The following is a 47264-nucleotide window of genomic DNA, read 5'->3' as shown; positions in this document are numbered from 1 at the left end:
ATCAAATCAATGTGGTTGGGATTTCAAGCTCTAGGAATTGCTGCAGAAATGTTCAAAAATGTTTTGTCAATAAAAACTTAGGGCCAATTGGAAGGTCAATACCGCGGGATTTCAAAAGAAACGTCCCTTATGAAATGTCATTCAACCAGTGTTGAGGCTTCGCCTGACTGGTTTAAAACGCACGGTCAGTGCCTTGAAATTTCTTCCAAAGTTTCCCCAGGCAGTTCATCCTCCCCACAATGCAATGCTATGTCCCCCAAAGAAACCACACCAGTTAACTTTTTATCTTGATTTAATACAATTAAACGACGGATCTGCTTATCCTTCATACTCTTGGAAGCTTCTTTTATATCATCTGTTTCATAACAATAGCATACACCCTCATGCATGACGCTTTTTACCGGAGTATCCAGGGTTTTGTTTTCAGCAATAGCTGTAATGACGATATCTCTGTCTGTTAACGTGCCAACTATTTTATCGCTTTCCTTATCACCAATTGGTAAAAAACCGGTATCGAGTTCTCGCATTTTTCGAGCCGCGTCTCTAATTGTAGATGTTGAAAGCAAATACTGAGGATTGGTGCTCATCACTTCTTTAACTTGCATGGTACTCTCCTTATCCATTTCCGATCATCCTGATCTTTCTTGCATGTATTTAACGAACTCCGTGTTCATCAAAACCTGCTATCCACTTTAATTATATCAACTACAGCGCGTTTTGGGTATTTTTTGCGCTTTTTGGCAATATAAAATGGAGCCATCTTAAAAGTTGTTTTCGGAAAATTGAGCGAATAGTACCAAGGCTAATCAGACTTATCTTCGTAATCTTCTAATTTTACTTTATCCCGTGATGCATCAACCCGCTCCCTAAGCTCCTTACCTGGCTTGAAGTGAGGGCTATATTTAGCCTTAGTGACCACTTTTTCACCCGTTTTTGGGTTGTGCGCGTTACGAGGCGGGCGATAATGAAGCGAGAAACTGCCAAATCCCCTGATTTCAATGCGCTTTCCATCAATAAGCGCCTGACTCATAAGTTCCAGAATTCGATTGATGCTATCGGTGACTTGCGTTTCAGGCAGCTGTGTCAATTTTGCAGCAAGGCTTGCAATGAGTTGCGATTTAATCATACCCACCTCGGTTAGCCGCGTTGTCGGGCATCATCACCAGGACACAGCAGGTGATGACCATTTATCATCTAATCTTAGTATAGACAGGAAAAGAAATTATTCAATGTTATCAAACAACTGTACCAATATTTTTATATCTAATGCAATACTATTTGTATAAATATATTACTGGTGTTATTCTCGTCGGCGCTGCTGGATAACTACTTTAACAATACCCCAACTCATTCTGGCCTGTGTCACCCTGAGAGTAGTAAATAATTCGGAACACAGTGCCTTGCTGGTACTAATCACTATCGCACCGGGATTGATTTGTTCTACATGCCGACTAATATCAAGCCAGGTTTCACCAAAAAATGCGGTTGCATTAATAAAAATGATCGAAGCATCATATAACGGCACTTCCAGCAAGTGAGCAAGCTTAAAATCAATATGAGCAGCCTTTTCCTGGTACCCTGGTATTTGCCGCAGGCACTTTTGCTGACGCTGGGCATGGTAATGAAGCGAAGGGAAAAGCTCGACACCACAACTTTTTTTAATATCGAACACCATCGCACAGGCGAGCACTGCTTTCCCGACACCACTGCCCAAATCATAAAATACCGTCAATGGATTCGGATTACACAGAGACAATAAGGCAATAAACGATTCAAACTCAATTTCTCCGTAGGTATATTCTATCGCATCCTGATTAATTCTTGCCGCTTGAGATAAGGCAAAGCCATCCACGCTGGCGTAGAGTTGCTGATAGACGTCCTGATGTTTATCCAACAACCAATGCTCCCGCCAACGTTGAACCACTGCCTTTTGTCTCAGGCGTGCCGGAATAAACTGCAATACAACCAGCAAGAGGTAGAAATAAACTGCCATCTTATCCCTTCTGCTGAGACTGAATACTTAATATTTTAGCCTTTTCTTCCTGAGTCAGCGTTGGCCAGGCTTTTATCAACACCTTCCCTGCTTCGCGCTCATTCATGGCATGCTTGTGAGTTTCCCAAGGCAATTCATTACTGACATAAAAGCCAATGGCAAACGCCGTAATGATCGTTGTTATTAAAGCCAGCGCCACTGACCGCCACTGAAAAGCATTGAGAAAACCCTGGCTTTTAACGACAGCATTCTTTGCCACACGCTCTATCTGTTCGCAACTTTGATTGGCAAGCCGATGAAAATGATGAATATCGTATTGAACGAAGTGGGCATCAAGTTGTTCTATTGCCTGGGCAGTATGCTGCTCGATTTGCAGTAAGCTTTTTTCCGTTGTTTTAATCAGTTCCAGATGCCTGCCCCTCAAATCATCCAGTAATTGCTCGCTTGCTTTTTGCAAAATAGTCAGGTGCTCTTCTCCCTGCTTCAATGCCTTTTCAGCTGACAGCCGAAACCGAGCCAGCCCGGCCTGAGTGAGTGTTTCACGCAACTGCTCCAACTCATGATGCAAAGTCTGTAATTGTTGTTGGGTTTTATTTTGTTGACTTTGAGCCTGATATTCAATTTCCTGACGCCACTCTATCATTTTCGCATCAGCCAGCTCAAAATAGGCAATAAATTCTCCAGTATGCCGCAGCAGCTCTTTTATTTTAGCCAAATCCTGATCCTGAATTTGCTCCATGGTGGCCTTACTCCTTGCTATACGATACTTAGCCTGAGTTATTGAGGTGCAATTAACTACCCCCTTTTCTTGGTCAACGTCCCCCGGTTAGCGAAAATAAAACCCTGAATTAATAAACTGCACTTTGGCTTCACCCAGGCAATTACGTCTATTGTTTATACTTACTATAAGCCAATTTACTTTTACCGATATGATTAGACAACTGTTTATTGTCAGTTTTTTTGTTATTACCGCTTCTTTGCTGTTCATTTACTTGCTGCAAAGAAATTTAATCTATTTCCCAGCAAAAGAAATGCCAAGTCGACAAATTTTTGCTGCAGAAGATATGGAGCAAATTATTATCCCCACATTGGATGGGTTAAAACTACACTCCTGGTATAAACCAGCTGCAGCCAATAAACCAACGATACTTTATTTACATGGTAATGCAGGCCATATTGGCTACCGGATGCCCTTGGCACGTGAATTTATTACAGCGGGTTTTGGCGTCCTGCTACTGGAATACAGAGGATATGGCGGTAACCAGGGCCAACCGAGTGAAAAGGGGTTGTACCTTGATGGCCGCGCTGCAATGCAATACTTACAACAACAAGGGATCGTCCCTTCCAGGACAGTACTTTATGGGGAATCCTTAGGCACAGGCGTTGCTATCTATTTAGCCAATCTGACACCTGTCTGCGCTGTAGTGTTGCAATCACCTTATACTTCCATGGCATCTGTCGCCCGTTACCATTATCCTTGGGTCTTTATCGCCCCCTGGGATAAATTCGACTCGCTGTCATTAATTGCCGACATCCACTCCCCACTGCTGCTTTTACATGGTATAAATGATAGAATAATCCCTTATAATCAATCAGTTACATTATTGGCTCGTGCCAATGAGCCTAAAGAGTTAATTGGCTTCCCTCACAGAGGCCACAATGATTTATGGAGTAAGGATTTCGCCGATAAAATTCTAGAATTTCTTAATACACACTGTCATTAAATGGGAATAACTAATTTAAATTTATGCATTATACTGTAAATTCGCAGTTAATATTTTCTTAATTTAATTTGATTAGAATGGAACTATGAATCAAACAGAAGGGGTAACTGCTATGGCAACTACTGCAGGTTTTTTTGGTACCAGGGCAACCTCTGGCCCTCAACTTACCCCCAAAACCAAACAAGATCTGAGGGCTATCTTCGTTGATGTCGGAGGACAGGGCGACTGTGGCTTTAGAGCCCTGGCAGCCGCAATCATCGACAAGGCATTAAGTGATAAATTGCGTAGCAGGGAGTTAACCAAAAGCCTGTTGCAGCAACATTTCAACTATTTTCCCGAGCAGCAGCCGCTGGGACACTTGCTAACCTCCACCGATCAGATTGAATTAATGAGCAAAACACCTTTCTCAATGGCAAAATTAATTCAGACTATGGCCTACACATTACGCCAGATTGCAGTCGATGAAATAGTGGCTCATCCGGAAATTTACCGAGGGGCATTTTTTGATAAAAACGAAACCATGCCTACCACCCCTTCTGCCATGCGCCTTGAAACAACCTGGATTGATGAAACAGCAATCGCGGCCATCGCAAATGCCTTGAACCTGCCTGTTCAAGTGAAAGTTGTTAATAAAGGAAAGGAATTACCGCTGCAGCTCCAATATGGAAAGACTGATACGGCAGGAAGTCTCAGAGGAAAACCGGTGATCATTCAACTGCAGGACAACCATTATATTCCCCAGGTAAGTCAACCGGAGCGCTTTGAAAAAGTAAGAACAATTTCTGTAGACCCGCTTCAGCCGGCAAGTATTGGCAATAATGATCCGGAAATGGAACAAATTCTGGCTACAATCAAAGCCGAAGATCAACGTTTACTGGATGAATTTGAAGATACCAGAACTCGTCTGCTAGCAGCTGTCACGGCAGGAGAAATAACCCAAAACGGCCTTCTGGACATCTATGTTCACGGGATGCAAAAAAGTGACTATTTACAAGGCCGGGTAAAATATGTCGGGATCGAACATGGTAATCAACATTTCTTTGATGCCATTGAAGGTAAGCAGCACGGCAGGACAATAGTAACCATGCCAAATGAGCATCATGAGGAACAAATGACCAGGGAGCTGATTCACGCTATTGCCCGTGCTGTCAGCATAGGCCAACTTCCTTCTGAAAAAGTTTTTGCGCAGCTTGAGACAAAACAGCAAAGAGGGTTCTCTCCAGCAGCCTAACCTTCACTCCGAGAGCACTAGTACCGTTTCGATTTAGTTTTGACAGGTTGTTTGTCATTCCCGCAAAGGCGGGAATCCATTTTTAAGGCGCTCCGTGCTATATCCTTCATGGAGCCCCGCCTTCGCGGGGATGACAAAAAACAGAACAATTTGCACAAGACAACCTGTCAGGGCTAAATGGAAACAGTACTAGCCCTTTGAGGAAGGTCATTTACACTCATCGATTTCCCTATAACTGCTGGTTAACCAGCAAACCAGGCTGGTATTTTATGGTGCTGATACTCAGGGTATAAGTAAAACGATAGTGATAAAAATTAATATGCTTAATCACTGCCTCACCGCGGAAGAATTTTGCAGTAAAAACAACCGGACTATCCTTATCAAGATAATCGGTACTCGTCAACTGCATCTCATTATCTGTCAATTCTACCAACGAACAGGAGGCACAAAGACGGCCGCACTTTAAGTTGACGGCCACAGGTTGTACGGGTTGAATTTGCATGGCACTTCCCTCCCGCTGCTATATATCCATTATATCGTCAAAACTTGCATCAACTTGAGCAATAAAGTCTCAATTTATCCGCTTCCTTGCAATGGACTACCGCTATAAATTTTCAACCCGCTTTTTGCTGGCAAATTTGGAAAGCACAACTAACAGTGACACCAGAGCCATTCCGGTCGCTTACCTGCCTCTGGTCAACTGCTGAATAACGGCTTGTAAACCTTGATCTGTCTCATAGTGGATAACCAATCTCCCCTTCCCCGCTTTTCCTGGTCTGATATTGACTTTAGCATTGAGTTGTTCGGCAAGGGTCTGCAACTGCTGATGAATCCGTGGATTAATCTCAGGCTTATGAGCGATTAATGCTGGCCTGCCTTCTTTCACCCGTGCAACCAGTTTTTCTGTCTCCCGCACCGATAAATTTTTAGCAACAACCAACTGAGCAACTTGATTTTGTTGGGTTTCATTAAGCATCAATAAGGCACGTGCATGCCCCATATCCAGGTCACCATGCTCCAATAAACGCCGGACTTCAGCAGTTAAACTTAACAAACGCAAATAATTACTGACGGCGGCACGTGATTTGGAAAGCAGCTCGGCAACCTGTTGATGGGTCAGGGCAAACTCACTGGTAAGACGATGCATGGCACGAGCCTGATCCATGGCATTTAAATCTTCTCGTTGCAAATTTTCAACCAAAGCCATGGCCATAGCTGTTTCATCATCAACCTGACGCAGAATGACAGGAACCTCCGTCAATCCCGCCAGCTGACAAGCCCGCCATCGGCGCTCGCCAGCGATAATCTCATAACAGCCACCGGAAATTTCACGAACCACCAGAGGCTGCAGTAACCCCTGCTGCTTAATTGATGAAACCAGTTCGGCAAGTGATGCTTCTTCAATTTCGGAACGGGGTTGGTATTTGCCTGGTTGCAAACTATGAATTGACAACCTCAAGCTGTCAGTCACTGGCTTTTCATTAAAAAGGGCGGTGGGTGCATTACCTAATAAAACGGATAAATTACGTCCTAAACCACTGCGTTTACCTGTCATAAAATTACCTCAAATTAAGCCGTCACTGGTTGCTTACTGATGACCTCGGCCGCTAAAACCATATAAGCCGCAGCACCAGGCGACGTTTTATCATAGTAGAGAGCTGGCATGCCATGACTGGGCGCTTCGGCCAAGCGTATATTTCGTGGTATTACCGTACGGTAAACCTTACGGCTAAAATGCTCAAGCAGTTGCTTGGAGACTTCAGAGCATAAACGATTACGTGCATCGTACATGGTTCGCAGAACACCTTCAATATGCAGGCGCGGGTTAACGCTGGCCTTCACCTGCTCAATAGTTGAAATCAGGGCAGCCAAACCTTCAAGGGCATAGTATTCACACTGCATGGGGATCAAAACAGAATCGGCAGCGACCAATCCGTTGATAGTTAAGGTATTTAAGGCAGGAGGACAGTCAATTAAAATGAAATCATAGGTGCTTTGTACAGGCTGTAACGCCTTGAAAAGAAAGGTTTCACGATGATTTCTTTCCATGAGGCTTACTTCGGCAACGGTCAAGTCCCCATTCGCAGGAATCAGATCATAGCCACAGCTTGTGGTTAAAGAGGCCTGTGTAGCCAGGCAATCCCGTAATAAGACATCATTAGCTGTATGGACCAGGTTGCTTTTATCAATACCAGATCCCATGGTTGCATTACCCTGGGGATCCAAATCAATCAGTAATACCTGACGGCGATTAGCAGCAATCGATGCCGCCAGATTGATTGCTGTTGTAGTTTTACCCACGCCTCCTTTTTGGTTGGCAATGGCGATGACTTTTGCCATGGTTATTCCTTGGTTGCATTGTTGATAATCACGCAGCAACGCTCACCATCCAAACCGGGTACGGTATAAGGCTTGACCTGATAAGGTAGGTTGATGCTTGCCAGCTCTGCTTCAGGATGGCGTCCCTTCATAGCAAGCCAGATACCGCTGGTGCCGATAAGGTGAGAAGTCCATTTTAACAGCTGCGCCAAATCACTGAAGGCTCGACTTGTTACTGTATCAAAACCTTGAGGAGGGTGGTAGTTTTCAACACGCGATTGAACAATTTCAATATTATTAATTGCCAAAACACGCTTTACCTCTTGTAAGAAGCGAATCTTCTTGCCATTGCTATCCAACAAAACCACCTGTAAATCAGGCTTATAAAGAGCCAGCGGAATACCCGGCAATCCAGCCCCAGTTCCAACATCAAGCAAGCGCTTACCCTTCACCCAGGGCGCAATAGCCAGGCTGTCCAGTAAATGACGGTACACCATCGCTTCCATCGTCCTGATGGCTGTCAGGTTATAACTGTGGTTCCACTTATTAAGTAAGTTTAAATAGGTCAGCAAGGGCGCTGTATCGATCGCTATTCCAAGCCGCCTCAGCCCCTCTTTGAGGAGTTGCTCGATTACTGACATCGTCATACCGCTTCCCGGTGTTTTTTCAGATGGACCAGCAATAAAGACAAGGCAGCAGGCGTAACACCGGAAATCCGTCCAGCCTGAGCCAATGTGGCCGGTCTGATTCTGGTTAATTTCTGCATCACTTCTGTTGATAACCCTTTAACCTGGGTATAATCCAATGCCGCAGGAAGTCTGGTATTTTCATGTTTTTTTAAACGCTCAATATCCAGCAGCTGACGTTCAATATATCCGGCATACTTGCTTTGAATTTCCACCTGCTCTGCCACTTCTGCAGTCAGTTCAGGAAGGTTTAACCCTTCAACCTCTTGTAAATCCTGATAACTGACTTCCGGTCGCTTGAGTAACTCAGCCGCTTTACAATCCTGTTGCAGGGGAGTTTCAAGCACCTGATTCAAGGTCTCATTATGAACAACACGTACAACAGCTGACTTCAGCGATGACTGGGCTCGCTCGATAGCTTCCCGTTTCTCGCAAAAGGCGCTCCAGCGCCCCTCTCCCACCAGCCCTAATTCACGGCCTTTTTCAGTCAAGCGTAAATCGGCATTATCTTCGCGCAATAGCAAACGGTATTCCGCCCTGGAGGTAAACATCCGGTAAGGTTCCTGCGTACCACAGGTAATCAAATCATCAATCAATACGCCCATGTAAGCCTCATCCCGGCGCGGACTCCACAGCGCTTTGTCCTGTGTCTGCAATGCCGCATTCATCCCGGCAATTAACCCCTGCGCCGCGGCTTCCTCATAACCGGTGGTTCCGTTAATTTGCCCTGCAAAAAAAAGATTAGCCAACGGTTTGGTTTGCAGGAAAGACGTCAGGCCGCGCGGATCAAAATAATCATACTCAATGGCATAGCCTGGGCGAGTGATATGGGCGTTTTCAAAACCCTTAATGGTTCGCACAAATTCAACCTGAACATCAAAAGGCAAACTGGTAGAAATCCCGTTGGGGTATATTTCATCGGTAGTCAGCCCCTCAGGCTCGACGAAAATTTGATGGGATAATTTATCAGCAAAACGAACGACCTTGTCTTCGATTGAAGGACAGTAGCGCGGCCCGACTCCCTCAATCACCCCGGCATACATTGGTGACTGGTGTAAATTAGCCTGAATAATTTCATGAGTGGCACTGGTGGTGTGAGTAATATAGCAGGGCACCTGAACAGGATGTAAAGCGGTGGTTGCCAAATATGAAAAAACAGGCACCGGCTCATCGCCAGGCTGCACCGTCATCTGCTGATAATCAAGGGAGCGGCCATCAATCCGCGGCGGCGTGCCTGTTTTTAAGCGGCCGACAGGCAGTTCAAGCTCTCTTAAGCGATTCGCCAGGGCAATGGCAGGCGGGTCACCTGCCCGCCCACCTGCATATTGGCTCATACCAATATGGATCTTGCCGCCTAAAAAGGTACCGACGGTAAGAACCACTGCCCGCGCACGCAGCCTAAGCCCCATCTGGGTAACAACGCCAGTGACCCGTTCCCCTTCAACCAGCAGGTCATCCACCGCCTGCTGGAATAAAGTCAGGTTAGCCTGTGCCTGCAATTGCTGGCGAATCACCTGGCGATAAAGCACCCGATCCGCCTGAGCCCGTGTTGCTCTGACTGCCGGTCCCTTGGAAGCGTTCAGGATACGGAACTGAATCCCCGCTTTATCAGCAGCGAGTGCCATCGCTCCGTCCAGGGCATCGATTTCTTTCACCAGATGGCCTTTGCCGATGCCGCCAATCGCCGGATTACAAGACATTTGTCCCAACATGTCCATGTTATGGGTCAGCAGCAGGGTTTGCGCCCCTAAACGCGCCGCAGCCAGTGCTGCTTCAGTACCTGCATGGCCGCCACCGACGACAATCACATCATAATGCTTTTCAAGATTCATGAGAGAAAATAAATTGCGCAACAAATCCTGCAATTATACACTTTTTTTGCAATATACCCAAGGTAATCAAAATGCAGTGGCGCATGCTCCCTCCCTTGTCACAGCATGGGGAAGGAGATTTCTTGTGATTTGCAAATATGAACGTAACCACCAACCAAATCAGTTGGGCCTAGTTAGTTTTCTTGGAGTCCCCAGCCAGGCATAGAGTAGACGGTTCAGATCGAGGTTTTTCATTATTGGAAGCAAACAAGCCAAAACAACCGGGCTTGCTTTGCTTTTGCGGTTTTGGCGCTGCAAAAAGTGCCACTAACTCCTTGTCTTTGATTTTCTCAATATTTTTATCACTTTCTGCAGATTTCGATTCCAAATTATTTGCAAAAGTGCTGAATTCGCTGTCAAACTTTTCCTCTTCAAATTTCGCCAAATCGCCCATATCCTCCCGCTGCGGCGCAAATCGGCTTAAGATCAGATGGGAGATTAAAGCAACTGCCAATCCCGCCGCCATCACGGCAAGCCCTATTCCCATAGGCATGAAAACCACTGAGGCAAAGACTAGAGCAGGAATCAAGGCATCAACAAATACGGAGCGTACCAGTTTGACCATCTGAAACCTGGCCACCGCCTGCTGATAATTGCTTTCCGCCATCAATCCTTTCATTTCCAGATACAGCAATTTTTTCGTATTCTCATCGTCCGCTTTGATAAACTGGCCAAGGAGGACCCTGCACTGAGCCTTGACATCTGCTGCAGACTCTTTAGCACGGGCTATTTCTATGCCGCCGCTCACGGCCGCAGTCAGCAGAGTCAGGGTAAAGCACAGGGCAGCCCCTGCCACCCCTAAAATCATCACCACAGCAGGTGCAATCGCTGCCGGGGGGAAGAAAAAGCAGCAAAGGAGGCTGAAAGCAAACAATAAGCCGGCCGCATAAGCTGTGTCGTTGATCAGGCTATATTTTTTGTATTTCCAGGCCGTTTCATTTTGCACAATGGTTTTTTTAAGTTGTCTCAACTGAGCCTGCAATTCCTCTTGTTTAGCCTCTGATTTCTTAATTTCTGCAGCATTTTTTCCTTTATCTTTGTTCAAAACATCTAACCTTCCTTTTTCCATATTTAGCGCTTTGGTCAGCTCTTTTTTTCGTTTGTTTAAAGCCAGTACTTCCGCATTATGCCGGGTACTTTCTTCCATAAACCGCCAGATATTCAAGCTCAAATCCATCAACAACAGCACTGCGGTCAAAAGATTACCGCCATAACCCATCATCCCAGGCCCCCTGAGCCAGAAAAAGCAAACCAGATTGGCCGTTGCCCAGATGGAATCATTGAGCAAGGCAAACTTTCGTTGCTGCCACTGGGTTTTAAAACGTTCCCAGGCAGGAACTTTTGCCTCTTCGTCACTAATTCCCCAGCCGAAAGTATGTTTAAGGAGCAAAAGCAGGTTGATACCAAAACGGGTATAGTAAAGAATCCAGCTCATATAACCCATAACCGGCGAAGGAGAGGCCAATTCTGCCTGAGCCTGTGCCTTATGGTCGAAGTCATCCGGCAGGAGATCAACGATACTGGCATCCAATGCGCCGGCCCAAACCCAGAAAAGACGCCACATATTAAGCTCAGACATTTTGTCAATCAAAAACTTGTTTTTGCCGCCTTCGGCAATGCCGCTGGTTTTGGTGTCTTTAACCGCAAAAACCTGGATATTTTCAGAACCAGTATTGATGAGTACTTCTTCCTTTGTCTCACCATCAACAACCGCCATCATTTTGTTAACAATCCAGGGGGCGATGAGGGTTAATCCCAAGTACTTCAGGTATTTTTCTGAGTCATTAAGTGCAGCTTGCAACTGGTTATCGTCATCTGCTTTTACCGCAGAGAGCTTTAAATCCTGCAAGCGTTTCAGGCATTTATTGATACCGTCTACTGATTCTTGCAGGGCACGTTTCCTGCCTTCAGCTTCATCAATTTGGTGTTGGGCGTAGAACAAATAGAGGGTAAATAGCAACTGTTTTCTGTATTGTTCCCGTTGGATTTCTGAAGAAAATTTAAACATAACCGGGTTGAGCGTCTTCAATTGTTCACTATAGAGGCTCAATAGGCTGGCTATCTCCTTTCTTTGCGGCGCAAGCGCATCAAAACTGGTTGCAAATGGTTTTTCAGGAGGGGTGGTTAAGCGGGCAGCTTTATAAAGGCTATCTTCGAGTTGCAGTAGTTGGTAAAATTTATTATTGCCGCCAGCCATGATATCACCTCATTATATAGTCTTGGTGACCAAAAAATGTTTTAACATTCTAAAATGCTCAATATGTTCTTTTTTATAACATATCATCTGTTGGCGGAACAAGCAAAAATTGACTAAATTTACACTATTGATACTTTATTTATTGAAAACAAACATTCCTATGGAAAATAATCCTTTATGGCTCGGGTGGAATTAAAACTGGAGTTGCTGGTAATTATTGTTTAAAAATCGGTTGTTTTCAACTATTATCCCGTCATTTAAAGGAGCGGTTTTCGTCGCTTTTTATGAGATAAGATTATGAAAAAAGCCGTGGTCTTACTATCAGGCGGATTAGATTCCACCACCTGCCTGGCTATCGCCAAGGCAGAAGGATTTGATTGCCATGCGCTTAGTTTTGCCTATGGCCAACGGCATACTGCAGAATTAGCGGCAGCAGAACGCATCGCTCATTATTTTCAGGTAACTGCTCACCGGATTGTCAACCTGGATATTGGCCAGTTTGGCAGCTCAGCATTAACTGACAATTCCATTGCCGTGCCTGACTATAGCGGTTCCAAAGCGATACCTGTTACCTATGTTCCAGCCCGTAACACGATTTTTCTGGCTATCGCACTGGGATTGGCAGAAGCAATCGCTGCCAACGATATTTTTATCGGCATCAGCGCAGTTGATTATTCAGGTTACCCGGATTGCCGCCCTGAATTTATCAGCGCCTTTCAAACCCTGGCCAATCTGGCAACCAAAGCAGGTGTTGAAGGGCATCCCTTCAGGCTGCATGCGCCATTGCAATACTTGACCAAGGCAGAGACCATTCTCAAAGGAGTCGGGTTGGGGGTAGATTATGCGCTGACTGTTTCCTGCTATCAGGCCAAAGAATCAGGGGAAGCCTGCGGACGTTGCGACAGTTGCGCTTTACGCAAACAAGGCTTTAAGGCAGCAGGGGTAGCTGATCCCACCCTTTATACCACTTCTGCTTAAAGCACTTGCAGCAATGGCAGGCAAAATTTCCCCACTCCAGGCTTGTTCAATCCAGCCTCCCTTAATAACCTGTCTTATTTTTTACCTTTAAAAATCAACCTTCTATTTTTTAGAAAAACCGTGAAACAAGCGAAACTTTACAGTTACGTAACAACATATTGCGCATTTATGCTTCACTTTTATAGAATGCCTGTTATGATTTGCCCTGATTCTTAAACTAGGAGTAAATCAACATGTGGGAATTTATTCGTAATCATTGGAAAGCTTTTCTGGCAATTACCCTGGCTTTACTTTTGGCCACCGCTGCTGTCGTTGCAGCTGTCTTTTTCCCCCCGCTCATTCTTGCTATCGCCGGTGTAACTATCTTGGGGGCAACACCATTGGCATTCCTGGGTACCCTGTCTCTGCCTGCCGCTACTGCAGTCATTGGTGCTGCCACCTTTGCCGCCGCCACAGGCTTAACTACGGCGGTAATCTCTGTCGCTGAAGCCTCTGTCAGTGTATTCAACTGGCTAAAACGGCGGTTTTTCTCATCTAGTCCCGAAGGAAGCTATAATCCGTTAGCAGGGGAAACCCCTCCAGAGATAGCAGATAGTAAAGATAAATTTAAAGACGACGACCAACTTCCCCCTCCTTATATTAATCCGAATTCTATTAATCCGAAAAAATACGAGTCATCTTCTGAATCGTCTGAAGATGAAATCGATTTCAGCCCCAAGAATGACAAGCAGCCTGACTCTAAAAAGTTATCTTCTGAATCTAAGGATGAAATACAGTCTGAAGATGAAATCGGTCCTAGCACCGGGAATGACAAGCAAGCTAGCTCTATTACTACCACTCCTGTTCTGCAAGACTTTGAACCAGAAAAACCTGAGGATAAGTTACCAGGATCGAAAAAGGAACAACAAACTCCAGTTGAGGAGTCTAAGGATGACAGCCATAAAAGTATGATCGAGGCTTTCAGTAATTCTACTACTCGCAGCAGAAGAAATAGTCTACCAGAAAAACCTGCGCATTTTGACTCTCCCCTTATTCGCTCCAGAACAAATAGCCTGACAGAAGAAAGTAAAAACAAGGAAATTTTGGCCAAATTGTTAGATGAATCTACTACTCCGTCAGCTTCACCTACAAACAACTGATATTCCAGCTCCCGCGGCCTTTCTGGCCGCGGTTTAATCCCCACCCCAGCGTTTCACCAGACCACTGTCAATATCAAACAAATCCAAGACCCGTCCTACATTATCGTTAATTAAATCGTCAATGGTTTGCGGTTGGTTGTAGAAAGCAGGGACTGGCGGGAAAATAATCCCCCCCATTTGGGTAACGGCGGTCATGTTTTGCAAATGACCCAAATGCAATGGTGCTTCTCTTGGCATTAAAACAAGCCGCCGCCGTTCTTTAAGCACCACGTCTGCAGCCCTTGTCAGCAGGTTTCCTGTAATGCCATGGGCGATTTCGCCCAAGGTTTTCATCGAGCAAGGGGCGATAATCATCCCCATCGTCTTATAAGAACCGCTGGCAATAGAAGCGCCGATATCATGGCAAGGATGGTAATTGTCTGCCAGGGCCTTTAACTCATCCAGGCCAAGGCCGGTTTCATAAGCCCTTGTCAGCTGGGCTGCCTTGCTGACCACCAGATGGGTCTCAACGGCTAAATTTTTTAGCACTTGCAGCAAGCGGATCCCGTAGATAATGCCGGAGGCCCCGCTGATACCTACAATAAGGCGCCGGGTGTTCATAAAAATAAGTCCTGTGAATTAAGCTCTGGCTATTGTAACGGAAAATACAGCATTAGGAGCATTTATGCGTTATAATTCGCCATTTTACTGTCACAGGCAATCTCCTTATGACAACCATTCGTAAAATGCTGGTCACCAGCGCACTGCCTTATGCTAATGGACATCTGCACCTTGGCCATCTGGTAGAACACATTCAAACCGACATCTGGGTGCGTACCCATAAAATGCTCGGGCATCAATGCATCAGCGTCTGCGGCGATGATGCGCATGGCACGCCCATTATGTTAAAGGCTGAGCAGCTGGGCATCACCCCGGAAAAACTGACAGCGGAGATACAGCAAAGCCATGAACAGGACTTTAAAGCCTTTGCCATCCACTATGACTGCTACCATAGCACCCATTCTAAAGAAAACCAGTTGTTGGCAACGCAAATCTATCAGCGGCTGCAAGCATCCGGCGATATTGTCAAAAAAACCATTCGCCAGGCTTATGATCCAGTGAAGGAAATGTTTTTACCGGACCGTTATGTTAAGGGAACTTGTCCCAAATGCGGTGCTCCCGATCAATACGGTGATAATTGTGAAGCTTGTGGTGCGACCTATGCACCGACTGACTTGATTGATCCGGTATCGGCGATTTCCGGCGCCAAACCAATTGAAAAAGATTCCGAACATTATTTTTTTGATTTACCAAAGTATGAGCAATTGTTGAAAGAATGGACGCGTCAGGGCCACCTGCAGGAAGAGGTGGCAAACAAACTCGATGAATGGTTTGCTTCAGGGCTCAAGCAATGGGACATTTCCCGTGACGCCCCTTATTTTGGATTTGAAATTCCCGATACCCGCGATAAATTCTTTTATGTCTGGCTGGACGCGCCTATTGGCTATATGGCCAGCTTCAAAAAATACGCTGATGAGCAAGGGTTGTCCTTTGACGAATTCTGGGATAAGCATTCTACCACCGAACTCTATCATTTTGTCGGCAAGGATATCGTTTATTTTCATGCCTTGTTTTGGCCGGCAATCTTGGCAGGCAGTGGCCACCGCCTCCCCTCAGCGGTGTTCACGCATGGCTTTTTGACCGTCGATGGGCAGAAAATGTCAAAATCCCGAGGCACCTTTATTGAGGCACGCAGCTACCTTGAATACCTGCATCCTGAGTATTTACGTTATTATTTTGCTGCCAAATTAAATGGCCGCGTCGATGATCTGGACTTAAATTTTGATGATTTTATCAACCGGGTGAATGCCGATTTGGTAGGCAAGGTAGTCAACATTGCCAGCCGCTGCGCCGGATTTATCAACAAGCGTTTTAATAACCAGTTAAGTGAGAAACTTACTGAACCAATGCTATATCAGGCTTTATTTGCTGCCCATAAAGACATCATCGAAGCCTTTATTCAGCGGGATTATGCCCGTGCTATCCGCCAGATTATGGAGTGTGCCGATCGGGTCAACCAGTATATCGATGCCAACAAACCCTGGGTGCTGGCTAAAGATCCTGCACGTCTGCCGGAGGTGCAAGCCATCTGCACTATGGGCTTAAACCTGTTCCGTCTCCTGATGGGCTATCTAAAGCCTGTACTGCCGATGATGGCAGAGGCGGCTGAACAATTCTTAAATTGCGAACCGCTAACCTGGGAAAATATAGAAAAGCCGTTGTTAAATCATACGATTAATCCTTTTACGCCGCTTATGACCCGCGTCGAACGGGATAAAATCGATGCCATGCTCTTAAAAACCAGGGAATCTCTGACGATGACAGAAGTAAAAAAAGAACAAGCGACGCCTGCTGAAAATAAAATCAGCATTGACGATTTCAGCAAAATTGACTTAAGGATAGCAAAAATTGTTGCTGCTGAAGCGGTCGAAGGAGCAGACAAATTATTACGGCTGCAACTTGATTTGGGTGATGGGCAAAAACAGGTGTTTGCCGGTATCAAATCAGCCTATGCCCCGGAGGACTTAGTAGGCAGGTTAACGATAATGGTCGCCAACCTTGAACCACGTACCATGCGTTTTGGTGTTTCTGAGGGCATGGTGTTGGCTGCTGGCGATGGCAGGGGAATTTACCTGCTGCAACCAGACCCGGGAGCTAAACCGGGAATGAAGGTGAAGTAATGGTTTCGGTTAAAGCCATTGACGATCTCCTGCCACAAACCCAGTGCGGCGAATGTGGCTATGCAGGCTGTTTGCCTTATGCAGAAGCGTTAGCCCAGGGGACAGCAGCGATTAATCTCTGCCCGCCTGGTGGTGCACCAACAGTCAGGGCATTAGGCGAACTGTTGGCAATAAACCCAGCCCCCTTCCTGGCAAGTGCCGAGGTCAATAAACGCCCTCCTGCAACAGCGAAAATTCGCGAAGCGGAATGCATTGGCTGCACCAAGTGCATCCAGGCTTGCCCGGTAGATGCCATTATTGGCAGCGGCAAGTTAATGCATGCGGTCATTCAGCACGAGTGTACCGGTTGCGGCCTTTGTATCGAACCTTGCCCTGTTGACTGCATTGAGTTAACTCCCGTTCCCGCAGCAAGCTACGATAAGGCACTTGCCCGCCAGCGTTTTAACGCCAGACAAAGCCGGCTGTTGCGCCAGGAGCAGGAAAAACAGCAAGCCTATAAAGAAAAACGTCAATTGGCTGCCAAAACCAACGATGCCTTGCAAGACATCAAAGCCAAGCAGGATTATATTTTACAGGCGCTTGCAAGGGTTCAGGCGAAAAAAAACCCATGAACAAAGAAAAGCGAGGGATGATTTTTGAGCGTTTTCGCGCCCAAAATCCCCATCCAACCACCGAACTATGCTATAGCTCGACATTCGAGCTGTTGATTGCCGTTATACTGTCTGCCCACACTACCGATGTCAGTGTCAACAAGGCAACCGCCCGATTATTTCCCAAGGCCAATACCCCGCAGGCGATACTTGATTTAGGTGAGGAAACACTCAAAGAACAGATTAAATCCATCGGCCTCTACAACAGCAAAGCAAAAAACGTCATTAACACATGCAGGATTTTAGTTGAGCAGCACAAGGGAGAAGTTCCTGATAACCGCCAAGCCCTGGAGAGCTTGCCTGGCGTTGGCCGTAAAACGGCGAATGTGGTTCTGAATACGGCTTTCGGCCATCCCACCATCGCTGTCGATACCCATATTTTCCGTGTCGCCAATCGTATCGGCCTTGCAAAAGGCAAAACGCCTTTGGCCGTCGAATCGGCATTGCTTAAAAATGTCGATAAAGAATTTATTCATGACGCACATCACTGGCTTGTCCTGCATGGACGTTATATCTGCATCGCCAGAAAACCACGTTGCTATCAGTGCCTTATCGCTGATCTCTGTGAATTTAAGGAAAAAAATTTAGCCCCTCCTTCTAAACAATAAAACGACAACCAGCACTCTGGTAATTTTTTAGCATTCCCCTTAGAATAAAACTTCTGGGACGGTTAAAGGCACGGCTTTCTAACCAAGCCGTGGGACACCGCGATTCGTGAGTAGAACTCCCTGTCTTTTATCGCAACCCAAATTTCTAAACCATTTGCAGGGAGCAACGATGGGCTGGTGGGATGCGTGGAATAAAGCCAAAGAAACAACTAAAGGATGGGGAGAGTTCCTCTGGAACAGCACCTCTGCTGCCAAGGCGGTAAAAGGCACAGCCAACTTCACCTATAATACTGTAGTTGCTTTATTTAGCCTGGTAAGCGTCATCCCTAAGGTCGCTTATTCAGCTGTTTTTCACTCCAGGACACGGGGAATTGCGACTAATTTATTACGTATCGGCATTGAGGATTTGCTGCCCCTGGTTCTTGTAACCCATACCAACGAACTGATTCAAAAGCATGGCAGGGACTATCTGGAAGACGAGCCTGATGAAGCCTGGTTAAGTGTAGATACCGCAGTACAGGCTGGTTTATTACTGCTGAATACCGCCACCTGGGTTTATTCCGTACGTAAAAAAACCCAAATGACGGTGCGCGCGGCCGTGCTGGCTATTACCTCACAAAAAAGCTCAGAAACAGAGGTAGGCGTTGGCCAGGAAGTCTCCCATCCTCGGTGGGGGCAAGGAAAAATCCTGAAGATAGAAAGCAGCGGTGAAGAAACCCGCCTCCAGATAGAATTCACAACACCAGAACCCGGCACAAAATCCCTGCTATTGGCCAGAGAAGAGTTGACTGAGTCAAGAACAGGTAATCCTCTGACCAGCGTCAAGGGAAATCCATTCAAAAAATTGTGCGAAGAAGAGAGGTGCAGCCAACTTCGCTTTTTAAAAGGTTCTTTTCGCGATTCCATTGCCTACTGGGCGACTGAAGCCGCAATTTATTTTGTCGAATATGTGCCGCTAGTCGGAAGAATCATCGCGGCAATGCTGACCGTTCCCCACCGCGGACGTTATGTCATGACCCTGGTATTACCCGATCTATGCAGCCGGCACCAGGAACAATATTTAACTGAATATAGTGAACATGCATTGGCACACGGCATTGCTCACACCGCCATGGCAGCAGCCAGTACCCATTTTATTGAGGCTTATACAGGGATTCCCAAGGCATTGTATAAGACTGCAATGGAGCAACTCCTTTTAATCGTCCAAACTCAGATAGCATCCCACATGCGATTACCGCCTCCGGTGAAAACTTCTGTGCGCAACATCCCGGATCCTGTCGCCTGCTATCAGAGCTTTATCGGATTTAGTATTGATACCCTCATTTTAGGGCTAAAAAAACAAATACCACGTTTACTCAAAGAGCGCCAGGTATCCATTATTCCCTGGGAAGATATTCCAGCCTACATGAAAAAAATATGGTTTAACCCGGCAGCAGAAGCGGTAAAGCCCTTGCTGATACCCAGAATGCTGCAAAGCAGGAAGGCTTTTATCAATGATCCGGTTATTCCCTGGGTCACCCTGCGCAGTAAAACCATTGATGCAATTGAGAACATTGAAGCCATTCGGGGAATGCTCATTGTGAAATTTGCCAGCCGTGCCCCCGGCCCCACCTCAAAAGCACTATGGCTCATTTTTGGTACACCAAAATCAGTTATTAAATTACTATTAAAATTGATGGGGAATAAACAATTTATGGAGCAACTGGGGGATCTTCGCCGCAGCCTGGGTGGTATGCATAGTGGAGTGAAGCCTCCAGTCCCTGTTGATAAAAAAGCCCTTGCACTGTTACAGGCATCAATAACAGAAACAGAAAGCAGTTCATTGAATCTGTTGCCCCACAGCCCAACCCTGTTTAAGCCGAAAACTGACGGGGTAATAAAAAGAAGGCTGATCCCTGCTCACACTCAGCAAACCGGACTTCCAGACAGTGGAGCCAGCAGCGAGCCCAATCGCTTGAGCATCAAGCCAAGAACCCAAATCTCAACAGGACTTTTTCCTCAAATAGACAGCGGAACTGCCAAGCTTAATCACTCAAGTATCAAACCGAGACCTACGAATTCAATTGCCCCTGCTAATGTGTTTCTTTAAGCCGTTGATGGCTATTCTCATACGATTTAAGCGGATTTTTTCAACATTGTACATTACCAAGAAAATCGGCCATATTCAGCATGTTTCCAATATAAAATATTGCAAGCGAGTAAAAAGTTAATTAACATCCATGAGCGATTTTTAACCAATTTGTAGTTAGGAGTGGATTCGGATACATGAGCGGCGGTTCTCAAGAAACTGATGTCACCAACTTGGGTAATGCTTATCGCTGTCCACCTAAGTCCATTGGTTTGGAGTAAGAGCAGCACAGTCATAGCCTGGATAGAGCGCCAGCAAAATCCGGGGGCTACTACTATTAATTACCACCAACCGCCGTTTTAATCGCCCCCAGGGCAAGATCATAATTTGCCAAAATAAAGCTAACAATGGTATATTGGTGCCCAATTATAAGGCAAAACCCTGTCATGGGCTGTAATGTGAGGGGCCTGCTATGACTAATCTTTCCACGGCATCACAAACACGAGGAACGCTACTCCTTGCTGTGGGTATGATGACTTGCCTCATTTTACTCATCAATATTTCCTTTAAAATTATTATGATTCAGGGAATGCTGTTTACTGCCAGCAGTATTCTTTGCCCATTAGTTGCCATTATTTATTTGCTGGTGTTAAAAGAATGCACCATTTTGCAGCAGCGGCATGTACTTAACCAGTCGCTGCTTGCCTTATACCTCTTTTCCATCGGCATTTACCTGCTGGTAAACTTGCCGGCTGCAGAATATATGCACGACAATCTGGCTTATCAGATTGTTTTTGAGGACATCCCCAAGAAATTTTTTGCGTCCACCCTTGCTTTCGGGTTAAGTTTTTATTTGCCTCATCTATTATGTTGCCTTAAACAAAAAGAGATCCTTCTTACTCCCAAAAAACGCCTGCTATTGGCGACCTTTGGCGGCTTTCTGTTCTTTACTCTCGATTTCTTTTTGCTTTTTTCAGATCCTTATGTATATAACTTCAAGCGGATCTACTTTGATTCATTAATGATCGCTGCGGGGATTTTATTATCGGTAGGTATTATCTATCTGACTTGCCTGTTATTCTTAAAGCGCCCCTTGTTGCCGACGAATAAACCCTTGCCAAGCTACCTGGAATCTCCTCTTTATCATTATCTTGTCGGCTTTGCCGTCACTATTATTCTAATTTGCCTCGCCTGCGAATACCGCCTGATTTCCTTTCCGAATGGTTGGACCCTGACCGCCAGCGGCCTGTTATTTCCTTTAGCCCTGATAGCCAGTAATCTTGTAGGCGAACTCTATGGCTATAAAGCCAATCTCCGTTTGGCCGTACTCTTAATAGTGGCCGAGTTAACCTTTGATTTGTTATTAATCAACCTGGTGGCACTCCCCTCTCCTGAATTTTTTAACTTAAATCCGTTCTATTTATTTATCATGCCACGGCGTATTCCGGCGGAAGCCCTGGCAGTGATGGTGGCTTTTATTGACAATGCGATGTTGCTTGAATATTTAAAAAAGACAACGATCGGCAGCAGCCGCTTTTGGCGCATCTTAATCGCCAATACCATCGTTAATTCCCTGCTTTGCCTTGTAAATTACAGTCTGCTGTTCGGCGGGATTTATGAACCAATTTTCAACCTGGCAATCAGCGCCTGGAGCTATAAAATAGCCTCGATGCTCCTGTCTTTGCCTCTGGTGCTGTGGCTATATAACCTGCTGTCTAAAAAAACCTATTCGCAAACGCTGTCCCAACAAGGATAACAGGCATTTGGCAGTAATTAACTACTCTTTTTTAACGGGTCTTTTCCAGCCAAACACCGTTTTCTGCCTGTTCTCAGACAGTGTCAATTCACCCGGAGGAACGTTTTTGCGAATCGTGCTGCCGGCACCCACAGTCGCATGAGCACCAATAGTCACTGGCGCCACCAGCTGGGTATCCGAACCAATAAAAGCCCCCTCTTCGATGATCGTTTGATGCTTGTTGGCGCCATCATAATTACAGGTAATGGTTCCTGCGCCAATATTCACCGCTTTACCAATCATCGCATCGCCCAGATAACTTAAGTGATTCGCTTTACTCCCTTCAGAAAAAACAGCATTCTTGGTTTCAACAAAATTACCGATCTTGCAACCATTGGCCAATTTTGTTCCCGGCCTTAGGCGGGCGAATGGACCAATCTGGCAGTTATCAGCAATTTCACAATGCTCAAGAACTGAATTAGCCATCACTTCACAATTTTCACCAAGACTAACATTATTCAGTACACAATTTGGCCCTATTCGGCTACCGCTGCCCAATACCACCTTGCCGCTAAAGACGGCATTGACATCAACGAAGACATCCTGCCCACATTCAAGTTCACCGCGGATGTCCAGGCGATTGGCATCAGCGATTGACACCCCTGCCAGCAGTAACCGCTGAGCATAGCGTTGCTGCCAGGCACGCTCCAACTGATGAAGCTGCAAGCGGTCATTAACGCCCTGGATTTCAAGAGTATTTTCTGCCTGTATCGAAGCAATGGGTAAATTTTCCGCCACTGCGAAAGAAATGATTTCGGTCAGGTAGTACTCACCCTGGGCATTATCGTTGCTTAAGGCCGGCAGCCAGCGAGCAAGCGCAGCAGCGTTTACACAACAGATCCCTGAATAGATTTCCCTGATTTTCTTTTGCTCCTCACTGGCATCCTTTTCCTCAACAATCGCTTCAATCCAACCTTGCCCATCGCGAATGATACGGCCAAGGCCTGATGGATTATCAAGCCTTGCCAACAGCAATTTCAAGGCAGCCTGCTGCTCACTTCCCTTATTGATTAATGCCCTTAGGGTGTCAGCCTCAATCAAGGGAACATCCGCTGAAAGAACAAGCACCTCGGATTCAGGCGGGATATGAGGCAAAGCCTGCATGACAGCATGGCCTGTTCCTAATCGCTTTTCCTGCAATACCCAATTTACCGCCAGCCCCGGCAATGCCTGTCTTATCGCCTCACCGCCATTGCCATAAATGACATGGATGGCTTGCGGATTTAATCGTTGCGCTGTTTCCACCACCCGGGCAAGCATCGACTTACCGGCCAGTTTATGTAAAACTTTAGGCGTATTGGAAAGCATCCGCTTGCCCTGACCGGCGGCCAAAATCACGATATGTAACGACATAATTCTTTTATTTCCTTTATTTTCAGCAAGTTGCAGAAAGTAGGTGGCTAATTAAACAGTCTGCGTTTATGTTGCGAATTTTAAAATTAATGGATATGATAAAAAAATTGTGAGCAAAGGAGTAGTGCCATGACCATTTTTCTTGATATTGCCAAACATTTTTTAAACCTGGAACTCAACAAGGAATATATACGCCTTTACAGTTCAACGACTAGCAACATTCCTGACATTAAAAAAAAGTACCTCGATATCTTAATAAAATCTGTTGCTCAATTAAAAGATAAGGATAGCGATGAAGGAACAAAAAGAGCCATAGACTCTCTCATCCATGACTGTCAAAATGCTGTAGAGGATGAATGCAGAACGCATAATCTTGATGATGCAGGAACCTTTGGCAAGTCAATGGAACATACACATATTTTATTGGATACCCTGTTCAGACACTTTAAAAATAGAAAATTCCTTGACATCAAACCAAATCCCGAGCCGGTCGTTAACTCCAAGCTTCATTACTCTGACCCTTTGGATATATTTAACTATTATGCAGCTTTTTATATAGCCGAAAAGGAACTCAAGCCAGAATCCAATTTCCTCATCGCATTTGCAAAATCTTGCTTTTACTCTACTGCAAAAGTTTCTGCTGAAAAGGAAAAACATCTTTTTGACTCGCTTCATAACTGTAAAACAGCATTAAATTACATCGATGATAGAAAGCCTGATTATCCTATCGCAAAAGCAGAGCATGTTTTGCAATCTATCCAAATTGTACTGTATGGCAATCAAGCGACCTGTTCAAGCCATACGACATCAAAAAATATTCCTATTAACCTTGCTGTCAAAGTACCACTAACATTCGGACCAGCAGAAGGAAAACTTAAGGATCGTATGGAGGAAGCTCAAGAAGAAATTGAAATCTTGATAGTAACGCTTAAAGAGCAGTTAAAGACAACGCAAGTAGTTTCACAGGAAGAAGAAAGAACGCTTAACCTCAGCCAATAATAGCAGCTTCAAAGATCAGTTATCAGAAGCATGAAGCTCACCACAGAGATTGGTTTGCATCAACGCCTTTATTTCCTCGCCAGAAAGATTTTTGCTGAGCAGATACAATAACTTGCAATGAGCCGCTTCCGGGGTCATGTCATAGCCACTGATTAACCCTGCCTGCTTTAAGGTGTAACCTGTGGCATACTGGCTCATTTCCACCCGTCCCTGCTGGCACTGGGTGCAATTAATAATGACCACCCCACGGCGGCAGGCATCTTCCAGAAGCTTGAGAAAATAAGGATCATTATTTTGGGCATTACCAGCACCATAGGTTTCTAACACCAAGCCCTTCAAGGGTTGTTGTAAAATATACTCCAATACCTTGGTGGCAAACCCTGGAAACAGACGAAAGTTGGCAATAAACTGCGGGCTTAGGGTTTGCAGCTGAAAATCGCTTTCCGGTGCTGGCAACAGCAATTCCTGCCGCAACTCAATTGCGATGCCAATAGCCGCCAGATGCGGATAATTCGGCGAGTCAAAAGCATCAAAGCGCTGGGCGCTGACCTTTTGCGCCCGGTTACCACGCAACAGCTTTTGATTAAAATAAATGCAGACCTCATTGAGCGGTTGATGCGCACAGAGCCAAAGTGAGGTAATAATGTTGTCTACGGCGTCATTACGTAGCTCTGAAAGTGGAATTTGCGAACCGGTGACAATCACAGGCTTTGCCAGATTCTCCAGCATAAAGGAAAGTACGGAAGCGGTATAAGCCATGGTATCTGTGCCATGAAAAATCACAAAACCATCAAAATGCCGATATTCATTGGCAATATCAGTGGCAATACGATTCCAGTCGGCCAGGGTCATATTGGAAGAATCAAGCAGCGGGTTATATTCCTTGACAAGAAAATCCGGCATTTGCGGATGGCTTAAGGCTGGGATTTCTGCCAGCGCTGCTTGCACGTAGCCCAAAGCCGGCGCATAACCATTTTTTGTTCTTATGCTGGAAATCGTACCACCGGTATTGAGAATCAAAATCTTCTTTTTCATAGTCCCATCCGCTATGTTTCAATACGCCCATTTTATCCCTCAGACCATAAAATTGAACCACTTTTTCACAAAATAATAGCCTCCTTGACAATCCCCATACCTCACTGTAGAAATTAAGCTCAGGATGGAAGTTAAAAGGAGAGAACAAATGGGTGGAAACAAAATACAAACCCTGGAAGGGCAAATCAAGAAGACCTGCGAACCGATAATGAAGCGACGGGAGCATTATGCGACTATCGCCCTTGAGGTCAGGACACCCTTGTTAAGCTATTTTCTCGATGCAGGCCAAGGAGACGCGCTCATAGAGCGCCCGCAACAAAACCAGTGTGTCTTTCTCTTTAAAGATATAAAAGATTCACTGGAAGCCTGCCTGGTTGATGAGGTGCTTCTGGTAGAAACGGCCCAAAACATAAACCCGGAAACACCCAGTCTTGTGGCCGCATCAGACCATTGTATCAAACAAGCCAAATTGCCATTAGTATTGGAAAAAAATGGTTATTGCTTTAAACCAGCCACCCCTTACACCCCCAAAGCTCAACGATTTATGGAACAATTTGCCTCTGCATTGAGCGTTTACCGGGTTTATTTAGGAATTTGTGATGTCTATTGCTTTATTAACAGACATCACTGCTTAAATTTAGACGAATACAATGAAATTTTAGAACAAGCCCAGCAATTTAAATCCGAGTTAGAACCAAAACTAAATGATTCTGGCGAGCAATTTTTGAATAAATGCTGGCAAGATGCAAAGAAACTAAAGGGTGAACTCAATGAATTAAGCAAAAAAATACAAAGATTTTCCCCTGAATTTGAGAATAAAATACAGTTTGAAACCGCTAAAATTTCACAATTATTTGAACAAGGCGCTTACCTGCTAAATGAAAGCTATAAAAAATTTCCCAATGAGTCCATACTCTGGCTACTTGTTGATGAAAAATGGCAAACCCTACTTAAAACACTTGCCGCTAAGCTATACTTTAATCAGTATAGTGCCTCAGCCTATTCTGGTGCATTGACAATCAATACGGAATTTACCAAATTGGTTAATCAGGAAATAACTGATTATTATACAGCAATTATGGAAACTCTTCCTTTGCTTAAAGGTGAAATCCTGAGGGAAGCTTTTGCTGTTGTGAATCAATCTATCACTGATTTGAAGCTTGAAGCAGCCCATAAAGGGATTCAATTACTTAAGGCACCGGAAAACGGTTTTTTTAGCCCTGGCATTTACTCTGGTATGCTCTCTATCCTGCGCCAGGAGTTTCAGCCTCCTTCCGTCAACGGTCAAAATGAGCCCGTTAGTGAATACCACGTATAAATTAAATAACGAATCTTTGAGAATAATGCCAGATTTATTTGCCAAGCTCTTGCACTTTATGGAAAAATCAGATTATTAAAACGTTTTTTAAAAGCAGTGGCAATATGATTATTGATCGCGCCGGATACCGACTAAATGTCGGCATAATCCTGGCTAATGTATCCGGTCGGGTTTTTTGGGGGAGGCGTCATGGCCATGACGCCTGGCAGTTCCCCCAGGGTGGGCTTGCTACCGGTGAAAGCGCGTTGGAAGCAATGCTTCGCGAGCTGCGGGAAGAAGTTGGCCTCGATCGGGAAGATATTGAAGTACTTGGCTCAACCAGACGCTGGCTCAAGTATCGGTTACCTAAACAATACCTGCGTCATGGTAGTGAGCCTTTGGTAATCGGGCAAAAACAAAAGTGGTATCTGCTGAGGCTTATCACATCTGAGCAGAAAATTCGCCTGGACTTAAGTGATTCACCGGAGTTTGATAGCTGGCGCTGGATTGATTACCAGGAGCCGCAAGAACAGGTTATTTTCTTTAAGAGACAAGTCTATTCCCAGGCCATGAAAGAACTGGAACACCTGTTAAAAAGGCGCCGCACGCCTTTTGGTACACGTCGCAAGCGAGGTAGCCATAATCGATAAATGTTAAAGATATTAAAGCGAATTGTTCAGGATGTAACAACAGCAAATCATTTAACTGAAGCATTGACTATTTTAGTGCAGCGAGTGCGCAAAGCAGTTGACGCCGATGCGGTTTCTGTTTACCTCATTGACAATAAACATGCCGAATATGTGTTGATAGCCACTGATGGATTAAACAAACAGGCTGAGTCAAGGGTACGCATTGGACTTGATCATGGGTTGGTTGGACTGGTTGGCCGGCGCGAAGAACCAATTAACATTGAGGATGCGCCCTCTCATCCTGATTTTCATGACAACCCGTTACTTGGCGAAGAGCATTTAAAAGGCTTTTTGGGAGTGCCGATCATTCAGCACCGCAAGCTTTACGGTGTGCTTAGCGTACAGCAGGCAACCCAGCATTGCTTTGATGATGCGGAAGAAGCATTTTTAATCACCTTGGCAGCCCAGCTAGGCGGTATTATTGCCCATGCAGAAGCGACAGGCGAACTCACCCAGCTTACCCAACCCAAACCCTTAGGCAAGAACAAAGTGGAAATCACCTCTCCGGCACTTGCCGGTGTAGGTTCTGTTCCAGGCGTTGGGATCGGTACGGCAGTCGTTGTCTATCCTCCGGCAGATATTGATGCCGTCCCCCGTCATACGGTGGAAAATGTCGAACAAGAGGTGGCAATCTTTTATGATGCCCTGCAGGCGGCGCGTGAAGATATGCAACGCTTGAGCCGGCGGATGAAAATAACCGTCGCTGAAGATGAGCATGCGCTGTTTGACGTTTACTTAAGGATTCTGGACAGGGATAGCCTGGGCGCTGAAGTTGAGCAGGTTATTCGTGAAGAAAAACTCAGTGCCCAGGCCGCCTTATCAGTCGTCATCAAAAAACATGTCCAACAATTTGAAAGTGTGGCCGATGACTATCTAAAAGAGCGTGCCAGCGATTTTCGCGATCTTGGCCGCAGGGTATTGGCAGAGCTTCAGTGGTCTCAGCGCGAAGAGATAGCCTACCCCAAGCGAACAATCCTGATTGGCGAAGAAATCACCGCCTCAGCACTGGCGGAAGTGCCAGAGGGACATCTGGCCGGTGTGGTATCCGCTAAAGGCGCCAATAATTCGCATGTTGCAATTTTGGCACGTGCACTGGGTGTACCAACGGTGATGGGGGTCCGTGGTCTTAAAGTAGAACATTTACTATCCAGACGCGCTATTATCGTCGATGGCTACTATGGCCATGTTTATGTCTCACCCTCGCGTACAGTGCTTGCAGAATTTAAGAAGCTTGCCCAGGAAGAGGAGGAGCTCAATCAAAGCTTAATCAGCCTGCGCGACAAACCTGCTGAAACGCTGGATAATTATCGCGTATCCCTTCAGGTCAATACTGGTCTGGCAATGGATGCCGGCTTATCCTTAAGCGTCGGAGCAGAAGGCGTTGGCCTTTACCGCTCTGAAGTCCCCTTCATGAGCCGGGATCGTTTTCCTTCTGAAGATGAACAATACATTATTTACCGCCAAATCCTCAAGGCTTTCGCACCCAGGCATGTTACCATGCGTACCCTGGATATAGGCGGCGACAAGATCCTGCCTTATTTTCCTGTTGAAGAAGACAACCCTTACCTTGGCTGGCGCGGAATAAGAGTAACCCTGGACCACCCTGATGTTTTCTTAATGCAGGTACGTGCGATGATGCGGGCCAGTGAAGAATTAAATAATCTGCGCATTATGTTACCCATGGTAACTACACTAAGCGAGGTGGAAGAAGCTTCCTATTTAATACAACAGGCGTTTGAAGAGTTGCTGGAAGAAGGTTGTGTCATTGAAAAACCCAAACTGGGCGTGATGATAGAAGTTCCTGCGGCGGTTTTCCTGGCCCGGGAGTTGGCTAGACGGGTAGACTTTGTGTCTGTTGGCAGCAATGACTTGACCCAATATTTGTTGGCCGTGGATCGCAATAATGCCCGTGTCGCCGGACTTTATGATGCGTTTCATCCAGCCATGCTGCGCACTTTAATGAAAGTGGTCGAAGGTGGCCATGCAGCAGGTATAGAAGTCAGCATTTGCGGGGAAATGGCCAGCGATCCTCTGGCTGTAATCCTCCTTCTGGCAATGGGTTTTGACACCTTAAGCATGAACTCAACCAGTTTGCCCCGCGTCAAATGGGTCATCCGCAACATTTCTTTATCGCATGCTCGCAAGGTGTTAGCGGACGTGCTGGAACTTGAGCATCCGGCTGAAGTCAGACTGTATCTGCAAAAAGCATTAGAGGAAGAAGGCTTGGGCGGATTAATAAGAGCAGGAAAATCATGATCTTAACAGAGATAGCAACCAGCGGTACTGTCTATGCCCTGATTGGCGCTTTTGCAGGGTTAATGTCAGGTATTTTAGGCATCGGCGGCGGCGTAATTGTTGTCCCGGGACTCCTGTTTATTTTCCGCCACAACCCCGATTTTCCAACCCATATTATCATGCATATGGCGGCAGGCACTTCTTTAGCCGTCATGCTGTTTACTTCCCAGTCCTCTATCCGTGCTCATTATAAGTTAAACGGCATTCTCTGGAGTGCTTACAAGCGTTTATGGCCGGGAATTGTTGTCGGCACCATTTTGGGGGCACTGTGTGCCGATCTGCTTCCCACGCACTGGCTTAAAATTTTATTTGGCTTGTTCTTATTATTTGTTGCAGTAAAGATGCTGTCAGGTCTTCATGTAACCCATCCGCACCGTTTCCCAAATACCTGGATTAATGGCCTGGTTAGTTCACTCATTGGCTTCAAATCAGGATTGCTAGGCGTCGGGGGAGGCACCTTAATTATCCCCTACCTTAATTACTGCGGGATAGAAATGCGAAGAATTGCCGCCGTTTCTGCCCTTTGCACCATGACAGTGGCTATACTGGGAACAATTACCTGCATTATTACCGGCAGTAATGAAATCGACCTGCCAGCCTACAGTACTGGCTATGTTTACTGGCCGGCAGTCGTCTGTGTGGCGATCCCGAGTACCCTTTTTGCTCCTATCGGGGCAAAATTGACTTATATTATTCCGGTTAAGCAGTTAAAATTTGCTTTTGTTGCCATTTTACTGCTGACAGCGGTTGATTTATTGGCTTAATCAGTTGAGTTACTAACAATGCTAACCTTTCCCGAGATAAATCCTGTAGCCTTTTCCATAGGCCCCCTCAAAGTCCATTGGTACGGACTGATGTACCTCTTTGGCTTTGCCAGCGCCTGGGTTTTGGCACGCTGGCGAGTCAAACATTATCAATTGGATTGGACATCCGAGCAGATTAGCGATTTGATTTTTTATGCCGCTTTAGGCGTCATTATTGGCGGGCGGGTAGGCTATATGCTTTTCTATAATGCCCCGCTGCTATTTACCCAGCCCTGGGTACTGTTCAAATTATGGGAAGGAGGCATGTCTTTCCACGGCGGATTAATCGGTGTAGTCATCGCTTTATGGCTGTTTGCCCGCAAAGTCAATAAACCTTTGCTGCAAATAGGTGATTTCATTGCTCCTTTGGTTCCCTTGGGGCTGGCAGCTGGCCGGGCAGGTAATTTTATCAATGGCGAGCTATGGGGCAGGGTAACTGATGTGCCCTGGGCGATGATTTTCCCCTATTCAGATGGACTGCCACGCCATCCTTCGCAACTTTATGAACTGGCACTGGAAGGCATCCTCTTATTTATCGTTGTCTGGGGGTATGCTGCCAAACCACGTCCTGCTGGCTGTGTTTCAGGCGTATTTTTAATTGGTTATGCCAGCTGCCGTTTAATTGCCGAATGCTTTCGCCAACCGGATATCCAGCTTGGCTTTATTGCCTTTAACTGGTTGACTATGGGACAATTGCTATCCATTCCGATGTTAATCGCCGGTTTATGGCTATGGTGGGCTAAACGATGAAAACCTATTTACAACTTTTACAACATATCCTTGAGCATGGGGTTGAAAAGACAGACAGAACAGGCACAGGCACCCTCTCGGTTTTTGGTTACCAAATGCGTTTTAAGCTGGATGAAGGCTTTCCTTTATTAACCACCAAAAAACTCCATACACGCAGCATTATTCATGAACTTCTCTGGTTTTTGCGCGGAGATACCAATATTGCCTATCTCAATGAAAACAAGGTATCCATCTGGGACGAATGGGCGGACAGCAATGGCGATCTTGGGCCTGTTTATGGCCGCCAATGGCGCTCCTGGCCAACCGCTGACGGTGGCACGATTGATCAGCTTGCCGAAGTCTTGCAACAAATTAAAACCAATCCAGATTCCAGACGCTTGCTGGTAAGCGCCTGGAACGTGGGTGAATTAAACAAAATGGCACTGATGCCCTGTCATGCGCTCTTCCAATTTTATGTCGCTGACCACCGTCTTTCCTGCCAATTATACCAGCGCTCTGCGGATGTTTTCCTTGGCGTACCGTTTAATATCGCCTCTTATGCCCTGCTGACTCATATGATAGCCCAACAATGCGGCCTTGATGTTGGTGAGTTTATTTGGACTGGCGGCGACTGCCACCTATATTTAAACCACCTGGAGCAAGCCCGTACCCAATTGCAGCGAACGCCTTTACCCTTGGCAGAACTCCATATCAAACGAAAACCGTCCTCGCTTTTTGAGTATCAATTTGAGGATTTCGAGCTTCTCCATTACCAGGCACATCCAGCAATTAAAGCGCCTATTGCAGTCTAGTACCGTTTCTATTTAGTTTCGACAGGTTGTCTTGTGCAAATTGTTCTGTTTCTTGTCATCCCCGCGAAGGCGGGGATCCATGCAGGATATAGCACGGAGCGCCTTAAAAATGGATTCTCGCCTTTGCGGGAATGACAAACAACCTGTCAAAACTAAATAGAAACGGTACTAGTCCTGGATGGAATCAGAAATGCCCGGGTTTTCCAGGCTTAAAATGCCGGTATTAAAATCATAAGCAAAAATTTCTGCATAACGGCCCCAATCGATCATGGTTCGTAACACCCGATCGGCTTCTTTTTCACTAAGGTAATCTTCAAGTTTACTCAAAAATCGCTCTTCTGAGACCCGATGACCAATTTTTTCATCAAGGACACGACGTATATAGCGGGCCAAAGGAACCTTTTCCAATAAACGCCGGGCAAATAATTGCTTGCGGGCTTGCAAATCCGCTTCCGAAAATTGCTTGCCTAGTTCACTGAGTTGGATATCACCGTCTGATACCTTGGCAAAACCGAGGATTTCCAACGTTTCAAGTATAGGGAATAAATCATCGATATTCATCATCAATTCATCAGCAAGCTCAGGCAAATCAATCCGTTCCTCAAATGATTTCATCGTTTCAATCAGACCCGATAATTCAGAAGGCTCTACATCAGGCAAACGATAACCCAGACTGATTTGACGTTCACGTTGCGCACGTTTAGCCTTTTCTTTGGGACCGGTCGTCATTAACTTATAAACCTGATCGACCAAATGGCGAAACTGCGGGATTTCAGGGTTACGAGGTTGCGGCATGTTGACTTGTAATTCAGCACGAATATAGCCAGGATCACTGCCAAAAATCACGATCCTATCGGCAAGCATCACTGCTTCCTCAATATTGTGGGTTACCAATAATATGGCGTTAATATTGGTTTTCTTTTCTTTCCATAGCTCCAGCAAATCAGATTTTAAATTCTCGGCGGTTAATACATCCAGGGCAGAAAAAGGTTCATCCATGAGTAATACATCCGGACTAATAACCAGCGCCCGGGCAAAACCAACCCGCTGACGCATCCCACCGGATAACTCTTTAGGGAAAGCGGATTCAAATCCATCAAGACCAATGGTGTCTATTGCCTCAATAGCCCGATGCCGCCGCTCTTCCCGGCTAACGCCCTGTGCTTCAAGCCCTAACTCCACATTCTCAAGTACCGTCAACCAGGGCATCAGGGCAAATGACTGAAAAACCATGGCGATTCCTGAAACAGGACCAGCAACCGGCTGATTACGATAAGTCACTTTACCAGAGGTAGGTCGTACAAGTCCTGCAATAATACGCAACAAGGTCGATTTGCCTGAGCCTGATTTTCCTAATAAGGCAACAATTTCACCTTTTTTTAATTGAAAATTAACGTCTTCTAATACCAATACATCCTGATCAGAGGCTTTTTTAAATGATTTACAGCAATTTTCAATGTCAATAATTGTTTCTGACATAGGAACCTCAATGCTCAATTGAAATGGAAGCGCTCTTCTGCCAATCGATAGAGCGGGCGCCAAATCAAGTGGTTAAATAACAATACATAAGCACACATCATTGCAGTGCCCAAGGCTATTTTAGGAAAGTCGCCGCTGAAGGTACTGGCCTGTATATATTCCCCTAACCCGGTAGCCCTTAAAGTAGTGCTGCCCCAACTGACTGATTCTGCAACAATACTTGCGTTCCATGCACCGCCTGCAGCAGTAATAGCCCCGGTAATATAAAAGGGGAAAATACCAGGCAGCGCCAGGCGCTTCCACCATTGCCAACCCCTCACGCCGAAATTATCGGCCGCCAGATAAAGATCACGGGGGATATTTGTTGCACCAGCAATGACATTAAATAAAATATACCATTGGGTTCCAAGAATCATCAGTGGGGTTAACCAGATTTCCACATTCAAGTTAAACCGGACAATGACAATTACAAATAAAGGATAGAATAAATTTGCAGGAATTGCGGCAACAAACTGGACAATTGGCTGAATCTTTTGCGCAAGCCTTGGCCTCAATCCAACCCATACCCCAACAGGGATCCAAATCAAGGAGCTTACAATAATCAGAATAATCACCCGCGCACCAGTAGCAGCACCCAATAAAAAAACGTGAACGATTTCACTCACCGCAAGTTGGGTAAGGATAAAATTCAACAAAAACCAGCCACCACTAACAATCGCTATCGACACAACAGCATTCCATACCCAATCAATATGCTTTTGACGGCGGTAATCCGGTTCTCTGATAATTTTTAATTTTTTCCTGCGAAGCCAGGAGGGATTGACAAAATGTTCCTTCAGAATGCCAGCCCGTTGGCCCAATCGCTTCATTAAGCGGCTGCCTCGTATTAAGTCAATTAACCAGGACTGGTACTCTTCTTCGTCAGGCGATTGCTCCATCTTGAATTTTTCTGACCAGGCTATCAATGGCCTGAAAAAAATCTGATCATAAAGAAAAATCACAATCACCATAGTCAGGATAGCATACCCCACTGCATGCAGATCCCGACGCTCTATTGCCAGAGCAATATAAGAACCCACCCCCGGCAAACGGATATCCTGGTGCGCTACGGCAATGGCCTCTGACAACACCACAAAAAACCAACTGGCGGACATGGAAATCATCATGTTCCACAACAGACTTGACATTGAAAAAGGAACCTCAACCTTCCAAAAGCGCTGCCAGGCTGAGAGCTGAAACATGGCAGCTGCCTCTTTTAAATCATGGGGCAAGGTCTTTAATGACTGATAAAAACCAAAGGTCATGTTCCATACCTGAGCTGTAAAAATAGCAAAGATTGAAGCACATTCGGGACCAAGCAAACTGCCTGGGAACAAGCGAATGAAACCCGTCACAGTAATCGAGAGAAAACTTAAAACCGGTACAGACTGTAAAATATCAATCGCCGGGATGATAATCTGTTCCGCCCGCCGGTACTTGGCAGCCATGGCGCCGACGATAAAGGTGAACAAAATAGAAAAAGTTAATGCAATGAACATTCGCAAGACCGTGCGCAATGCATAAAAGGGAAGCATGGCCGGGTCTAATGAAATGGGCAAAGGCTCCCCAAGCTGATAAGGGCCAGCCATTTGCTTCCCAGCCCAGCCCAGGAAGAACAACAGGGAAAAAATCAGAATGAGCAACAACAGGTCCCAGCGATTGATATAACGGCTGACATTTTCACGATTAGCAAAGTAAAAACGGCTATTGTGCACAAAAGTCCCCCCCCTGAATTCAAACCGCTTAAAAACACCCAATCAACTGAATAGTGATGATACACATCTATCCGCTCAAGCCTTAAGTACTATTGCTTTCAATAGCTAAATTATCCAGAACAGGCATAAAGACGATGCCTTGAATTTAAAAGACATCCTGTTGAGTAAATTGAGACCCTCAAAAGAGCATAAAATACCATAAATAGCAATTTATCGATATATGCCGGGTGCGATTAAACCTGCGGTTTTTCCTTGAAAATTGTCGCCCGGATGGAGCGCCAGGTTTAATCGCACCCATATATGCCCAAGATACCCGCTGTTGAAGTAGAAAAATAATTCCTAATGCCGAAGCGAACTTTTTTGTTTCTGCAGTGTCTAAATAACGAGCATTATCAAGAATGCTCTGCTCTGCTTTTCCCTCTTTTTAGCAGGGTATTGCCCCTCGGGGGCATAGACTTCCCCGGTTATGTGCCGGGGTTTTTTTGTCCCTGGAACTTGTTTACAATGAATAATTAAAAACCGGAGCTACGCCAGTGCATCCAGCCAAAACCTTTATTATCAGCACGCTGCTTGCCTTATCAACCGCAGCGACTGCAACACAAGATGAAACACAGCTTGCTGTTTGGGCAAATGAAGCGATAGTCGCCACTTATAGTTTTAATTATAAAAATTTCTTGCCACGCCAAAAAGAGATTGCCAAATACTTTACCGCAGGAGGCTGGTCTGCTTACAGTACTGCACTTAATGCATCGAAGCTGCCACAGGTCGTCAAAGAGAATTCCTACTATGTCAGTGCAGTTGCCACCTTACCCCCGGAAATTAAAACGATTGATGCTTCCCAATGGCAAGCGACAATGCCCCTGCTTGTTGTTTATAAAAATCCACAGTATCAGCAAAAGCAGGATTTGTTAGTCACTATCCGTTTTATTCAGGCCCCTGCAGGGCAAGGGGTGCGGGGGCTGGCGATAGCAAGCCTGCAAGCGAAAGTCAGTCAGCCGCCTTGCCGGTGCCAACCAGAAAATGATACAACGACTACCAAAGACGATAAATTACAATCAGGAAATGCAACGCAATAAGTATCAGCAGCAATCTGATAATAAACGTCAATCTTGAAGGAATACTGATATCCAGTGCCGCTTCCTGAGGATTTTGCGGATTGTAATAAACCTCAATCGCTTCCTCTTTCTGGTAAGCCATGGCTGCCCGATAAGCAACCTTGCGAGCATATTTGCTGCCGGGGTGATGATGGGCAGTTTCCAGAAACAGCTGCTCACCATAAAATTCCTGGTTAAACGCATGATAAGTATACTCAAGCCTCGGCCAGAGATAATGTCCTTCCTGGGTCCATGTGAGGCGGGTAATCTTCCCGCTGGCCAGGTACCAGGACTGTGTTTTCTTAAGTGCACTTCTCTCGCGCCAGAAATGCTGCAGCAATAACAACAGAAATAGAAGCCAGGCTATATCAAGCAACCATTGCCAGGACATTATCCAATCAGTCAAACCATCTTCCCATTAACAGTAATGGCATTATCCTAGAGCAAATAGCCTGCTTAAGCAAAATATCAACTGCTCACGGGGGCGATTAAAACTGTGACTGGAGTAGCCCCAGCTCATCACCAGTTTATAATTATCCCGCATTCCGCAGACTTTGGAGCCGGGGAGCTATTTCAGGTTGGTCGCTTTATTCTTTCTATGCCGGTACAAAAGATAAATTATTGCCAAACTTATAATAATCAAACCCGCCGACCATAAAGGCCTGGTGGCAAACCAGGCGATAGCAGTGACGATTGCCCAGAGACTAAAACCACAAATTAGGGCAACCAGTCCAGTACCGAAACCAACCATTGTGCCCAGAAAAGGAATTACGTCCGCCAGGACAACCAACGGCTTTAACAGCAACAGAAATCCAATAATCATAATAAACAATGAAGCAGCCCGTAACAGCCAGGTGGTTACCCGATTTTCCGACAATGCAGCCTGAATCATCTCATCGGCTGATTGTTGGCCGGAAACCAGCAATAAGATGGTTTCGCCTGCCCTGGCCATATAACCCTGTAAGGTATTATCATGCTGTTGGGCGATAATGCTGACTGCTTGAGGAAAGATTGCCATAACCTCAATGCGAATATCCCCTATTTGCGGTTTCTGATAGTCCTCGCCCCCATAGAGCTGATTATCGACCAGATGAACAGGCTTATTAATTTTTTCCGCCAAGGCCGCCGTATCTACCTTTCCCAATTCCATTGGCGAGGTTTTGCTGATTTTTCGGATTAAATCATCGGATAATACAAAATCACCCACGGTAACCGTTTTCGCATACTGCTGGCGAGATTGAGCAGGCATAGCGGCTGGATTTTCATGAGCAGGCTGATTAAAACTGCTGCTGTCAATCAACGTTGTCGACCAGACTTTTTTATAACTGTAACTGGTAACCTGTTTCTCCGAGCCCCCCATTTGCGGCTCCGTTCGGCTCTTGGCTTCCTCTTTCCATTGATACATCTCTACCTTTCTGATTAAACTAATCGCATTGACTGAAAGCCCTAAAAGCTGATCAACAAGGTGATCTTGAGTTGTCGCCACACCAGTCAGATAAACGACACGAAGATCGTTCTGCGGATTAACCGGGGAGTTTGGCACCTGAATCAGAGCCTGTTGCGCTTCCCTTAAGGAAAGCGCTGTATGCAACCCATGACGTTCATTCCAGAAAGTCAGTATGATAGCCAGCACGATCGCAACTATCCCTGCCAGAATACCGGCCAAAGCATTCTTAATGCGGCTCCCCCAGGATTGAATCTCAATCTTATCCGCCATGCCAGCGCTCCTGATTTAGCTTATAGCAATTATATGTTAAAAACAGGTTTTCCTGTACTTCCACTTTACTACCATCCATACGATGGTCCAGTATTATCTATACTCTTAATAGCAGGCTGCTTTTCCACTGGATAACCAGTAGTCAACTGCATAGACTGGCAAAATTATATTAATGACGATGCTCTTGTCGTGGCAACTCATCCCGGTATAATCATTTGCACCAACGCGCGATTGAAGAGGGAATACTATGATTGCAAAAACAGCACTCCATGCTACCCATGTAGCAATGGGCGCAAAAATGGTTGATTTTCATGACTGGGAAATGCCATTGCATTATGGCTCGCAACTTGATGAACATCATCATGTCCGTCAGCAGGCCGGCATGTTTGATGTCTCGCACATGACCATTATCGATGTCCTGGGAGCTGGCGGGCGCCAATTTTTACGCAAATTATTAACCAATGATGTTGATCAGCTCGAACACACCGGCCGCGCCCTCTATAGCTGCATGTGTAACGAGCATGGGGGAATCATTGACGATCTGATTGTCTATCAGCGTGCCTCTGATAATTACAGGGTTGTGCTGAACTCCGCTACTCGCGCGCCTGACCTGGCCTGGATTCACGCCAGGAGTGAAGGATTCTCTGTTGGCCTGCAGGAACGAACAGAACTTGCCATGCTTGCAGTACAAGGGCCTGAGGCGATTAACAGAACCGCAAGCATCCTCACTCCGGCGCAAATTGATGCCGTATCAACCCTGACTTCTTTTGAATGCGTCGATGTAGAGCACTGGTTTTTTGCCCGCACCGGTTATACCGGAGAAGACGGCCTGGAGATCATTCTGCCTCGTGAAGAAATAACCAGGCTATGGTCTTCCCTGCTGCAAGCAGGGATAAAACCCTGCGGACTGGCCGCCCGTGATACTTTACGTTTGGAAGCAGGCATGCTTCTATATGGTCAGGACATGGACGAATCAACCACCCCTCTGGAATCCGGACTGGAATGGACCGTGAAGTGGCAACCGCAAGACAGGGATTTTATTGGCATGGGGGCGCTTTTGTCACAAAAACAACATGGTGCCAAACGCAAATTGATTGGTTTGACTCTGGAGGGCAAAGGCATTATGCGTCCTGGCCAGCGTGTCATCGTGGAAGGTGGTGAAGAAGGCATAATAACCAGTGGTACCTACTCTCCAACACTGGCTCAATCCATCGCCTTAGCGCGCGTACCCGTGGCTACCGGCGACCAGGTGCTGGTTGACATCCGTGGCAAGCTGATGCCTGCCAGGGTTGGCAAGCCAAGGTTTGTCAAGCGGGGTAAGGTACTCTAATCATATTAATAATTCATTATCAAAGAACAGGAAGAGGGACAAATGGCTGAATTAAAATTTACCAAAACTCACGAATGGTTAAGAGCTGACAATGGCGAATTTACTATAGGGATTACCGACCATGCCCAGGAATTATTGGGTGATATGGTATTCGTTGACTTTCCCGAAGAGGGCGATAAAGTCATTGCCGGCCAGGAACTGGGGGTAGTGGAATCTGTTAAGGCAGCCTCTGATTTTTACTCACCTGTCAGCGGTGTTGTCATTGCCGTCAATCAGGCTGTAAGCGAAAACCCTGCCCTGGTTAATAGCGACCCTTATGGTGCAGGATGGCTAATCAGAATAAAGCCAGATAACCCTGCTGAACTAAATGATTTACTCGATGCTGAACAGTATCAAAATGAAATAAAAGAGGACCACTAAGTATGCCTTATATTCCTCATACCGATGAAGATATTAAAGCGATGCTAGCCAGCATCGGAGTAGAAAAAACCCAGGATTTATTTGATGAAATCCCTGCCTCCCTGCTCTATGAGGGGTTTAAAAATATTCCGGCTGGCCTTAATGAAATGATGATGCTTAAAGAAGCGCAGGCTTTAGCGAATAAAAATCAAAATGGCATCTGCTTCGTTGGTGCCGGCAGTTATGAGCATCATATTCCCGCTGCAGTCTGGGATATTACATCGCGGGGAGAATTCCTGACAGCCTACACCCCCTATCAGGCAGAAGCCAGTCAGGGCACTTTGCAGTTACTCTATGAATTTCAGACAATGATTGCCGAACTGACTGGACTTGATGTAGCCAATGCATCGATGTATGACGGCGCTTCTGCGCTGGCTGAAGCCGTATTAATGGCGGTCAGGGTCAATAAACACAGTAAAACCAGGCGGATTGTGGTTGCAGGAACCATTCACCCATTGTATCGGGAAACATTGGAAACCATCACCCGTACACAGCATATTGAAATTCTTACCTTGCCGTTTGATGAAAAACAAGGGATCAGCGCTCTTTCAGCATTAAACAGCTATAAGGGTGAAGATGTTACTGCACTGGTCATCGCCCAACCTAATTTCTTTGGCTGCCTTGAGCAGGTTGATGAGCTGAGTGACTGGGCTCATGAGAATCAAACCCTCTGCATTGCCTGTGTCAATCCAACATCACTGGCTCTTTTAAAACCCCCAGGTGAATGGGGTAAGTATGGGGCTGATATTGCCTGTGGTGAAGGACAACCTTTGGGTTCCCCGATGGCTTCAGGCGGGCCCTATTTTGGTTTTTTGAGCACTCGGATGGATTATGTAAGGCAAATACCCGGCCGATTGGCAGGGCGTACCGTAGACAAAGACGGCAAAACAGGGTTTACCCTGACACTGCAAGCCCGTGAACAGCATATCCGCAGAGGCAAAGCGACCTCCAACATTTGTACCAATCAAGGATTGCTGGTGACTGCAGCAACTCTTTACATGAGCCTGGTTGGGGCAGAGGGCCTGCGGCAAGTTGCCTGTCAATGCCACCATAATACGCAAACCCTGGTTAGTGCCCTCACTCAAATTGATGGGGTAGACACCGTTTTTTCTGCACCTTATTTCCATGAGGCATTGCTAAAGCTTAGTCAGCCCGTTAACAAAGTGCTGGCAAAACTGCGTGAAGCAGGAATTTCAGGCGGTTATTCTGTTGAATTGCACTACCCACAATTAGCCAACACCATGCTTGTTTGCGCCACAGAGATGCGTACTGATGAAGAAATAACCCATTATGCGAATGCCCTTAGGCAAATTATGAATCAGCGAGGCGATTGATGTTTATAGTATTACTAACTTACAAAACACCTTTAAGCGAAGTCGACAAATATTTGCAAAGGCATCGTGAATTCCTTGATTATTATTACAAGCAGGGATTATTAGTAGCCTCAGGCCCTATGAAACCGCGTACTGGTGGAGTTATCATTGCTGCGACTAATGACAGGGATTATTTGCAGTCTGTGCTTCAAGAAGATCCTTATTATCTTGCTGAGATCGCTAATTATCAGATTATTGAATTTACTCCGGTTAAACATCGTGAGGAACTCAAAGAACTGATTCAGAAAACGGAAGGCAAATTATGTTAATCTTTGAACGCTCCAAAGTAAAAAGACAGGCGACAGCCCAGGCTCCCGAAAATAAATCCCCAGCAATAGCAATACCTGAGGAATTTTTGCGGAAAAAACCTCCCCGCATGCCAGCCTGCTCCGAACTGCAGGTAATTCGCCACTTTACCCGCTTATCGCAATTAAACTATTCGATAGACACCAATTTTTACCCCCTGGGCTCCTGCACCATGAAGTATAATCCTCGTGGGGTTCATAAAGCAGCGTCAAGCCCCGGATTCGTTAACCGTCATCCACTGGATCCGGAAAAAGCTAGCCAGGGCTTTCTACAAATTCTTTATGAGTTACAAAATCATCTGACAGAAATTACCGGCATGCCAGGTGTTTCGTTGACGCCCATGGCAGGCTCTCAAGGCGAATTTGCCGGGGTGGCCATGATTAAGGCTTATCATCAGTCTCGTGGTGATAGCATGCGCAATGAAATTCTCATCCCTGATGCGGCACACGGCACCAATCCAGCCTCAGCGGCAATGTGCGGATTTAAAGTGGTTGAACTGGCGACAGCAGAAGATGGCGATGTCGATTTGGACGCGTTACGCAATCAAGTAGGCCCCAAGACTGCAGGCATCATGTTAACCAACCCATCTACCCTGGGATTATTCATGCGGCAGATCAAAGAAATTGCCGCTATCGTTCACCAGGCAGGCGGATTGCTTTATTATGACGGCGCCAATCTGAATGCGATTTTAGGGAAGGTCCGCCCCGGAGACATGGGGTTTGACGTCATGCATTTAAACCTGCATAAAACCTTCGCCACGCCTCATGGGGGCGGTGGCCCAGGGGCAGGACCGGTTGCAGTTGGAAATCGCTTGTTACCCTATTTGCCTCTGCCCCTTGTCATAAAGGAGGGTGATTTTTATCGTTGGGCAACCAGGGCGGATTATCCACAAAGCATTGGCCGTTTATCTTGTTTTATGGGGAATGCCGGGATATTACTACGTGCTTATTTCTACATTCGTATTTTAGGCAAGGAAGGGTTGCTGCGGGTCTCTGAATTTGCCACGCTCAATGCGAATTACTTACTAAGTGAGTTAACCAAGGCAGGCTTCAATCCAGCCTATCCAGGCAGACGGGCAACCCATGAATTTATTTTAACATTGAACCAGGAAAAAAAGCGCTATGGCGTCACCGCAATGGATCTGGCCAAACGCCTGCTCGATTATGGCTTTCATGCGCCAACCACCTACTTCCCGTTGCTGGTGCCCGAATGCCTGCTTATTGAACCAACAGAGACCGAATGCAAAGAAGAATTGGACAGTTTCATCAGTGCCATGCAAGCGATTCGTTATGAGGCAGAACATAATCCTAACCTCTTAAAAGAAGCCCCTCATCGTTTACCCGTAAAACGGTTAGACGATGTAAAGGCGGCAAGGGAACTGGACTTGAATTATTTCAAGCATCATGAAGAATGACTGCTGCATATGGGCAGATCAGCCGAATGGCCGGAGCTGCCCATTATTTTATGCCTGTTGATACAACTCGGCCTGTAATTAAAAATATCCATTTTATTCTCCGTTGACTATAATTAAAAAACCGTTTTCTTTGAAGTATAACCATTGACGCAACCACCAATAGTCCCCTTGTTTGCCCGACAAGAAATTTATAATCGGGAAGGTTTTGTCTGTGCCTATGAGATTTTGTATCGAGGGGATGAGTCTGTGTACAAAGGTGCCAATATCAATTCCCTAACCGCCGGAGATGATGCTACTTCCTTCGTACTAACTCATATTTTTACCCATTTTGATCTGGAGGTTATTACCAATAATCATCCGGCCTATATTAACTTTACCAGGCATCATCTCTTACAAAAAATCCCAACTTTGCTCCCCAAAGATAAAATCGTTATTGAAGTACTGGAAGATATTATTATTGATGAGCCACTGCTTGAACGTCTAAGGGCGCTTAAACAGCAAGGTTACCAATTGGCGCTTGATGATTTTATTTTTCGCAGGGAATTAACACCGCTAGTCGAGCTTGCTGATATCATCAAGGTAGACATCCTGCAATTAAATCAGCAAGAAATAAAAAAGCAATTACAATTAATTGGCACCTTTAAAGGACAGTTATTAGCCGAAAAAATAGAAAACCATGCCCAATTTGCCCTTTGCAAAGACCTGGGATTTAACCTTTTCCAGGGCTTTTTCCTTAGCCATCCTTATCTGGTTCACGGTCACAGGCTCTCAGAAAACAAAAACCTCCTCTTAAAATTGATCGCTGAACTTCATGATCCTGAAGTAACGCTGTTGAAAATTGAGGAAATCATTCTGCAAATGCCTAAACTAAGTTACCGGATCCTGAAACTTGCCAAATCAGCTGCATTTTATTCAGGAGGACAAATTAATTCGATAAAGGATGCCATCCTCCAGTTAGGGCTGATACAAATACGCAACTGGACCACCTTGCTTCTGGCATCCAGCACGGACGAGGTGGCCAGCCACTTACTCGAACGAACGCTGGTACGGGCTAAAATGTGTCAGGAGCTGGCAACCGCCAGCCAACAAACCTCACTCCATGAAGGGTACACTGTTGGCATGTTCTCCATGCTGGATGCCATTTTTCAAGAACCAATGCCTACCTTGCTGGAGAAAATCCCTCTCTCCGAAGAACTAAAGGATGCCCTTATCAGCAGAAGCGGCGAGTTAGGATGCTTGTTAACGCTTATCTCCCACTATGAACAAGGCAATTTTCATCAGTTAAAACACCCCGCGTTAACCGCTCAGGATTACAGTCAAGCCTATATTCAAGGCCTTGAATACGCGGCTAAGATTATGAAGAGCCTCTCCTGACTGCCACTGCATTGATTGAGTAACAGTTAAAAATGCCTAATAAATAAATCAAATATGAAAATTTTAATCATCGTTTAATTATTAATATAACTATTTGTTTTAAAATAAATAAAAATGCTTTGCGGTTAAAAAAAAATAAGTTATAACAGATTTACCTGTATCAAGGATTGACGGGTTAAGGGGTCAGCACAAAAATGCTGATAGAATAATTTTTTCATGGAGTGAAAAGTGAACAGTAAAGTATTTTCACAGCGCTTTAACCGGGAGTTATCTTTATTGGGTTTTCCGGAAGAATTGGCAGAAAAGACCAAAGCGGTAGCGAAAGTATTTGGCGTTACTCGTCATTTGGCCAATGCAATGATATTTGGCCATTTGCTGCCTTCTCCAGAACAACTCGATAAAATAGCCGGGATTCTGGAAGTGTGCCCTCAATGGTTAAGCGGCGTTACCGATAGAAAAAAAGCCTACTCAGGCCGTGAGACTTCTGAAAGCGTGTAGTCTCCCATGATTTGAGTTATAATGCCGTTAGTGTTAACCCTCGTGATATTAGCATTTAATATCACGAGTTAAATTAAGCTCAAAGGTCAGTTATCATGGAATGCTTAAGTTATTGCATTGCCAGCTCAATCGATTTGACACGTTTAGACAATCATCTTAAAACTACGTTAATTGGGTATTATTCCAGCAGGACGCGTGATGTTCTGAAGCTCAGCCATCGAGACAGTAACCAGGCGTTGGTTTTCGTTTTCAAAAACGGAACGGTGGTTTCCTGGGGAGTTAAGCGCCATCAAATCAACAGCTATCTTGATATTATCCGTCCCTTTGGCGACAAACTGATCACCTTTTTGGTACGGGATGAATTCAGCTACCGGGTTGGCGATAAAACAGCCATAGAGCCGCATGATTTTTTCGATGTTGATTGTTTAACCATTGACAGCGATACCGATGATTTAAAGCTAAGTTTCTCTTATGGCTTTTCCCAATCGGTCAAACTACAGTATTTTGAAACGATTATTGAAGCGTTGATTGAAAAATACAATCCCATGATTCAAAGCATCTCCAATCAGGGAAAAATGCCTATCACACGTAACCAGATGCGACAGGTCATTGGTGAGATACTGGGCGCAAAAAGCGAAATGAACCTGATTAGCAACTTTCTGTATCACCCCAAGTACTTTTGGCAACATCCGACTCTTGAAGAATATTATTCGATGATGGAGCGCTACCTGCATATTCAACGCCGAGTTAACGCAATTAACCACCGTCTAGATACCTTAAATGAAATTTTCGAGATGTTTAACAGTTATCTGGAAACCCGTCATTCACATAACCTGGAAATTATAATTATCGTCTTGATCGCCATTGAAATTGTTTTTGCCGTTCTTAATATTCATTTTTAACCCCCCAATCTCTCCTTAATTGCAAGATTGGGCAAGCTTTTGTAGTATTGGCTTTTCTCTTGAGAAATCCGCATGAAGCCCCTTCTCTCCCGTTTTTTGGATGATGCCTCTTTAAAAACGGAAACCCTGGCGGGTGTGACCACCTTTTTGACAATGGTATACATTGCTTTTGTAAACCCGCTAATCTTACAGGATGCTGGTATGGAGCCAGGGGCGGTTTTCACCGCAACCTGCCTGGTAACGGCATTCGCCTGCGGATTAACCGGCATACTGGCCAATACCCCCATCGGCGTTGCACCTGGCATGGCTCTCAATATCTACTTTTCCTATGGCGTTGTGCAGGGAATGGGTATCGATTGGCAGCATGCATTGGCAATGGTTTTTCTTTCCGGCCTGCTGTTTTTTATCATCAGTCTGACATCCTTGCGGCGGTTATTAATAGACTCCATCCCCCCTAATTTACAAATAGCAATTCTTATCGGCATCAGCTTACTGATAGCACAAATCGCTCTGCGCACTAATCATCTGGTGATAGCCGACCCGCACACACTGATGAGTTTGGGTAACATCCATACCCCGCAGAGCGGTCTATTTTTTCTTGGCTTTCTGATAATTTTGGTACTGGATTATTACCGGATCCCGGCTGCTATTATTCTTGGCATTATCGGGATTAGCATTCTCAGTCTGCTGTTTGGTTTAACTAAATGGCAGGGCTTGATTGCCTATCCGCCCTCAATAAAGACTACTTTATTTCAGCTTGATTTTTCAGGACTTTTTTCCATATCCGCCGTTAAGGCAACCTTTACGCTGTTTCTGGTTGCTGTATTTGATGCCACTGGCACCCTGATTGGTTTGTTTAACCAAACGCCCTTCAAAAGCCAGGCTGACTACCAGCAGCGGCTCAGTAGAAGTTTGACTGCTGACGCCGCAGCTTCAACCGTCGCGGGTCTCCTGGGTTGCGCAAGTACCTCGCCTTACATAGAATCTGCCGCCGGAATTGAAGCCGGCGGCCGCACTGGCTTGACCGCTTTGGTTATTGCGGCTTTGTTTATCCTGATGCTGTTTTTCTTCCCCCTTGCACAAATGATACCTAACTATGCCGTCGGCCCTGCTCTGCTCTATGTGGCCTGTAGCATGATGAAACATCTGACCCATCTGCAATTAACCGACTTTAGCGAAACGGCCCCCTGCATGCTGACCATTATGATGATTCCATTTACCTCATCCATCGCTGACGGGATAGGGGGTGGAATAATTCTTTACACTTTACTAAAATTAATCACGCGTCAACCTCTCAATCCCTTGTTGTTTGTCTTAAGTCTGCTATTTGTTTTATTTTTTTCAATTAGTTAGGCTCTGTTGACAATTGGAACCAGAGCCTACGTTCTGCGCTTTATGCGCAGAATCTATTCTCAAACCTTGTCAAAAAGATGGTTGGTTTTGTGTGGTTTAACTGGATCCCGCGCATAAAGCTTCCAATTGGCCCTAAGTTTTTATTGACAAAGCTCTTATAATGCTGTTTAAGAGCTTTTTTATTTTAATGGAGTAAGAAGTGCTTGGTACAGGAACAACA

The 47264-nt window shown here is 45.5% G+C and carries 43 protein-coding genes; 26 read left to right on the top strand and 17 right to left on the bottom strand.

Features of this window, described 5'->3' with window-relative positions; all coding sequences use genetic code 11:
• Window positions 1–185: 185 nt before the first annotated feature.
• The 4 genes from E1O65_RS10230 to E1O65_RS10215 form a co-directional block, all read right to left on the bottom strand.
• On the bottom strand, window positions 186–605 hold the full coding sequence (locus E1O65_RS10230; protein WP_133133511.1) for a CBS domain-containing protein: 420 nt from the start codon (window positions 603–605) through the stop codon (window positions 186–188).
• A 197-nt stretch (window positions 606–802) separates the two neighbouring features.
• Complete coding sequence (locus E1O65_RS10225; protein ID WP_133133510.1) at window positions 803–1126, bottom strand: integration host factor subunit beta; 324 nt, start codon at window positions 1124–1126, stop codon at window positions 803–805.
• A gap of 174 nt (window positions 1127–1300) precedes the next feature.
• Window positions 1301–1993 carry a hypothetical protein gene (locus E1O65_RS10220; protein ID WP_133133509.1) on the bottom strand — a complete coding sequence of 231 codons (693 nt, stop codon included), beginning with the start codon at window positions 1991–1993 and terminating at the stop codon, window positions 1301–1303.
• 1 nt (window position 1994) lies between these two features.
• Complete coding sequence (locus tag E1O65_RS10215; protein WP_133133508.1) at window positions 1995–2732, bottom strand: hypothetical protein; 738 nt, start codon at window positions 2730–2732, stop codon at window positions 1995–1997.
• A 292-nt stretch (window positions 2733–3024) separates the two neighbouring features.
• On the opposite strand from E1O65_RS10215, the gene E1O65_RS10210 reads away from it, so the two are divergent.
• Both E1O65_RS10210 and E1O65_RS10205 read left to right on the top strand, forming a co-directional pair.
• Window positions 3025–3717, top strand: a complete 693-nt coding sequence (locus E1O65_RS10210; protein ID WP_242601585.1) for an alpha/beta hydrolase — start codon at window positions 3025–3027, stop codon at window positions 3715–3717.
• Between the two features lie 85 nt (window positions 3718–3802).
• Window positions 3803–4948, top strand: coding sequence for a hypothetical protein (locus E1O65_RS10205; protein WP_133133506.1), 1146 nt, complete (start codon window positions 3803–3805; stop codon window positions 4946–4948).
• A 229-nt stretch (window positions 4949–5177) separates the two neighbouring features.
• Here the strand turns inward: E1O65_RS10205 and E1O65_RS10200 are convergent, their stop codons facing one another.
• The 6 genes from E1O65_RS10200 to E1O65_RS10175 all read right to left on the bottom strand — a co-directional run bounded on the left by E1O65_RS10200 (window position 5178) and on the right by E1O65_RS10175 (window position 12021).
• On the bottom strand, window positions 5178–5450 hold the full coding sequence (locus E1O65_RS10200) for a hypothetical protein (protein WP_133133505.1): 273 nt from the start codon (window positions 5448–5450) through the stop codon (window positions 5178–5180).
• Between the two features lie 180 nt (window positions 5451–5630).
• Complete coding sequence (locus E1O65_RS10195) at window positions 5631–6503, bottom strand: ParB/RepB/Spo0J family partition protein (protein ID WP_133133504.1); 873 nt, start codon at window positions 6501–6503, stop codon at window positions 5631–5633.
• 14 nt (window positions 6504–6517) lie between these two features.
• On the bottom strand, window positions 6518–7288 hold the full coding sequence (locus E1O65_RS10190) for a ParA family protein (protein ID WP_133133503.1): 771 nt from the start codon (window positions 7286–7288) through the stop codon (window positions 6518–6520).
• Window positions 7289–7290: 2 nt separating this feature from the next.
• The gene (rsmG, locus tag E1O65_RS10185; RefSeq protein ID WP_133133502.1) at window positions 7291–7914 is read right to left on the bottom strand and encodes a 16S rRNA (guanine(527)-N(7))-methyltransferase RsmG; all 624 of its coding nucleotides are present in this window, start codon (window positions 7912–7914) and stop codon (window positions 7291–7293) included.
• Window positions 7911–9785, bottom strand: a complete 1875-nt coding sequence (mnmG, locus tag E1O65_RS10180; protein ID WP_133133513.1) for a tRNA uridine-5-carboxymethylaminomethyl(34) synthesis enzyme MnmG — start codon at window positions 9783–9785, stop codon at window positions 7911–7913. The genes rsmG and mnmG overlap by 4 nt, the downstream gene beginning before the upstream one ends.
• 169 nt (window positions 9786–9954) lie before the next feature.
• Entirely contained in the window at window positions 9955–12021 is a 2067-nt protein-coding gene (locus E1O65_RS10175) for a hypothetical protein (protein WP_133133501.1), read from the bottom strand.
• Window positions 12022–12318: 297 nt separating this feature from the next.
• Here E1O65_RS10175 and queC point away from each other — a divergent pair, with 297 nt between their 5' ends.
• Together queC and E1O65_RS10165 are read left to right on the top strand one after the other, a co-directional pair.
• Window positions 12319–12999 carry a 7-cyano-7-deazaguanine synthase QueC gene (gene queC, locus E1O65_RS10170; RefSeq protein ID WP_133133500.1) on the top strand — a complete coding sequence of 227 codons (681 nt, stop codon included), beginning with the start codon at window positions 12319–12321 and terminating at the stop codon, window positions 12997–12999.
• Window positions 13000–13232: 233 nt separating this feature from the next.
• Entirely contained in the window at window positions 13233–14138 is a 906-nt protein-coding gene (locus E1O65_RS10165) for a hypothetical protein (protein WP_133133499.1), read from the top strand.
• Window positions 14139–14171: 33 nt separating this feature from the next.
• On the opposite strand, the gene E1O65_RS10160 is transcribed toward E1O65_RS10165, so the two are convergent.
• The gene (locus tag E1O65_RS10160) at window positions 14172–14738 is read right to left on the bottom strand and encodes a UbiX family flavin prenyltransferase (protein WP_133133498.1); all 567 of its coding nucleotides are present in this window, start codon (window positions 14736–14738) and stop codon (window positions 14172–14174) included.
• A 107-nt stretch (window positions 14739–14845) separates the two neighbouring features.
• On the opposite strand from E1O65_RS10160, the gene metG reads away from it, so the two are divergent.
• The 5 genes from metG (at window position 14846) to E1O65_RS10130 (ending at window position 21940) form a co-directional block, all read left to right on the top strand.
• A complete protein-coding gene (gene metG / locus E1O65_RS10155) occupies window positions 14846–16858 on the top strand; it encodes a methionine--tRNA ligase (protein WP_133133497.1) in 2013 nt (670 codons plus the stop codon).
• Window positions 16858–17469 carry an RnfABCDGE type electron transport complex subunit B gene (locus tag E1O65_RS10150; protein WP_133133496.1) on the top strand — a complete coding sequence of 204 codons (612 nt, stop codon included), beginning with the start codon at window positions 16858–16860 and terminating at the stop codon, window positions 17467–17469. Before metG ends, E1O65_RS10150 begins: the two co-directional genes overlap by 1 nt.
• The gene (gene nth, locus E1O65_RS10145) at window positions 17466–18116 is read left to right on the top strand and encodes an endonuclease III (protein ID WP_133133495.1); all 651 of its coding nucleotides are present in this window, start codon (window positions 17466–17468) and stop codon (window positions 18114–18116) included. The genes E1O65_RS10150 and nth overlap by 4 nt, the downstream gene beginning before the upstream one ends.
• 106 nt (window positions 18117–18222) lie before the next feature.
• Window positions 18223–20205: a hypothetical protein gene (locus E1O65_RS10140; protein WP_133133494.1), complete on the top strand. Its 1983-nt coding sequence runs from the start codon at window positions 18223–18225 to the stop codon at window positions 20203–20205.
• Between the two features lie 451 nt (window positions 20206–20656).
• On the top strand, window positions 20657–21940 hold the full coding sequence (locus E1O65_RS10130) for a VUT family protein (RefSeq protein ID WP_133133493.1): 1284 nt from the start codon (window positions 20657–20659) through the stop codon (window positions 21938–21940).
• Window positions 21941–21961: 21 nt separating this feature from the next.
• On the opposite strand, the gene glmU is transcribed toward E1O65_RS10130, so the two are convergent.
• A complete protein-coding gene (gene glmU / locus E1O65_RS10125) occupies window positions 21962–23332 on the bottom strand; it encodes a bifunctional UDP-N-acetylglucosamine diphosphorylase/glucosamine-1-phosphate N-acetyltransferase GlmU (RefSeq protein WP_133133492.1) in 1371 nt (456 codons plus the stop codon).
• A 129-nt stretch (window positions 23333–23461) separates the two neighbouring features.
• Here glmU and E1O65_RS10120 point away from each other — a divergent pair, with 129 nt between their 5' ends.
• The gene (locus E1O65_RS10120) at window positions 23462–24331 is read left to right on the top strand and encodes a hypothetical protein (RefSeq protein WP_133133491.1); all 870 of its coding nucleotides are present in this window, start codon (window positions 23462–23464) and stop codon (window positions 24329–24331) included.
• 15 nt (window positions 24332–24346) lie between these two features.
• Here E1O65_RS10120 and ansA read toward each other — a convergent pair whose 3' ends face one another.
• Window positions 24347–25366 (bottom strand): asparaginase, encoded by a 1020-nt coding sequence (gene ansA, locus E1O65_RS10115; RefSeq protein ID WP_133133490.1) that lies wholly within the window; start codon window positions 25364–25366, stop codon window positions 24347–24349.
• 148 nt (window positions 25367–25514) lie between these two features.
• Between ansA and E1O65_RS10110 the strand changes: the two genes are divergently transcribed.
• The 6 genes from E1O65_RS10110 (at window position 25515) to thyA (ending at window position 31991) form a co-directional block, all read left to right on the top strand.
• Window positions 25515–26684 (top strand): hypothetical protein, encoded by a 1170-nt coding sequence (locus tag E1O65_RS10110; protein ID WP_133133489.1) that lies wholly within the window; start codon window positions 25515–25517, stop codon window positions 26682–26684.
• Window positions 26685–26788: 104 nt separating this feature from the next.
• The gene (locus tag E1O65_RS10105) at window positions 26789–27313 is read left to right on the top strand and encodes an RNA pyrophosphohydrolase (RefSeq protein WP_133133488.1); all 525 of its coding nucleotides are present in this window, start codon (window positions 26789–26791) and stop codon (window positions 27311–27313) included.
• Window positions 27314–29608, top strand: a complete 2295-nt coding sequence (ptsP, locus tag E1O65_RS10100; RefSeq protein ID WP_133133487.1) for a phosphoenolpyruvate--protein phosphotransferase — start codon at window positions 27314–27316, stop codon at window positions 29606–29608.
• Window positions 29605–30411: a sulfite exporter TauE/SafE family protein gene (locus E1O65_RS10095; protein WP_133133486.1), complete on the top strand. Its 807-nt coding sequence runs from the start codon at window positions 29605–29607 to the stop codon at window positions 30409–30411. Before ptsP ends, E1O65_RS10095 begins: the two co-directional genes overlap by 4 nt.
• Before the next feature lie 18 nt (window positions 30412–30429).
• A complete protein-coding gene (gene lgt, locus E1O65_RS10090; RefSeq protein WP_133133485.1) occupies window positions 30430–31200 on the top strand; it encodes a prolipoprotein diacylglyceryl transferase in 771 nt (256 codons plus the stop codon).
• Window positions 31197–31991 (top strand): thymidylate synthase, encoded by a 795-nt coding sequence (thyA, locus tag E1O65_RS10085; RefSeq protein WP_133133484.1) that lies wholly within the window; start codon window positions 31197–31199, stop codon window positions 31989–31991. Before lgt ends, thyA begins: the two co-directional genes overlap by 4 nt.
• Window positions 31992–32159: 168 nt before the next feature.
• On the opposite strand, the gene E1O65_RS10080 is transcribed toward thyA, so the two are convergent.
• Together E1O65_RS10080 and E1O65_RS10075 are read right to left on the bottom strand one after the other, a co-directional pair.
• Window positions 32160–33470, bottom strand: a complete 1311-nt coding sequence (locus E1O65_RS10080) for a nitrate/sulfonate/bicarbonate ABC transporter ATP-binding protein (RefSeq protein ID WP_133133483.1) — start codon at window positions 33468–33470, stop codon at window positions 32160–32162.
• A gap of 14 nt (window positions 33471–33484) precedes the next feature.
• Complete coding sequence (locus E1O65_RS10075; protein ID WP_133133482.1) at window positions 33485–35224, bottom strand: ABC transporter permease subunit; 1740 nt, start codon at window positions 35222–35224, stop codon at window positions 33485–33487.
• 554 nt (window positions 35225–35778) lie between these two features.
• Between E1O65_RS10075 and E1O65_RS10070 the strand changes: the two genes are divergently transcribed.
• Complete coding sequence (locus E1O65_RS10070; protein ID WP_165474952.1) at window positions 35779–36300, top strand: DotI/IcmL family type IV secretion protein; 522 nt, start codon at window positions 35779–35781, stop codon at window positions 36298–36300.
• On the opposite strand, the gene E1O65_RS10065 is transcribed toward E1O65_RS10070, so the two are convergent.
• On the bottom strand, window positions 36257–36724 hold the full coding sequence (locus E1O65_RS10065) for a DUF3592 domain-containing protein (protein WP_242601584.1): 468 nt from the start codon (window positions 36722–36724) through the stop codon (window positions 36257–36259). The two genes, E1O65_RS10070 and E1O65_RS10065, sit on opposite strands and share 44 nt — an antisense overlap.
• Before the next feature lie 162 nt (window positions 36725–36886).
• Complete coding sequence (locus tag E1O65_RS10060) at window positions 36887–38035, bottom strand: TMEM43 family protein (protein WP_133133480.1); 1149 nt, start codon at window positions 38033–38035, stop codon at window positions 36887–36889.
• 247 nt (window positions 38036–38282) lie between these two features.
• Between E1O65_RS10060 and gcvT the strand changes: the two genes are divergently transcribed.
• The 9 genes from gcvT to E1O65_RS10015 all read left to right on the top strand — a co-directional run bounded on the left by gcvT (window position 38283) and on the right by E1O65_RS10015 (window position 47044).
• Complete coding sequence (gene gcvT, locus E1O65_RS10055) at window positions 38283–39365, top strand: glycine cleavage system aminomethyltransferase GcvT (protein WP_133133479.1); 1083 nt, start codon at window positions 38283–38285, stop codon at window positions 39363–39365.
• Between the two features lie 42 nt (window positions 39366–39407).
• A complete protein-coding gene (gene gcvH, locus E1O65_RS10050) occupies window positions 39408–39785 on the top strand; it encodes a glycine cleavage system protein GcvH (protein WP_133133478.1) in 378 nt (125 codons plus the stop codon).
• A 2-nt stretch (window positions 39786–39787) separates the two neighbouring features.
• Window positions 39788–41158 (top strand): aminomethyl-transferring glycine dehydrogenase subunit GcvPA, encoded by a 1371-nt coding sequence (gene gcvPA / locus E1O65_RS10045; protein WP_133133477.1) that lies wholly within the window; start codon window positions 39788–39790, stop codon window positions 41156–41158.
• Window positions 41158–41466, top strand: a complete 309-nt coding sequence (locus E1O65_RS10040; protein WP_133133476.1) for a YciI family protein — start codon at window positions 41158–41160, stop codon at window positions 41464–41466. The genes gcvPA and E1O65_RS10040 overlap by 1 nt, the downstream gene beginning before the upstream one ends.
• A complete protein-coding gene (gene gcvPB, locus E1O65_RS10035) occupies window positions 41460–42917 on the top strand; it encodes an aminomethyl-transferring glycine dehydrogenase subunit GcvPB (RefSeq protein ID WP_133133475.1) in 1458 nt (485 codons plus the stop codon). Before E1O65_RS10040 ends, gcvPB begins: the two co-directional genes overlap by 7 nt.
• Window positions 42918–43061: 144 nt before the next feature.
• Window positions 43062–44291 (top strand): HDOD domain-containing protein, encoded by a 1230-nt coding sequence (locus E1O65_RS10030; RefSeq protein WP_133133474.1) that lies wholly within the window; start codon window positions 43062–43064, stop codon window positions 44289–44291.
• 228 nt (window positions 44292–44519) lie between these two features.
• Window positions 44520–44789, top strand: a complete 270-nt coding sequence (locus tag E1O65_RS10025; RefSeq protein ID WP_133133473.1) for a hypothetical protein — start codon at window positions 44520–44522, stop codon at window positions 44787–44789.
• A gap of 95 nt (window positions 44790–44884) precedes the next feature.
• Entirely contained in the window at window positions 44885–45691 is an 807-nt protein-coding gene (locus E1O65_RS10020; protein WP_133133472.1) for an RMD1 family protein, read from the top strand.
• Window positions 45692–45763: 72 nt separating this feature from the next.
• Window positions 45764–47044 (top strand): NCS2 family permease, encoded by a 1281-nt coding sequence (locus E1O65_RS10015; RefSeq protein WP_133133471.1) that lies wholly within the window; start codon window positions 45764–45766, stop codon window positions 47042–47044.
• The last annotated feature ends 220 nt before the right edge of the window (window positions 47045–47264 follow it).

This window comes from Legionella sp. W10-070, assembly GCF_900640175.1.
In the GTDB taxonomy this organism is placed as follows: domain Bacteria; phylum Pseudomonadota; class Gammaproteobacteria; order Legionellales; family Legionellaceae; genus Tatlockia.
The sequence above is the reverse complement of the archived record's forward strand: the minus strand, read 5'-3'. Positions and strand labels throughout refer to the sequence as shown.

Coding starts and splice junctions, on each gene's coding strand:
- E1O65_RS10230 (WP_133133511.1), bottom strand. CDS start 605: ATGCAAGTTAAAGAAGTGATGAGCACCAATCCTCAGTATTTGCTTTCA.
- E1O65_RS10225 (WP_133133510.1), bottom strand. CDS start 1,126: ATGATTAAATCGCAACTCATTGCAAGCCTTGCTGCAAAATTGACACAG.
- E1O65_RS10220 (WP_133133509.1), bottom strand. CDS start 1,993: ATGGCAGTTTATTTCTACCTCTTGCTGGTTGTATTGCAGTTTATTCCG.
- E1O65_RS10215 (WP_133133508.1), bottom strand. CDS start 2,732: ATGGAGCAAATTCAGGATCAGGATTTGGCTAAAATAAAAGAGCTGCTG.
- E1O65_RS10210 (WP_242601585.1), top strand. CDS start 3,025: ATGCCAAGTCGACAAATTTTTGCTGCAGAAGATATGGAGCAAATTATT.
- E1O65_RS10205 (WP_133133506.1), top strand. CDS start 3,803: ATGAATCAAACAGAAGGGGTAACTGCTATGGCAACTACTGCAGGTTTT.
- E1O65_RS10200 (WP_133133505.1), bottom strand. CDS start 5,450: ATGCAAATTCAACCCGTACAACCTGTGGCCGTCAACTTAAAGTGCGGC.
- E1O65_RS10195 (WP_133133504.1), bottom strand. CDS start 6,503: ATGACAGGTAAACGCAGTGGTTTAGGACGTAATTTATCCGTTTTATTA.
- E1O65_RS10190 (WP_133133503.1), bottom strand. CDS start 7,288: ATGGCAAAAGTCATCGCCATTGCCAACCAAAAAGGAGGCGTGGGTAAA.
- rsmG (WP_133133502.1), bottom strand. CDS start 7,914: ATGACGATGTCAGTAATCGAGCAACTCCTCAAAGAGGGGCTGAGGCGG.
- mnmG (WP_133133513.1), bottom strand. CDS start 9,785: ATGAATCTTGAAAAGCATTATGATGTGATTGTCGTCGGTGGCGGCCAT.
- E1O65_RS10175 (WP_133133501.1), bottom strand. CDS start 12,021: ATGGCTGGCGGCAATAATAAATTTTACCAACTACTGCAACTCGAAGAT.
- queC (WP_133133500.1), top strand. CDS start 12,319: ATGAAAAAAGCCGTGGTCTTACTATCAGGCGGATTAGATTCCACCACC.
- E1O65_RS10165 (WP_133133499.1), top strand. CDS start 13,233: ATGTGGGAATTTATTCGTAATCATTGGAAAGCTTTTCTGGCAATTACC.
- E1O65_RS10160 (WP_133133498.1), bottom strand. CDS start 14,738: ATGAACACCCGGCGCCTTATTGTAGGTATCAGCGGGGCCTCCGGCATT.
- metG (WP_133133497.1), top strand. CDS start 14,846: ATGACAACCATTCGTAAAATGCTGGTCACCAGCGCACTGCCTTATGCT.
- E1O65_RS10150 (WP_133133496.1), top strand. CDS start 16,858: ATGGTTTCGGTTAAAGCCATTGACGATCTCCTGCCACAAACCCAGTGC.
- nth (WP_133133495.1), top strand. CDS start 17,466: ATGAACAAAGAAAAGCGAGGGATGATTTTTGAGCGTTTTCGCGCCCAA.
- E1O65_RS10130 (WP_133133493.1), top strand. CDS start 20,657: ATGACTAATCTTTCCACGGCATCACAAACACGAGGAACGCTACTCCTT.
- glmU (WP_133133492.1), bottom strand. CDS start 23,332: ATGTCGTTACATATCGTGATTTTGGCCGCCGGTCAGGGCAAGCGGATG.
- E1O65_RS10120 (WP_133133491.1), top strand. CDS start 23,462: ATGACCATTTTTCTTGATATTGCCAAACATTTTTTAAACCTGGAACTC.
- ansA (WP_133133490.1), bottom strand. CDS start 25,366: ATGAAAAAGAAGATTTTGATTCTCAATACCGGTGGTACGATTTCCAGC.
- E1O65_RS10110 (WP_133133489.1), top strand. CDS start 25,515: ATGGGTGGAAACAAAATACAAACCCTGGAAGGGCAAATCAAGAAGACC.
- E1O65_RS10105 (WP_133133488.1), top strand. CDS start 26,789: ATGATTATTGATCGCGCCGGATACCGACTAAATGTCGGCATAATCCTG.
- ptsP (WP_133133487.1), top strand. CDS start 27,314: ATGTTAAAGATATTAAAGCGAATTGTTCAGGATGTAACAACAGCAAAT.
- E1O65_RS10095 (WP_133133486.1), top strand. CDS start 29,605: ATGATCTTAACAGAGATAGCAACCAGCGGTACTGTCTATGCCCTGATT.
- lgt (WP_133133485.1), top strand. CDS start 30,430: ATGCTAACCTTTCCCGAGATAAATCCTGTAGCCTTTTCCATAGGCCCC.
- thyA (WP_133133484.1), top strand. CDS start 31,197: ATGAAAACCTATTTACAACTTTTACAACATATCCTTGAGCATGGGGTT.
- E1O65_RS10080 (WP_133133483.1), bottom strand. CDS start 33,470: ATGTCAGAAACAATTATTGACATTGAAAATTGCTGTAAATCATTTAAA.
- E1O65_RS10060 (WP_133133480.1), bottom strand. CDS start 38,035: ATGGCGGATAAGATTGAGATTCAATCCTGGGGGAGCCGCATTAAGAAT.
- gcvT (WP_133133479.1), top strand. CDS start 38,283: ATGATTGCAAAAACAGCACTCCATGCTACCCATGTAGCAATGGGCGCA.
- gcvH (WP_133133478.1), top strand. CDS start 39,408: ATGGCTGAATTAAAATTTACCAAAACTCACGAATGGTTAAGAGCTGAC.
- gcvPA (WP_133133477.1), top strand. CDS start 39,788: ATGCCTTATATTCCTCATACCGATGAAGATATTAAAGCGATGCTAGCC.
- E1O65_RS10040 (WP_133133476.1), top strand. CDS start 41,158: ATGTTTATAGTATTACTAACTTACAAAACACCTTTAAGCGAAGTCGAC.
- gcvPB (WP_133133475.1), top strand. CDS start 41,460: ATGTTAATCTTTGAACGCTCCAAAGTAAAAAGACAGGCGACAGCCCAG.
- E1O65_RS10020 (WP_133133472.1), top strand. CDS start 44,885: ATGGAATGCTTAAGTTATTGCATTGCCAGCTCAATCGATTTGACACGT.
- E1O65_RS10015 (WP_133133471.1), top strand. CDS start 45,764: ATGAAGCCCCTTCTCTCCCGTTTTTTGGATGATGCCTCTTTAAAAACG.